Origin of the sequence: Yersinia bercovieri ATCC 43970 (genome assembly GCF_013282745.1) — a bacterium.
Lineage (GTDB): Bacteria > Pseudomonadota > Gammaproteobacteria > Enterobacterales > Enterobacteriaceae > Yersinia > Yersinia bercovieri.
Genome location: NZ_CP054044.1, coordinates 54,097 through 111,767, shown reverse-complemented (window position 1 = coordinate 111,767; position 57,671 = coordinate 54,097). Strand labels below are relative to the sequence as shown.

The window sequence follows — 57,671 nt, the reverse complement described above, 5'->3', positions numbered from 1 at the left end:
CCATCATCTGGCCAACAGTGTCACGGCCATACTGAATAACTTCCCGCACACGGGCGCGCTGGTCGGGGTCTAGTGAGGTGAGTAGCCGACCCATCAGGTTACGCGGCAGATACTCCGCCAGATAAGCCTGCTCATCGACATGTAAGGTGCGCATCGCTTTCAGCAGGTCTTTATCGCTCATCTCTTTGATCAGGGTGTCCCACACCGTCTCCGAGACTTCAACTAAGGTTTGACCGCGCTTCTCATTTTTGACTAAGCGCCACAAGGCCAAACGTTCGTCGTTGGGGAGAGCTTCGAGCAGGTCGGCAAGGTCCGCTGCGTGTAGATCATCAAGCAGCGTTTTGATCTCTAAGGTTTGTGCTGATAACTGCTCATCACTGAGCTTTTCGCGCTCATCCTGACGGCCAAGAATACCGTCAACCAGCGCTTTATTATTCAGTAACAGAGAAAGTATCCGGTTGCGGATCTCTGCCAGTTTCTTTGTTTTATTTTTCGTTTTGTTCTTTATAGTGGCGGAAAGTGGCGCAGGTATGATTGGTGCTGGCATAGTATATATTACCCTTGGTGCTTGAAATTGCAGGGTTATTCGCTTGCCCGAGCCGCTGAGTGACTCGGGATAGGTTAACTGATATCTAGGGGCTGAGATCGCTCTCGTGGGGGCCAGGTGGCTCACCCTCCACCGACAGCTCGACCCGCTGCGCTTCACGTCGCTCCTGATGATGAGAGATAGACGCGACTGCGGCATACAATAAGCGGCCGAACAGAATGAGGAAGCTCACCAGTAAGATTATTTTTGTTAGCTGTGTGGAGGGCCGTCGCTTCATTTTTTCCCTTCTTCCTTGGCGCTGCAGCGGTGTTAGCTGCTCTCATTTACTCGGCCCATCCTTGGGCCTCGCCTCTGCGAGGCCGCTGCAAGCAGCGTTCAAATTTGCTCCCAGCAAATTTGTCACCCGAATCACTCTATTTAGGCCGCTGGTGCTGCGTTATTTGCCTGTTCCGGTGCCTCTTCTTCGATGATCAACTTCCAGCCGACCACGTCATCCCAGTATGCCTGCTCGCGTTCAAAATCCAGTTGCACCAGATTATTTTGTGCCAGATAACCCGCAGGGAAGCGCAATGTCCAGTGGCTATCATCGGTTATCAACCGCAGACTTTCTGGTGTGGTGGTCGATTGGCGCTGATTGTTGAGCAAGGTACTCAGCCGCAATAATTGAATTAACGGCAAATAATACTTTTTCTTGAATAAATTCAAGCGCGGCAGCTCATCCAGCTTAATGCCTTTACGATGCATACGAACCAGCGTTGCTAACAGCAATTGCTGCTCTTGATTGAAGCCCGGCAAGTTGGTGTTTTGCAGAATATAGGCAGAGTGGCGATGCATCCCGCTGTGATTAATGCTCAGGCCCACTTCGTGCAGCATTGCCGCCCATTTCAGCAAGGCTTCAAGCTGCGGTTGTACCAGCTTAGTATTCTGTGCCAGCCACTGGGTATAGAGTTGCTCGGTTGTCTCCAGCACCCGGCGGGCCTGTTCGCGATCAATATTATAGTGCTCCGCCAGGCTTTTGGCAGTGCGCTGACGGATATCCTGATGGCGGAAACGGCCTTCCATTTCATACAGCACACCTTCGCGTAGCGCGCCATCCGATAAACGTAACTCTTTGACAGCTAATGCATCGAACACACCACACAAAATAGCCAGACCCGGAACAAATACCGATTGGCGATCTTCTGATAGCCCCGGCAGGCTCAGGGCCGAGAAGTGTTTGAATTGCAGCACTTGCTCCACCAGCATTTCGAGCCGTTCCGGCGTGATTAAGCCATCTTTCTCGCCCATCTCCACCAGCACTTCGTAGGTGGCTTTAATGGTGCCAGATGCGCCTAGCGCATACTGCCAGCCTTGAATTCGGTATTGCCACGCCAGATTTTCCAGCTTTTGGGCCGCCGCCAGACGGGCGCGCTTGAAGTTGGTTTTGCTGATTTCGCCATGGGGGAAGAACTGCTGGGCAAAGCTGACGCAGCCCATGCGGCGGCTCTCTACCAGCAGCGGTTCAAAGTCTTCACCAATCACTAACTCAGTGGAGCCACCACCAATGTCAATCACCAGCTTGCGGCCTTTCTCCGGCTGAGTATGCTCGACGCCCATGAAAATCAGACGCGCCTCTTCCTGACCGGAGATGATTTCGATGGGGTAAGGGATCACCTCAGCGGCGCGTTTGAGGAAGGTTTCCGCATTCGCTGCCTGGCGCAGTGAATGGGTGCCGACGATACAGACGTTGTCCGGTGAGAAACCCTGTAGGCGCTCAGCAAACAGTGCCAGACAGGCCAGACCCCGCTCAATGGCCTCTTCGCTGAGCATATTATTGCTATCCAGACCATCAGCCAGATGCACCCGCTGCTTTAGGCGGCCTAAAACTTGCAACGCGCCGTTGACGACGCGGGCGATCACCATATGGAAACTGTTAGATCCCAAGTCGATAGCCGCAATTTCCTGCGGTTTGGTGGTAGTCGAATTATTGGTTAGCGGCATAATTTTCGCCCTACTGCTCTGGTTGTTCCAGCGCTTTTAAATAATCATAGATGGCAATCTGTGCACGTACTTTGCGCCTGTTGCCACGCGGTACATAACGATTACTCAGTTCTTTATCAATATAACGGGCTTTTACCGTGTCGTTAAATAGCAGCTCTAAAATATCCAGCACCCGCTGCTTTAATTTTGGATCAAGCAGCGAGACCGCGACTTCGATACGGTAATCAATATTGCGGGTCATCCAGTCAGCGGAGGAGAGATACACCAGTTTGTCGCCTTTATTATCGAAGACGTAGACCCGGTCATGCTCTAAGAAGCGGTCAACGATGCTGGTGACCTGAATATTATCGCTGATCCCCGGCATATTGGGGATTAATGAACACATTCCGCGCACTAATAATCGAACCTTCACCCCGGCACTGGAGGCGCTATATAACCTATCTACCAGCCCTTTATCCACTAAATTATTTATTTTCAGTGAAATTCCCGCGCTTTCCCCCGCCTGAGCATGAATAATTTCCTGGTCAATCAATTGATAGAGCATGATGCGCGAGTTTTGTGGTGACACCATCAGATTATCAAACTTCACCGGGCGGTATGGATTCTCAATAAAGTTAAATACGCGCCGCACTTCATTGGTGATACGTGCATCGGCCGTCAGTAGTGAGTAGTCGGTATAAATCCGCGCGGTTTTTTCGTTAAAATTACCGGTGCCAATATGGGCATAGCGCACGATTTCATCGCCTTCAAGGCGGGAAATAAGGAATAATTTGGCGTGGATCTTCAGGCCCGGCGCGGAGAAAATAACGTGTACACCCGCAGCGGTCAGGCTTTTGGCCCAATGAATATTAGCTTCTTCATCGAAACGCGCCTGTAACTCCACCACCACCGTGACTTTTTTGCCATTATGGGCGGCATGGATCATCGATTCAATAATACGTGAATCTTTGGCGACCCGATAAATATTGATTTTAATCGCCAAGACACTGGGATCAAATGATGCCTGGCGCAGCAGTTCTAATACGTGCTCAAAGGTGTGATACGGATAGTAGAGCAGTACATCCTGTTCACGAATAGCATCAAAGCCGTTGCGGAATTTATCAAACCAAACATGGCGCAGACGCGGCATGAGTTTGTTCACCAGATTGCTTTTACCGACATTGGGGAAGCTAATAAAATCTTTGAAATTATGATAACGGCCGCCGGCGATCACGGAATCATCGTTAGAGATACCGAGCTTGCCGCGCAGTAACTCCACCATTTCGTTGGGCATATCACGTTGATAAACAAAGCGTACCGGCTCTGCCGTCAGGCGCTGTTTCAGGCTCGATGACATCAGTTCCAGCAGGCTGGACTCCATCTCAGTGACCAAATCATATTCGGCATCGCGGGTCATCTTCATCGAATAGGCATTCAGCGCATCGTAATCAAAGAAGCCTTTGAAGATCTCATCGAGGCAATAGCGCAATATATTATCAAGTAATATCATTGGCTTTCGGCGGCGAGGTGCTTCCGGTGGTAAATTAACGAAGCGCGGCACTTTATCCGAAGGGATTTCCAGCAGGGCATAGGCAATATCCTGACCACGGATAATTTCCACTGCCAAATAGGTATAATCGTCTTTTAAAAACTGCACCAGATTGGTGTCATGGTTAATCAGAATCGGTGTGATGTGCTGGCGTAGATGCTGCTTAAAATAGAGCTTTAGCCAGACTTGCTGATTCTCAGAAATTTGCCGCTCATTAATCAGGAAGATCTGATTACGTGCCATCTCCAGCAAAAGATCATTATACAGCCCATCAAATTCCTGGTCGGCCTTCACCACTTTGTTCTGAATTTTTTTCAGCAAATGGCGCGAGGTCACGGCAGAGCCTTGCTCTTCGCTAATTAAAATTCGCCGCTTCAGATCGGCGAAACGGACTTTATAGAATTCATCCAAATTATTGGAGTAAATGCCAAGGAATCGCATCCGCTCAATGAGTGGATTGCTCTTATCCGCTGCTTCTTGCAATACCCGCTCATTAAAGGCTAACCAGCTGAGTTCTTTCTCGATGTAGAGCTTTTCCTGACCCATTGCAACTCCAGTAAGATTATTGTGGGAGTATTTAGTGTCCGTAATCATTATTGCGAAAGAATGATAAGAAAGTCCAACAGATATCATTAGTTAACTTTATTAGGTAAACATCAAACCTATTGTCAGGTAAATAGCGCACAGATGTTGGGCGGGTGTGGCAAACATTGTCATGCAAATGCCACAAAAGTGACATAAAATGCTCGGTCATCTGGCGCTATGTTATAGCCATAAATTGTGGCCGGAGTGATAACATAGGCGGATATGGCGTAAGGGCATGGGGCAATCAAAGATGCAGCAGCAAGTGGGCGTAGTAACACCATCAGGGAGAGATAAGCGCCGGGCTGTCATTGATCGTCTGGTGCGCATGATGGTGACAGGCAGTGGCTTGCTGGTGTTGCTGACTCTGATGCTGATTTTCGTTTATTTATTGTACGCCGTCTTCCCTCTGTTTAAGCCCGCCACCGTCAGCTTGCATAATGAATTTGCGGTCAATCGTAGTGCACCCACCGCGCTGCTCGGCCTTGATACTCAAGGGCAGGTGGCCTATCGCATTGATAATCAGGGCAAAGGATACTTTATTCGGCTCAATGCACAGGGGGAGTCCCCCGCTGGCAGCCTAATCAGTGAACAGATATTATCACCACCGCCGATATCAATTAGCCGCGCGGCAGGGGGGCAACCGCTATATGGGGTCGGTTTGAGCAATGGGCGGCTGCTGCTGCTGCAACCTGATCTCTCGGCCACACCACCGCGCTGGCAATTTCCACTGGGTGAGCAACCGCGCTTTTTGGATTTGCGAGGCCAGCGCTTACACCATTTGGTGCTGGCGGAGCCGCAACCACAACAATTTACCCTGGCCGCCATGACTGAGGATGGCCGCTTGCTGGCCGGAACCTTTACTGCGCAGGGCCAGCAAGTCAGCGAACTGACGGAGGTGCCGAGGGCCGATCAGCTGTTATTGGCCCCTGACGGGCGCTTGCTCTATCTGTTAGCGGGCAATCAGCTGTACATCTACCAATTGGGCGCCGAACTGACACTGCGCGAGGTGGTGTCGTTGCGAAATGATAAGCATGCCGCTGATGGCCCCTTAACCCTCGCTATATTGGCGGGCGGAAAATCCCTGTTGGTGCAATCGCCAGATGGCCAGTTAACCCAATGGTTTGATGTACGCAAAGCGCAGGATAACCTGTTCCACTTAACCCCTATCCGCACTTTTACCCCAGCGCTCAAGGGGTTACTGACCACCGAAAGTAGGCGGCGGGTCTTTGCATCGTTGTCACCACAAGGGGAGTTATCTCTCTTCTCTAGCATCCAATCCGCACCGCTATTGCAACAAAAAATGGCTAAGGGGATCACTCATGCCGCCTTCTCCCCTTGGGGCGATAATCTGCTGGTGGAGAGTGCCGCCGGTTGGTCATTTTATCAGGTGGATAACCGCTATCCCGACATCAGTTGGCGCAGCTTATGGCAACGGGTGTGGTATGAGAATTACCCGGAGCCGGCTTATGTGTGGCAATCAAGCTCAGCCGAAGAGAGCTATCAGGCCAAATTCAGCTTAGTGCCGATCATTTTCGGCACATTAAAGGCCGCCAGTTACGCCATGTTATTTGCTATTCCACTGGCATTGGCGGGGGCCATTTACACCGCCTATTTCATGTCGGCGGGTCTGCGGCGCGTGGTGAAACCGGCCATTGAGATGATGGGGGCATTCCCGACCGTGGTGATTGGTTTGATTGCCGGTATTTGGCTGGCTCCGGTGATTGAAAACTATCTGGCGGGCATTTTATTGCTACCGCCACTGCTGGCATTGACCATCATTCTGTCCGGCTGGGGCGCTACCCGATTGGCAGAAAAGGCTCAGTGGCGGCTGCCTGCGGGCTGGGATGCCATTGTGCTGCTGCCAGTTATTCTGCTGACGGGGTGGCTGGCATTGTGGTTGGGGCCGCAACTATCGATGTGGACGCTGGGGGGGCCGTTACATGAGTGGCTGGGTGACAACTACTCTCAGCGCAATGCGCTGGTGGTGGGGGTGGCGATGGGCTTTGCACTGGTGCCGGTCATTTTCTCACTGGCGGAAGATGCCCTATTTAGTGTGCCGCCGTCGCTAAGCCAGGGGTCATTGGCGCTGGGGGCCACCCCCTGGCAGACCCTGGTGCGAGTGGTGTTGCCCTCGGCCTTCGCCGGTATTTTCTCCGCCCTGATGATAGGTTTTGGTCGTGCTGTGGGTGAGACGATGATTGTGTTGATGGCGACCGGTAACACGCCAATTATTGATGGCAGCATTTTTCAGGGGCTGCGCGCGATGGCGGCCAATATCGCCATTGAGATGCCGGAAGCGGTGGTGGGCAGTGGGCATTATCGGGTGCTGTTTTTGACGGCGTTGGTGCTGTTTTGCTTCACGTTTTTAGTGAACACGCTCGCCGAGGCCATTCGGTTACGGCTGCGTGAGCGCTATCAGATGGAGCGGATGGCATGACGACGGCAGGCACTATCAAAAGGTGGTTTGCCTCCGGCTCGCCATGGATCTGGCTGACCGCCAGTGCCGTGAGTATCAGCCTATTGGCGCTACTGGGGATAGTATTGCTGCTGGCGGGGCAGGGGATGCGCTATTTTTGGCCCGCGCCGGTTTATCTGTTTGAACTCAAGCAGACGGCTGCCGGCCCGGTCAGGGTGATTGGCGAAATTTATCAGCAGCAGTCGCTGCCACGGCAACAACTCGAACAGGCCGGGGTGATTTTGCCGCCACAAACCGGTGAGACGGTGACCCGATATCTGATTAAAACCGGCAATCGGGAGATTCAGGGGCAGGATTTTCATCGATTGCTGGAGAGTGATATCCAACAACGCACGCAACCTAAAGAGCTGTTGGTACTGGATCGGCAAAACAGTGGCACCGCTTACGGTTTTCTCGCGGGTATGCTGGATAACGGCCAGCCACTGGTGGGCGACGATTTGGCGCAGGAGCTGCAAAAGCGTATTCCCGTTATTCAGGGGCTGGTTCGGCAGTCGAAAGATATTCAGTTCCGCCAGATAAATATGCTCAATCAGCAATTTGAGGCGTTGCGGCTACAGAAAAAACGTCTGCAAATGACCGGTTCGCTCGACAGTAAATCGCAAGACAGCATTGACGCGGAGTGGGGCGAGTTACAGCGCCGCCATCAGGCGATGATAGAGAAATTGCGGGGTCTGCAAACTGAGCAGAATCGCTATACCTTATTGCTGCGGGATATGAATGGGCAAATTCACCCCCAGTTGCTCAGCCAGATCAACCGCGCCTGGTATCCCAATGAGATGAGTTTTGGGCAAAAATTGCGCCATTGGCTGGCACAAGTTCATCAATTTTTGACCGATAATCCCCGTAATGCCAGCACCGAAGGCGGCGTCTTCCCGGCTATTTTTGGTACTGTGCTGATGGTGATACTGATGTCGATTGTCGTCATGCCGTTAGGGGTGATTGCGGCGGTCTATTTGCATGAGTATGCGGGTAAAAACTGGCTGACCCGTATGATTCGTATTTCCGTGGTGAATCTGGCGGGGGTGCCATCCATTGTCTATGGGGTATTTGGCCTCGGATTCTTTGTCTATTTTATCGGCGGTTCACTGGATAAACTCTTTTATCCGGAGGCGCTACCCAGCCCCACATTTGGCACGCCGGGTGTATTGTGGGCGGCCTTGACTCTGGCGCTACTGACGCTGCCGGTGGTGATTGTCGCCACCGAAGAGGGGCTGGCTCGCATTCCGGCCAGTTTGCGACAAGGCTCGCAAGCGCTGGGGGCCAGTAAAGCCGAGACACTGTGGCACATCGTGTTGCCGATGGCAGCGCCGGCGATGATCACCGGGCTGATTCTAGCTGTAGCACGGGCGGCGGGTGAAACCGCCCCGCTAATGTTGGTGGGCGTGGTAAAATCAGCGCCACTCTTGCCGGTAGATGGCATCTTCCCGTTCCTGCATTTGGAACGTAAATTTATGCATTTAAGCTTCCAGATCTACGATATGGCGTTCCAAAGCCCCAATGTGGAAGCCGCCCGCCCATTAGTCTTCGCCATCGCATTGCTACTGGTGATCATCGTGGTTGGCCTTAATTTAGCGGCCATCGGCATTCGCCACCATTTGCGCGAAAAGTACCGAGGTTTAATGCTGTGATTGAACTTTTTAACCCGCAGGACGAAATATGGGACTTTTGATGCCGGATGCGCTGCCACTGTTTGATGTGCAGCAATTGAGTGATGAGCAAACGGCGCTGGCGGTCGAAAAGCTCAACTTATTCTATGGCGACAAACAGGTGCTGCACGATATTTCGTTTTGTGTGCCTAAGCACCGGGTAACTGCGCTGATTGGCCCGTCTGGTTGCGGCAAATCCACATTGCTGCGCTGCTTTAACCGCATGAATGATCTGCTGGATAACTGCCGCCTTGAGGGTGAAATCCGCTTGGGTGGCGAAATCATCACAGATAAAACCACCGATGTGGCCGCCTTACGTCGGCGGGTCGGCATGGTCTTCCAACGGCCTAACCCATTCCCAAAATCAATCTATGAAAATGTGGTCTATGGCCTGCGCTTGCAGGGGATTCGTGATCGTCGGCTGCTTGATGACGCCGTTGAGCGCTCCCTGCGGGCGGCGGCGCTGTGGCATGAGGTGAAAGACCGCTTGCGGGAGAATGCGTTTCGTCTCTCCAGCGGCCAACAGCAGCGCTTAGTTATCGCCAGGGCCATTGCGATCGAGCCAGAAGTTTTGTTGCTGGATGAACCGACATCGGCCCTTGACCCTATCTCCACGCTGACCATTGAGGAGCTGATCACCACGCTAAAACAGCAATATACCGTGGTGTTGGTGACCCATAACATGCAGCAGGCTGCGCGGGTGTCAGACTATACCGCCTTTATTCATCAGGGGAGTTTGGTGGAATATAACAATACTGATGCTCTGTTTACCTCACCTCATCAGCGCCGCACGGAAGATTATATTACCGGGCGTTATGGTTAGCTCCGCGTGGAGGGCGTAGGCTAGCTCGAGCTAGGGTCTTCACTGTATTTATTTTTCACCATTTAAGTTTACATTATTACGTGTCGCTCGTTATTAAAGTAACTATTAAATGGAAATGTTAAGTGAAAGAGCTATTGATAACCCAGCCTGATTTTATGGAGACATTTAGTTGTGTGGGTACAGCCTGTCTTGATCACTGTTGCAAAGGCCAGAATGTCATACTCGATAGAAACCGCTATCAAAAATACATTAAAAGCCCCTACTCAGATATTAAACGTATTGCCATCACTCATATCTCTGTTACTCAAGATAGTCTCGCCTCTTGGGCCAATATTAGCCCCGATAGTCAGGGTAATTGCCCCTTTCTTGATGAACAGCGACTATGTCAGATTTATAAACATGCCGGTGTGAATGCGCTGGGTAATCGCTGTTCAACTTACCCTCGCGTTGAACATATCTATAAAAATCAAAAGATTAAAAGTATGTCACTCTCCTGTCCTGAGGTCACTCGGCAAGTATTATTCTCGCCTGATGCATTAACCCTGCGATTTTCGATTATTAATCAATATGACTATTTTAAATCACCGGATATTGTTGTCGAAGAGCGATTGGTCAATCGTGCTTGCGCGGCGATTGCAGCAATTCCGCAGGTGGATATAGCAGAAAATCTTTGGGCAATAAATTGCTTCTTGCACAGCTATCAAGCTTGTAATGATGTGAACAGAAATAACATGGTTGAGATCGATAACCTGCGTAGTAAATTAATTTCTTCCATAGAGACCGGGCAAGCGGCCCATGAATTAATGGCCGTAGAATATAATCCGGTTATCCGTGGTGAGTTATTAAATTGCCTGCACAATTTTATGGCACAGCTATCAGATGTTCGAGGAAAAAAGAGACTGACGGCCTATACCAATAGGCTACTGACCAACTCCACTGATGAACAGATTGAATCCCACAGTTTTCGGCAGCAATTAACGACGGCCTGGCAGCAGTATGCACTGCCTTTTTTTATGGGGAATCCGTCTGTGTTGCGTAACTACTTTCTGTTTCGCATTCATCATGACCAATTGGCAATGGGCGGGGGATTATCTGCGGTGGCTGCGTTTAATCTACAAATTATAGACTTCTTTTATTTGAAAATGCTAATCACGGCCCATGTAAATGAGTATGGGAAATTAGCTGAGGATGACGTGATTGGCATTGTCTACTCTTACCATGCCTGCCGTGAGTCTAGTGACAGCTTAAGCCAGCGCTTTATGCAGCAACTGACTGTTTATGCCATGAGCGATGATTTTCCGTTATTATCCTTACTAATGTGAAATTAAATTTAATTCCACAGCCTGTTGTGTCGCTTGTTATGGCTAAATAATCAGTGACTAATAGGATTTCATTCGGTGAAAAAATTACAAATTACTCAACCTAAGTTTGTAGAGCGTTTTAGTTGTGTCGGTTCTGCCTGCCGTGATCATTGCTGTAATAGTTGGAGCATCCAAATCGATAAAGAGACGTACCGAAAATATAAGAGTAGTCAGAATCAAAATATCAGAAATATAGCAATAAAAAATATTAAGGTGACACGAGATAGCCTAGAGAGTTGGGCCGAAATACGTCTTGATGATGACGGTAATTGCCCTTATCTTGATAAGGCTCGTTTGTGTGAGATTCATAAATGCTTAGGTGGTGAGGCACTAAGTAAAACCTGTTCCACATATCCGCGTAGTAGCCATGAATACAAAATTGAAAAATTTAATACACTGACACTCTCCTGCCCAGAAGTTACCCGATTAGTATTATTTAGCCCAGATGCGTTTCTTGTTAATCAGGAAGAGATAAGCCAGCAGCACTACTTCAATAATAGAGAGATCCACGCTGAAGGGAAGATGGTTAATGATTATTGTAATCAATTGATGTCCACTCCACGGGAGAATATTGAAGAGAATATTTATGCAACCAATGTATTTATTCATTATTATCAGGGTATCGATAAAGCTGTTAAGGATAAAACTCAATTAATATCTGAAGGTTATGCAGCAATTAAAAATATGCTAACCTCTGGCCGTATGACTGAGGAGATGACCAGCATTCCTTTTAATGCTAATGTGCGCTGGCATTTTTTAATGGCATTCCAAAGACATATTGTTAATTCCCTATCTAGCAGAGGGAGAAAAATGATGATTAATTACATGGGTTTTTTAATCCATCATTTAATGAACGACGTGGATGTCAATCAACTTGAAAAACGCATGAGTGAACTGAGTGAGACTTGGAATAGCAAAGTTATGCCTTTGCTCAATCAACACCCCCATATTTTGAGTAACTTTTTTCTGTATAACTTCTATCATCACCAGTTTGCGCTGAATAAAACTGATGAGATTGACAAGGAGTTTTATTCTTATGTCATGGATTTTTTCATTATAAAATCAGTTATCAGTGCTTTTGTCATATACAACAACACGCTAAGTGAAGATGACATAATCAATATTGTTTACTCATACAGTGTTTTCAGAATACACACCAGAAAATCACAGGAGTATTTATTAGGGAAAATAGATGAAATCAATGCGAGTGATAACATTACTTTATTAAATTTGTTGAATTGATTCTACCAATCACTATTGGGGCCGTGTGGCCCCTGTTTGGGTATAAATCAAGCACTCTTTATCGATGGCGTTTTATATTTAGCTAAATATTGTGGCTGAAAAATGCACATACGAATCACCGTACGGTATTCACCATTGATAAAGAACTCCTGCTTCAGTTCGCCTTCCACTTCAAAACCTAATTTGCTGTAGATATGGATGGCTTTTTTATTCTCTTTATCCACGATCAGATAAAGTTTGTACAAATTCAGCACAGAAAAACCATATTCCATGGCCAGTTTTGCTGCGGTGCCAGCATGGCCTTTCCCCTGATGGGCGGGGTCGATAATAATCTGAAACTCAGCACGGCGGTGAATATGGTTAATTTCAACTAACTCGACCAGCCCTACTTTTGTGCCCTGACTTTCAATAATAAAGCGGCGCTCACTCTGGTCATGAATATGTTTATCGTAGAGATCAGAGAGTTCGACAAAGGCCTCGTAAGGCTCCTCAAACCAATAGCGCATAACACTGGCATTGTTATCTAACTGATGGACAAACGGCAGATCATCCCGTTCAAGTGGGCGTAAACGGACGCTGCTGGTGGTAGACATGCTTATTCCTCATAGGGCGACAGCGGCTGCTGCCACAACGATTATATACTCTCATGCTTGAAGGTGCAGTGGGAGATCTGCGACTTTGGCGATAACCTGAGCGCGATAATTAGCATAACGCATTAAGAATAAAGCATAAAAAAGGCGCTAACCGCAAAACGGTAGCGCCCTTAATCAATGCACTATTATCTGTTATTGCATCAATCTACTCTTCAGCCGCATAACCTTGCGCAGGTAAGCGCTTGCCATCCAGCCAGGCTGCGTCATCACCCATAGTCAGTCGGCCATCAGTGAACCAATTCACCACCAACGGATAGATGTTATGTTCCTGAGTTTGCACTCTTTCGATAACATCATCTTCGGTGTCATCACTGAAAATGGGCACTTTGGCTTGCAGAATCACCGGGCCGCCATCCAGCTCCTCAGTGACAAAATGTACTGAAGTGCCGTGTTCCTGATCGCCGTTTTCCAGTGCCTGCCGATGAGTGTGCAGGCCAGGATACTTGGGCAGCAGGGAGGGGTGGATATTCAACATCCGCCCGGCATAGTGCTGCACAAACACGGGGCTAAGAATGCGCATATAACCGGCCAGTACCAGCAAATCAGGTTGATACTGGTCAATGGCTTGGGCCAATGCCGCATCAAAACTGGCGCGATCAGCAAAGGTTTTGGCATCCAACCCATGGTGTGGGATACCCGCCAGCTTGGCACGTTCTAACCCATAAGCCGCAGGGTTATTGCTGAATACGGCGCTAATCTGGCCTGAAATGCGCCCTTGCTGCTGGGCCTCTATCAGTGCCTGTAGATTGCTTCCTTGACCAGAGACTAAAACGACAATTTTCATCATCATTACGGATTGATAATAACTTGTTCAGCGCCTTCGACTGCCGCTGCGATCACCCCGATTTTCCAGGCTTTTTCGCCAGATGCTGTCAGCAACTCAACGGCACTATCTGCCAGTTCCGCTGGGAGAGCAACCACCATGCCGACACCACAGTTAAAGGTGCGGTACATTTCGTGGCGGCTCACATTGCCAGCTTGCTGCAACCAGCTGAATACCGCAGGCCACTGCCAGCTAGCTTCATCGATAACCGCTTGAGTGCCTTGCGGTAATACCCGTGGGATATTCTCCCAGAAGCCGCCACCGGTCAGGTGAGCAATCGCATGAATATCAAGTTGTTCAATCAAGCTCAGAATAGATTTTACGTAGATTTTGGTCGGTTCCAGCAGATGGTCGGCCAGGGATTTACCTTCCAGCTGTGTCTGTTCTGGATTGGTGTTGCTGACTTCCAAAATTTTGCGAACCAATGAATAACCATTGGAGTGTGGGCCGCTGGCACCTAAGGCCACCAACACATCACCGGGCGTCACTTTGCTGCCATCGATGATTTCAGATTTTTCGACCACGCCAACACAGAAGCCAGCAACGTCATAATCTTCGCCGTGGTACATGCCCGGCATCTCGGCTGTTTCGCCGCCGACCAGCGCACAACCTGACTGTTTGCACCCTTCGGCAATACCGGTAATGACACTGGCGGCAGTATCCACATCCAGTTTACCGGTGGCGAAGTAGTCGAGGAAGAACAGTGGTTCGGCTCCTTGAACCACCAGGTCGTTGACACACATGGCCACTAAATCGATACCGATGGTATCGTGGCGTTTCAGGTCCATCGCCAGACGCAGCTTGGTGCCCACGCCATCAGTGCCTGAAACTAAAATAGGTTCACGGTATTTTTGCGGCAAAGCGCACAGGGCACCGAAGCCGCCCAATCCACCCATGACCTCTGGGCGACGGGTCTGTTTAACCACACCTTTTATGCGATCAACAAGGTCATTGCCGGCATCAATATCTACACCTGCGTCTTTATAGCTGAGAGAGGTTTTGTTGGTCACTGCGAGGTCCCCACGGCGGTTGGCGGTTTAAGCATAGGAAGAAAACGCGACAATTCTAACAGCGCAGGCAAACGTTTGCGAGTAGCTTGTGATATCACGCTGATTTTTAGCTTTCTTGACTTAATAATGATTTTCTATTGATCTGAATCAGGCTATTGATTGTGGCGTTCAAAAAAAAAGGCGGTATAATCTCGCGATTTTTTTGGCCGCCAGTCGCCTAACCAGGAGAAAAATAATGAAGATCGTTGAGGTGAAACACCCGCTAGTAAAACATAAACTTGGTTTGATGCGTGAAAATGATATCAGCACGAAGCGTTTTCGCGAGTTAGCGTCTGAAGTGGGGAGTTTGCTGACTTACGTGGCAACCGCCGATTTGGAAACTGAAAAAGTGACCATCGAAGGTTGGAACGGGCCGGTTGAAGTTGAGCAGATTAAAGGTAAGAAAATCACTGTGGTGCCCATTTTGCGTGCCGGTTTGGGCATGATGGAAGGGGTGTTGGAAAATGTACCGAGCGCCCGCATCAGTGTGGTGGGTGTCTATCGTGATGAAGAGACACTAAAGCCAGTACCTTACTTCCAGAAGCTGGTTTCTAATATCAATGAGCGGATGGCGTTAGTGGTTGACCCAATGCTGGCAACCGGTGGTTCGATGATTGCCACCATTGATTTGCTGAAGAAAGCGGGCTGCCAGAGCATTAAAGTCTTGGTATTGGTCGCGGCACCGGAAGGTATTAAAGCATTGGAACAGGCGCATCCAGACGTTGAGCTATACACTGCCTCTATCGATCAGGGCCTAAACGAACACGGCTACATTATCCCAGGTTTGGGTGATGCCGGTGATAAGATTTTCGGAACAAAATAAACGATGATAGCCGACTCGATAGTCGGCTTTTTTTTGAATAATTTTTAGCATAAATCACACCATTGAAGAGGATAGAGATAATGAGCCGTCGCACCATTGGCATCAGCGAGCGTCCACCGCTGCTCCAGACGATCCCCCTGAGTTTTCAACATTTGTTTGCCATGTTCGGTGCCACAGTTTTAGTTCCTATCCTATTTAAGATTAACCCGGCCACAGTGCTGCTGTTCAACGGCATTGGCACCTTACTCTATCTGTTTATCTGTAAGGGCAAGATCCCGGCTTATCTGGGTTCCAGCTTTGCGTTTATTTCACCGGTTTTACTGTTATTGCCATTGGGATATGAAGTCGCCTTGGGCGGTTTTATCATGTGCGGCGTGCTGTTCTGCCTGGTAGCGCTGATTGTGAAAAAAGCCGGCACTGGCTGGTTGGATGTGATATTTCCACCGGCGGCGATGGGGGCGATTGTCGCGGTTATCGGCCTTGAGTTAGCCGGTGTTGCTGCCGGAATGGCAGGACTACTGCCAGCACAGGGGGTGACGGTAGATTCAACCACCATCATCATCTCAATGGTGACCCTGGGGGTGACCATTTTAGGTTCGGTGCTGTTCCGTGGCTTCTTCGCCATTATCCCGATTCTGATTGGTGTATTGGTGGGTTATGCCTTGTCATTCGTGATGGGTGTGGTTGATTTAACACCTATTAGCGAAGCCCATTGGTTTGCTTTGCCGACCTTCTATACCCCCCGTTTTGAGTGGTTCGCCATTCTGACCATCTTGCCTGCGGCGCTGGTGGTGATTGCCGAGCATATTGGGCATCTGGTGGTGACCGCCAATATCGTGAAAAAAGATTTAATTCGTGATCCCGGCCTGCATCGCTCGATGTTTGCCAACGGTATTTCTACAGTGATCTCCGGTTTCTTTGGCTCCACGCCGAATACCACTTATGGCGAAAATATTGGGGTAATGGCGATCACCCGGGTTTATAGCACCTGGGTTATCGGTGGTGCAGCGATTCTGGCGATTATGCTCTCTTGTGTCGGTAAACTTGCTGCTGCCATTCAGGCCGTGCCTGTTCCTGTTATGGGCGGCGTTTCACTGCTGTTATACGGCGTGATTGCGGCATCTGGTATCCGTGTGTTGATCGAGTCAAAAGTTGACTATAACAAGGCACAAAACCTGATTTTAACCTCGGTGATCTTGATAATCGGCGTGAGTGGCGCGAAAGTGAACATTGGCGCGACTGAACTTAAAGGCATGGCGCTGGCGACAGTGGTCGGTATTGGTCTGAGCCTGCTGTTCAAAGTGATCAGCTTGTTGCGCACGGAAGAAGAGATTCTCGATGCAGCGGAAGATAAGTCTGCGCACTAAAAAGTGAAATCTGGCCGAGCCGCTGTTGTCTGCGGAGCGCATATCTGTCGGTTCGGCCACTATTTCATCCCAGATCAGGTTTTTATGCTGTTGTTACTTTTTGTGTTAAGCTGACTCTGTTTTCCCGCCCGTTTTGTTGGTTGAGGTGCTTTTCTGAATACGCCGGCACAGCTTTCACTGCCACTATATCTTCCCGATGATGAAACTTTTGCCAGTTTTTATCCGGGTGAGAACCCGTCGCTATTAGCGGCGATCCAGTCCGCTGTTCATCAATCCCACGGCAGTTACATCTATTTCTGGTCGCGCGAAGGCGGTGGCCGTAGCCATCTGTTACATGCCGCTTGCGCGGAGCTATCGCAACAAGGCGAGGCGGTAGGCTATGTCCCGCTGGATAAACGTGCCTACTTTGTACCCGAAGTGCTGGACGGCATGGAGCAGTTAGCGCTGGTTTGTATCGATAATATCGAGTGTATTGCCGGTGATGAGCAGTGGGAAATGGCGATGTTTAATCTCTATAACCGCATTGTAGAAACCGGTCGTACCCGTTTACTGATCACCGGTGATCGCCCGCCACGGCAGTTAAATCTCGGTTTGCCGGATTTAGCCTCTCGTCTTGATTGGGGCCAGATCTATAAATTGCAGCCGCTATCTGATGACGAAAAGTTGCAGGCTTTGCAGCTGCGCGCCAAATTACGTGGTTTTGAATTGCCGGAAGATGTGGGCCGCTTTTTGCTAAAGCGACTGGATCGGGAGATGCGCACCCTATTTATGACACTGGATCAGCTTGATAGAGCTTCCATCACCGCACAGCGCAAGCTGACTATTCCTTTTGTGAAAGATATCCTCGGGCTGTAATCCCCTGCATCCTTGACGTTGCAGGGTTGTTAGCTGCGGTCACTCACTTACTCCTGCAACACCAACGACGTTGACCAGGCGTTGTTAGCCGATTTATTCGTGCCACTTTTCGTCTTGATTCAATCACGGCAAAATGTCCAATACCTGCTCTGGCGGCCTGCCAATGCGCGCTTTCCCTTGATAAACCACAATTGGGCGCTCGATCAATTTGGGATTTTCGCTCATGATTTGTAGCAATTTTTCTTGTGTCAGCGACGGGTCTGCCAGATTCAGCTCTTTGTAGCGCTCCTCTTTGGTGCGCATCAATTGCCGGGCATCACTAAAGCCCAACTGTTGCAGTAACTCTTTTAATGTCGCCACTGACGGCGGGGTGTCTAAATACAGAATCACCTGCGGCTTAATCCCCTGTTGTTCAACTAACGCAAGGGTCTCGCGGCTTTTTGAGCAGCGCGGATTATGATAAATCGTGACATTTTTCATCGTAACTCTCCTTAGGTTTTCTGGTATTTACGAAAGCGCTCATTCAACTGGCGTAGCTGGTCAATACGAGCGTCATAGCGAGCCTGCTCCAGACTTCCTAATTTCACCCGCGCGCTGGCATCACTAAGCAGGCCAATTGCCTGTGTCAGCTTGCCACTTAATGCCAAACTCTCCGCTCGGGCGGCCAATTCTTGATCACGTAAATTCAATGCCGCCGCCGCTTGTGCCAATAGATCCCAACCATTCGGGTCGTTCGGATTGGTGAAAGTGTAGCGATGCAGTATCTTGATGGCTGCAGCCGGTTGTCCACCCTGAACATAAGCGTTGGCCAGATTGAGTTGCAATACCGGCTCATCATTCTGTTTTGCGGTGGCAGCTTGTAGGCGAGAGATGGCTGCTGTCGCTCTGTTCTGCCCCAAATCAATATCGGTCATCAAATCGAGGAACCAAATATTGCCCGGTTGCTGGGTTAACAGCGGCTGTAACTGATTACGGGCTTCGTCATATTTTTTGGCCTGATATAGCAAGATGGCCTGACCATATTTGGCTGCCAACTGTTCGCGCACCGTGCCTTTGCTCAAGGTTTCCAGCAGATCTGGGGTCAGGCTATTTTCAGTTGAACCATACATGCCCAGAATACGAACTTTGGCGAATAGATAATCTTGTGATGAAGCGATAGGGTGCGGCTTCATTTGGTTGGCGCGGTTACGTGCATCAGATAACCGGCTATCGGGTAAGGGGTGAGTCAGCAGCATTTCTGGCGGTTTTGACGCATATCGTGACTGATCGGCCAGTTTTTGCAGGAAATTGGGCATGGCTTGCGGATCAAATCCCGAACGTTGCAGCACTTGAATCCCAATGCGGTCAGCTTCCTGCTCATTGCCCTGAGTAAAGCTAATGACACCTTGCTGAGCGCCTGCCAGGGTGCCACTTAAGCCCGCCATACCAGCTTGTGGGCTGGCCATGGTCAACAGGATCGAGCCTAATACCCCGACCCATGTCAACGGGGCCATACGTTGCTGCTCTTCCATGGCTCGCGCCAAATGGCGTTGAGTGACATGAGATATTTCATGGGCTAATACTGATGCCAACTCACTTTCGTTATCGGTATAACGGAACAGCGCGGAGTGGAGCACCACGTTGCCACCAAAGAAAGCAAAGGCGTTAATCTGGTCGTTATTGACCAGATAGAAATGGAAGGGGGTGCGAACTGAGTTGGCATTGGCAACCAGCCGCTTACCCAGCGTATTGATATATTGCGTCAATAACGGATCATATATCAGTGGCGTACTGGCGCGCATTTGGCGGACATAGAAATCCCCCATCGCCAGTTCTTGATCGATGCTCAAGGTCGCCCCGGCTGAAGTCCCGATATCGGGCAGCAGGTCTTGTGTCTCAGCGCTAGCGGGTATTGTGCTGGTGAGCAGCAAGCTACTGAGCAGTGCTGCAAGCACTCTCTTACGTAATCGGCCCGTTTGATTAAACCGACCTGTGTTACTCAACCGATAAGTCATAACTGAAGCTGCCCCTGCCAATGTAATGACAATTAGACTCCGAGATGTGTAAGAGTTCTTCTTCCTTGCTCTGCTCTCCAGTACAATCATCACGAAAGCGAGCTATATCACAAAAATAGGTTCAAATAGGTCAAAAGCTAAGCTCAGCATCCATTGCTGAGACTCATAACTATCTTAGCCAGCCTGCGAGTATAAAGAAATAGTTATAACTTAATGGATACCTAGGCAATGGCGTTATGGAAGAGCCGACAAAAAATTTGACCTTCGGGTTGTGCCTCTGCTGAGCGGGGCGGTTTAAGGAGTTCGTTAATTTGCGGATTCCTCATGGTATTTAAGGAGCAATTTCGGATGCTAGAGCTGTTGTTACAGTGGTATCGTCGCCGTTTTACCGACCCGCAGGTTATCGCTTTACTGGTTATTCTGTTAGCTGGGTTCTGTATTCTCTATTTCTTCAGCGGTATTTTGGCCCCGCTACTGGCGGCAATCGTATTGGCCTATCTGCTGGAGTGGCCGACTGCCCGATTACAGCGCATTGGCTGTTCACGCCTTTGGGCCGCCACTATTGTACTGGTGGTTTTTGGTGGTATCACACTGTTAGCGGTGTTTGTCGTGGCACCGACGGTCTGGCAACAGGGTAATAATCTGATCTCAGATATGCCGAAAATGCTAAATAAATTCAACGCATTTGCTCAAACACTGCCCTCGCGCTACCCCGCGTTGGTGGATGCCGGTATCGTCGATATGATGGCGGAAAACCTGCGCAATAAGCTCTCCGGCATGGGTGAATCCGTGGTTAAATTCTCGGTGGCCTCATTAATCGGCTTGCTGACACTGGCGATCTATTTGATTTTAGTGCCGCTGATGCTGTTTTTCCTGCTCAAAGACAAAGAGCAGATGTTGAATGCAGTGCGCCGTGTTCTGCCGCGTAATCGTGGCCTTGCCGGGCAGGTTTGGCTGGAGATGAACCAACAGATTACCAACTATATTCGCGGCAAAGTGGTGGAGATGGTTGTTGTCGGCATCGCCACCTATTTAGTGTTCTTCATCATGGGCATGAATTACTCGCTGTTGTTGGCGGTGTTGGTCGGTTTCTCGGTTTTGATTCCCTATATTGGCGCGGTGATTGTTACCATTCCGGTGGTGCTGGTGGCGCTATTCCAGTGGGGGCTTGGTGCTGATTTCTGGACCCTTTTTGTCGCCTATCTGGTGGTGCAGGGGCTGGATGGCAACTTATTGGTGCCAGTTTTGTTCTCGGAAGCCGTCAATCTACATCCGCTGGTGATTATTCTGTCGGTGATCATTTTCGGCGGTATGTGGGGTTTTTGGGGGGTATTCTTTGCTATCCCATTGGCGACTTTGGTCAAAGCCGTTATCCACGCCTGGCCGGAAGAGCTTGCTCTTGAAGCGGATTGATTAACAGAAAGCGATGCGCTGTTTTGACTGAATAAACAGTAGGTTGAGCCAATAAAAAAGAGCGCCTAAACGCTCTTTTTTGCTTTTTATGGGAAATACGACCACTTAGGCACTTTGGCGTAAATAGTCCATCACAATATCGTGGTGGTTGGTGGTTTTGAAATTATCAAACACATGCTCCACCTTGCCGTCGGCATCAATTAAGAAGCTGATGCGGTGGATACCATCGTAGGTTTTACCCATAAAACTTTTTTCGCCCCAAACGCCAAATTGCTCTGCAACCTGATGATCTTCATCCGACAGCAAAGTGAAATTCAGCAGCTCTTTCTCCGCGAAACGTGACAGTTTTTCAGGTTTATCAGTGCTAATGCCCAGCACTTCAACCCCCGCGCTCTTCAATTCATCCATGTTGTCCCGCAGACCACAGGCCTGCACAGTACAGCCCGGTGTCATGGCTTTAGGATAAAAATAGACCAAGACACGTTGTCCCTGGAAGTCGGCCAAACTAATTTGCTCACCATCTTGGTCGGGCAAGCTAAAGTTCGGCGCTAAATCACCGGCTTTCAATGGGCTCATTACTAACTCTCCATTCGTGAATCATGTTGTGGATAGTTCACAACGCTAATACTGCCTTGTGCATTGAGTTCTGTACATAGCTGATAAAAAGCGTGTTCAATTATCGAACTGTCTTGACTGGCGGGGCTGTGCGCACTCATCTGGATATGTAACCGAGGAGGCGTGTCGCCTTCAGCCGGTTGAGTTTTGGAAACCAACTCCGCGATATTCATATTGTGGCAATGAAACAGGTTGGTAAAGCGTTCAATAATATGTGGGGAGTCATTCACTTCAACTTTTACCCATACTGTCGCCGGCATCGCTTTCTGCTCTTGGGCGTTGGTTCGCTTCATCACAATCAGCAAATCAAGCTCTGCGCCTTTTTGCGGCAAAGTTGATTCCAGCAGGGTAATGGCATTCCAACTGCCTGAAAGCAACATAATAAATGTGAACTCTTCACCGAACATGGCCAGACGGCTATCTTCAATATTACAACCGCAGCTACTGACATGGCGGGTGATGGTATTCACGATCCCAGGGCGGTCAGCACCCAGTGCGGTAATGACCAGATAATGTTCATCAAGCTGCGGCAAAATCGCTCTTCCTGTCATGCTCTTGGGGGTTACCATGGTAAACATAAAAAAAACCTGCTGCCAAGCGCTTACAACAGAGTTGTTTGCTTGCTTTTGGATAGAGGTCAAAAGTACCATGAGTAACTTGTTTAAGGAGGGGGTGGGCAATGTTTACGGGAAGTCCGATGTTTACAGGCAACGCAATGTTTACAGGTAGCATAGTTGCACTGGTAACGCCGATGGACGACAAAGGTGCTGTCGATCGTGCGAGCCTTAAGAAACTAATTGATTATCATGTCGCCAGCGGTACTGCGGCGATTGTCTCCGTGGGCACCACGGGAGAGTCAGCCACACTGAACCATGACGAGCATGTCGATGTGGTGATGCAGACCCTTGAACTGGCTGATAGCCGCATTCCCATCATTGCTGGAACCGGTGCTAATGCCACCTCCGAAGCAATTTCTCTCACGCAACGGTTCAATAACACCGGTGTGGTGGGTTGCTTGACTGTGACGCCATATTATAACCGGCCAATGCAGGAAGGGTTATATCAGCACTTCAAAGCGATCGCTGAAAGTACCGATTTACCACAAATTCTCTATAATGTGCCTTCGCGTACTGGTTGCGATATGTTACCGCCAACCATCGCCCGCTTAGCCAAGATTAAAAATATTGTTGCTGTTAAAGAGGCAACAGGGAACTTAAGTCGTGTTAGTCAGATCCAAGTGCTGGTTGATGATGAAGATTTCATCCTGCTCAGTGGTGACGATGCGAGCGGACTGGACTTTATGCAACTGGGCGGCAAAGGGGTTATTTCGGTGACGGCGAACATCGCTGCGCGTGAAATGGCTGAACTTTGTGCGTTGGCTGCACAAGGCAACTTTGCACAAGCACGCCGTTTGAATCAGCGCTTGATGCCATTGCATCAGCATTTATTTGTAGAAGCAAACCCAATTCCGGTGAAATGGGCCGCAAAGCAACTGGGATTAATGGCGAATGACACTTTGCGTCTGCCAATGACCCCGCTGACTGATCCGGCTAAACGGATTGTGGAAGACGCGCTGAAAAGCGCAGGTTTGCTGTAACTCTTAGGGAAATTTGATGGCAATAACATTGCAAAAGTCGACAGTGGTCACGGTAGTGGGTGTTTCGCTGGCCATGCTGCTGGCAGGCTGCACCACTGACCAACGCTACAAACGCCAGGTTGGTGGTGACGAATCTTATCTGGAAGCACCGGGGCTGAAACCGCTTAACTCACCAGCAGGCATGATTTTGCCGGTACAAAATGGCGATTTTGATGTCCGTTCCGTCAACTCTCAAGGCGCTGTGGGTAAACAGTTGGACATCCGTCCTCCGGTACAACCACTGGCATTGTTAAGCGGTTCTCGCGCTGAAAATGCTAACGATACCAGCAAGCTATTGTTAGAAAATAGCCCGCAAAACCGTAATCTGTGGGCGCAGGTTACCCGCGTCCTGCAAGATAAAAACTGGCCGATAGCCAGCCGTCAGGATGCCAGCCAAACACTGACCACTGACTGGGTCAAATGGAACCGCGCTGATGAAGATGTGCAGTTTGAAGGCCGTTATCAGATAAGTGTGCAGGAGCAGGGTTATCAGTTGGTATTGGTGGTGAAATCCCTTGCTCTCCAGCAAGGTGGTCAGCCCGTTAGCAGCTATACCGAAATCCAGCGCTACAACGGCGCAATGCTGAATGCCATTATCGAAGGTTTGGATAAGGTTCGTTCTGACAGCGAAAGCAGCCAGGCAGCCCGTAAAGTTGGCTCGCTAGATGTTCAAAGCGGCAGCGACGACACCGGCTTACCACAACTGATTGTCCGCGCGCCTTATGCTGTGCTGTGGGAGCGCCTGCCAGCCGCACTTGAGAAAATCGGCATGAAAGTCACTGACCGTAGCCGTCCGCAAGGCTCAATTAACCTGACCAACAAATCTATGAGCAGCAGTGACTGGGATGCGTTGGGGGCCAAAGACCCTGAATTGCCAGCAGGTGATTACAAGCTGCAAGTCGGTGACCTTGATAACCGCAGTAGTTTGCAATTCATCGGTCCGAAAGGGCACACCCTAACCCAGTCGCAGAATGATGCGCTGGTCGCGGTGTTCCAGGCGGCGTTTAGCCAGACAAGCGCCACAAGTACCAAATAAAACCAAAGGGGCTTCGGCCCCTTTCCCTTTACACCCGTCATACTTTAAGCTGCATGTGCGTTGGCTATGTTCAATTATCCGAATCACTTACTTATGTAAGCTCATCGGGATTCTCTCTTGCCGCCTTCCTGCAACTTGAACTATTTAGGGCTTATCCATTTTATGGCGAGTTACATTTTCACATTACTGGAGTAATAAAATGCAAAAGCTAGCTGAGTTGTATCGTGGGAAGGCGAAGACCGTCTATACCACCGAAAATCCTGACCTATTGGTATTGGAGTTCCGTAACGATACGTCAGCACTGGATGGTCAGCGCATTGAGCAATTCGATCGTAAGGGCATGGTAAACAACAAATTTAACCATTTTATTATGGCTAAATTAGAAGCGGCCGGTATTCCCACTCAAATGGAACGTTTGCTATCTGATACTGAAGTGCTGGTAAAAAAACTGGAAATGATCCCGGTTGAATGCGTTATCCGCAACCGTGCTGCTGGCTCGTTGGTAAAACGTCTGGGTATCGAAGAGGGCATAGAACTGAATCCACCGCTGTTTGACCTGTTCTTGAAAAACGACGCAATGCACGACCCGATGGTTAACGAGTCTTACTGCAAAACTTTTGGTTGGGCAACAGAAGCACAATTAGCGCGGATGAAAGAGCTGAGCTATTTAGCCAATGAGGTGCTGAGCAAACTGTTTGACGATGCCGGTTTAATCCTGGTGGACTTCAAATTGGAGTTTGGCCTGTTCAACGGTGAAGTGGTATTGGGTGATGAGTTCTCGCCGGATGGCAGCCGTTTGTGGGATAAGAAGACCCTCAACAAGATGGATAAAGACCGTTACCGTCAAAGCCTGGGTGGTTTGATTGAAGCCTACGAAGAAGTTGCACACCGTATCGGCGTTAAATTAGACTAACTACGCAATCGATTACCTTTCGTTGGCGTTACCGTTCTAAGGGGAGATAGCCTCTATCTCCCTTCAATCTCCCTTCAATAACCTCTCTCATCCCTATCATCGTTGAATCAAATCCGCCAACACACCAATCGTTATATCTGAATGCTGCCAACAGTTAATTAACTTTAACACATTGATTTTTAAATATATTTAATTGCTAACGTTTTTCTGTGTTTTTGGCTTTGGCGACAGGCTTAGGTTAGTAGATTTAGAAGCGAACCCGACGAGGTGCGATTTCAACTAGGTAATATCCGTCGCTCAAAATTAAAATTAGGTCTAATTTCATTAGGTAAGCTGACTGATGGAGCCGACTTTGTTCTATGTGTCTCTCTGGAAGAATCTTTATATATCTGAGGGTGCTCAATATTTGAAGCTTTTATAAAAACAAGTGAAGGTTCATTTTTCCATTCCTTTGTTTTATTCAAGTTTTCATTACTATTTTTAACACAATTTAAATTGGAGATTAACTTGCTAAGTTTACTACTGAGTTCAGCATACCATTAATAGCTTTCAACATAGCTAGGGTGAATTCATCCGGTCGGGATAGTCTGTCTACCTGTCCGATAAGGATAATGTCTCCAGGGGCGGCATCATCAAGCAGGCGTAAAAGTTCTGGCCGCTGGAGTGAAGCCACGGATACATTTTCGGTGTACTAGCTGGCCATCCGAAATCCTTCTCTTCCACAAAGGTCTTCATGCGGTTTTGGCCCGGAGTGCGTCTTGCTCTTTCGACGAGGCGCGGAGATAGCCGTGGATGTACATTTTTACCCATAAGTGACGTTTAGGTGTTCAATATTGGCGAGGGTGTTATATACCAATAAAGTAAGGGTTAACAAACAAAAATCATTATCCGCCATCGGGGATGGGATGTGTAATTATTGACTTCGCTGGACTAGGACGGCGCATATACGATGAGTATCTTATTTTGCTTGTCAAATAGGACGATATAAATTTGTAGTGATTATATCGTACATGAAGGGAATGCAATATTGCTTATTAAATTCATTTAGTCTCAATCAATTATACCAGCCATGTATGGCGGTGATAGTTTAAAAGGAGTTTCATATGGCAACAGTACAAGCGTGGGCACCTCCATTATTTTGGGGACCGTGGGTCGATTTAATGGGGCATACGGGTAGCAGTAATGTTTACACAGTGAGTTTTGAAACGGAATCAGAAACACCCTCATCTTTTGATGTGGAAATTGAATTTGCAACAGAAACACATACACAGAATATCTATACCCAAGGACCCGGTAACTATCAAATTATGGGTAGTGGTGCCGGAACAGATAGAATAAGGTTTAAAAGTCACTCTATCGGCCAGGTCATTAAAGTTGAATTCTAAGTAATTTAAAACCCCGCGGAGTATTTAAGCATTTGAAAATTTATTCAAATACATCCAGCGGGGTTTTCAATTAGCATACTCTTTGACTATTTCTAATGCTACTTCCCTATTAGTAACTGCCTGAGAGAAAAAACCGATCTTAAAATGCATTGCAGACACTATTTTTGTAGCAGGAATGATGTCGTATCCATCAAATGAAGTGTGTATTCTTTCACCAACATTTGAACTGATAAATTCAGCAAATTGTTGCACACACTTTTTCGTGTTATCCAGCTCTATAATGAGATTATCATTTAAATAAAATATAGGTCTGTTTTCTCGCAACGATACGTGTTCAACACATTTTTTTTCGAGAGGAAAATATTCATTATTGATTTTGTATACTAACAGTCGTGGTTCACTTTTTATTGTACACGAAGACAGTATGAATAAGGAGAGTATGGAAAATAGCATTTTATGTGGTTTGATAGTGTTTTTTTTCATAGAAATAAACCTCATTAGTTAAGTGATCTCAGTACTTAATAAGTAATTACATCAGATGGCAACCTGGTATTATTCTTCTGTGAACTATGGTATTCCTGAGTTTTAACGCCAGTGTTATCCATGGTATTCACGTATTGATGATACTCTTCCCTAGTTTATCTATTGAGACACAATAGCACCGATGCCTTTAATCGTAGTCCTGATTTTTAATTGGTTATAATATCATTAATTAAGAATGCATAATATGTCTAAGAGGGTGATAACACTTTTTACTAAAAGTCGTGTAACTGGCTACGTCTATAACTGTGTTAGTTCATTTAATACAATAAATGAATGATGATTTACGATTGATTAAGTTACTTGAAAATTAAAAGCCTCGCACAGTAATAATGTTTTATGCTTATTTTATATTCTGCAATTGTCCCGTGTCTTATGAGGTGGGATTTTCGTCTAAAGGCAATGTGTTAGCGTTGCTCCTGATTGAATTAGCCACGGCCAGTGAGTCAATTTCGCTGGCCGCTTACAGCTTCACATCCCAGCCGGTGGCCGATGCACTCATTGCGGCGCAGGGACGGGGCGTTTTATACCGAGTTTTTTGGCTTCTTTGTTGGCGGCCACGATTGCACTATCGTTGTTTTTAATGGTATTGGGTCAATATATTTCCTACGATAGTGGTAAGGAATATCTCTGGGAGTACAGCTATGCGTTGGCAAGGTCGTCGTGAAAGTGACAATGTGGAGGACAGGCGGGGCGATTCATCCGGTGGTGGCGGTGGATTTAGACCGCCGATTGGTGGCAAGGGCGGTATTGTCATCCTGATTGTGGTGCTGGTCGCTGGCTACTATGGGGTGGATCTGACGCCACTGTTGAATGGCAGTGATCCTATGTCGCAAACCCAGACGCAGCCGCGCTCATCAAGCTCCGTCAGTGCCAAAGATGACCAATATGCCAAATTCACCTCCGTGATTCTGGCTGACACGGAGGAGACCTGGAAACCGATTTTCCAGAAGATGGGGCGCAGCTATCAAGAGCCTAAATTGGTGATGTACCGTGGCGCAACCCGCACCGGCTGTGGCACCGGCCAATCGGTGATGGGGCCGTTTTATTGCCCGGCAGACAGCACGGTTTATATCGATTTATCCTTCTATGAAGAGATGAAAAACAAGCTGGGCGCAGGCGGTGACTTTGCGCAGGCGTATGTGATTGCTCACGAAGTTGGGCATCATGTGCAGCACTTGATGGGCATCGATACCAAAGTGCGGCAACAGCAGCAGGGGGCGACGCAGGCAGAAGCTAATCGACTGTCGGTCAAAATGGAATTGCAAGCAGACTGTTTTGCTGGCGTGTGGGGCAAAGCGATGGATGAACAGCAGGTGCTGGAAGTGGGGGACTTGCAAGAAGCCCTGAATGCCGCGCAGGCCATTGGTGATGACCGACTACAGCAGCAAAGCCAGGGGCGCGTGGTGCCGGACAGCTTCACTCACGGCACATCACAGCAGCGTTACACCTGGTTTAAACGTGGATTCGACAGTGGCGACCCCAATAGCTGCAACACCTTTGCCAGCCGCTAATAGCGCTAGAACCTCGCGTCAGCAGCGATTATCATAACAGCACTTTCTTCTGGCCGGCACTTTCGCTGCCGGCATCTCTTGCAAGGCAAGGATAACCATGGCCGCTCTCGATCCCACTTTATTGATTCTATTGGCGTTGGCTGCGCTCGGCATCATCAGCCACAATATGACCGTCACATTAGCCATTCTGACACTACTGGCCATTCGCATCACTCCCCTGAATCAGTTCTTCCCGTGGATAGAAAAATATGGCTTAACCATCGGCATCCTGATTTTGACCATTGGGGTGATGACCCCGATTGCTAGCGGCAAAATCAGCGCCAGCGAGGTGCTGCACTCTTTTGTGCAATGGAAATCGATATTGGCCATTGTGGTGGGGGTGGCGGTGTCGTGGCTCGGAGGGCGAGGGGTTTCGCTGATGACACATCAACCGTCGGTGGTGGCTGGGCTACTGGTCGGGACAGTGCTGGGTGTGGCGCTGTTCAGAGGTGTGCCGGTCGGGCCATTGATCGCCGCCGGATTGCTCTCGCTGGTGATTGGTAAATCCTAACGTGAGTCAGGGGATAGTTGCCAGCCAACCGCTGATGGCACAGCAGGGGACACGCCGTTTACTGGTGCTCAGTGGCAGTGCTGATTGGTCACGGCAACAGGCGCTAAATCTACGTCGGCAACTGCCGGGGGATTGGCTGTGGATTGGCGAGGAGCTACCCGCTGATACTCAGGGGATTCGTCCGACGGCGGCAAAAACCTTATTGGGTCAGGAGTGGTTGCACGGTGTATTTGATGCCACTGATGGCTTGAATACCGAGGCGCTGGCGGTGCTGGCGGGGACATTGCAGGCCGGAAGCTGGCTGCTGCTCTTGGTGCCCGAGTGGGGCCGTTGGCCGAGTTTGCCCGATAGTGATAGCTTGCGTTGGAGTGAGCAGGGCACCCCCATCACCACGCCCAACTTTATCCAGCATCTGCAATGCCAGCTTCTGGTTGATCCCGATGTGGTGTTGTGGCAAGAGGGCCAGCCACAACCTGCGCCGATAGTGGACTCACGCCCCAACTGGCAGCGACCAGACGGCTCTCCTACCCTGGAGCAGCAAAATATTTTGCAGCGTTTGATGCAGGCCAAAAGGGGGATTTGGGTGCTGACCGCCGCTCGCGGGCGCGGCAAGTCGACTCTGGCTGGCATGTTGGTGGCGCAGTGGCAAGGCCAGTGCTGGGTGACCGGGCCGGGTAAGGCCGCCACGCAAGTTTTGAATGCGCGGGCTGGCGAACGGGCGCAGTTTTGGGCGCCGGACGCACTGTTGGATTACTGCCGCCAGCATGATGTCAGTGAAGTCGACTGGCTATTGATTGACGAGGCCGCCGCCATCCCCGCCGCATTACTCGCCGCGCTATTGGCCTACTTTCCACGGGCATTATTAACCACCACGGTACAGGGTTACGAAGGCACCGGACGCGGCTTTTTACTGAAATTTTGCGCCACCCTAAACGATTGGCACCATTTGACACTGACGAACCCGATCCGCTGGGCCAGTCACGATCCGCTGGAGCGCATTGTGGATGCGGTGATGCTGTTTGATGATCAATGGTCACTCACGGCCCCTTTATCCTCGCCGGTTGATATCATCACCTGTGAACAGCGCGATTGGCTGGATAATCCCGAATTACTGCGGCAGTTTTATGGTCTGCTCTCCAGTGCACATTATCGGACTACACCACTGGATTTGCGGCGGTTGATGGATGCTCCGGGTATGCACTTCTCTGCGGCGCAAGCGGTTGATGCTGTGGTTGGCGCACTGTGGCTGGTGGATGAAGGTGGCTTGAGCCGTGAATTGGCCCAAGATGTTTGGGCGGGCAAGCGGCGGCCAAAGGGCAGTTTAGTGGCGCAATCACTGGCAGCACACAGTGGCCAATGGCAAGCGCCGATCCTACTATCGCGGCGTATCAGCCGGGTGGCGGTCGCCCCATTATGGCGGCGGCGGGGGATTGCCCGCCAGATGATTGCCGCCGAGCAGCTACGCGCGCAGCAACAGCAGCTTGATTTTCTTTCGGTTAGTTTTGGCTATACAGCAGAATTAGCGCATTTTTGGCACACCTGCGGATTTCAACTGGTGCGCATTGGCAGCCATCAAGAGGCCAGTAGCGGCTGTTATGCCGCCATGGCGCTGCTCCCTTTGAGTCGCGCCGGGCAAGCACTCTGTAACGCGGCACGCCAGCAATTAGAGCGAGATTGGTATTGGTTGCAGCAATGGATTGAGATCGACACGCCAGCATCGCTATCCCTGCCTGAACAGCCTGATGTCAGCTTAAATGATGACGACTGGCGTGAATTAGCGGGTTTTGCCTCTGCTTCCCGCCCATTAGAGGCCAGTTTACCTGCGTTGCAGCGCCTGTTAGTGCACAGTGAATTACCCCTTCCTGCGCTGCGGCAATATTTGCAGCAGGAGGTGCCACCTGCGGAGATTGTTAGCTCACAGGGTCTTTCTGGGCGCAAGGCGTTAGTGGCGCGTTGGCGGCAGGAGGCCGCAGCAGGAGTGCGGGGGATTGATGGTGAACGGCCATGTGCAATTTCCTTTTATTTACATAATGGCTCAGGTTCTTATGAGTGATTAAGAGTGTATTAGGTTAAGATTTTTCGAATATTCAGGATGAGTATAACGAAGGATGCCAGGCTAGATGCACACGCACAGATTGGTCACTGAAGGGGCGCAATTGACTTATTGTTAGGCGAACTACACTATTTATACCGAACTTTAGTGGATTTTATGCTCAAGGTTGCCAACAATGAAAGTATACAAATTCTGTATTTTGTTGCTGAAAACCAAGCCTTAAATGCCATATACCCGAGGTATGTGAAGCGGTTTGCCAGAGAGCACAACCTAACCTACATAAATGATGGAGCTTGTTATGCGATACGGACACGGCACTACCCACACTAAAGGGCCGATTGATTTTAAAGCGATTCATGATAGCAAAATCGAAATGTTCAAACGATTTATGACCGCTAAAGAAATTGCTGAGCGTAATGGTAACGTGGTCATCACGCCACTTTGAATGTTTTGCCCGGTAACGAAAAGAGGCCTATTGGCCTCTTTTCTTGATAAAAAACCAGTCGCCAGAACAAGCCGAATCGATTACATCATCACCTTCAATAATTCCCACCAACTCCATCAATAAAACCCAATATCCCTGCGGCACGAGCGGCCGTATAGTAACACTATCGTCACTCAATGATTAAAGGCCCCTAATGAATCAACAACATATCGTGGTGCAGCAACCCGCCAAGGCAGAACAATTGATTTTACTGTTTCATGGGGTCGGCGACAGTGCCGCTGGCATGGCACCGGTAGGCAGCCATTTCGCGCAAGCTTTTCCTCAGGCGCTGGTGGTCAGTATTGATGGCCCATTTGCCAGCAGCATGGGCAATGGAAGGCAGTGGTTTTCGGTCCAGGGGATTACCGAAGAGGGCCGCCAGGGGCGCATCGACGAAGTGATCCCTCAATGGGTTGCCACGATACATCAATGGCAGCAACAAAGTGGCTTGGGGGCGCAGCAGACCACGTTGGTTGGCTTCTCGCAGGGCGCTATCATGTCATTAGAGGGGATGAAAGCCCAGCCACAACTCGCAGGGCGGATTATTGCCTTCAGCGGGCGGTTTGCCACTTTGCCACAACAACCGATAGCGGATGTGGTTTACCATCTGATTCATGGCGAACAGGATGGTGTGATACAGGTAGAGCACGCGAAAAAAGCGGCCAGAAGCTTAACGGCGTTAGGTCATAAGGTGACGTTGGATCTTGTACCCAACATGGGGCATGGCATCAATCAGCTGATGCTAGAGCAGGCGATCTCCCATTTGCGGCAAGATCTGGCCGCGAGATAAGGGTTATACGCGAAGGGGGGCTATCCCTTCGCGGGGATGCTCGCGTTCAGTTTATTTTTTCTTATTTTTATCCGGCCAGTCATCATCGTCGTCCCACTCCGCATTATTGTCGCGGTGAGGTGGGATCTCCGGCTTATTGCTCAAAAAGCGTTTATGGTCGAGGCGGCGTAACTCTTTGATGCCATTTAGGATAATCCCTGCCAGTAGGATAAGGATTATCCACCAGTAATCTGCTAGCCAGTGCATAATTAAGATCCTTCCATCGTGGGTGTCGCGATAAATCGTGAAAAAATCATGGGTAAATGGCGTGTCAGCCACTCACTGCCCGCCACATCTTGTGCTTGCCAGGCTTCCAGCAAGATTTTGGGTGTCAGTAACTGTGCCGCCGTGACGGCTAACGGGCGATAGCTCAAGTGCCATGGCTCTACAGCGACGCCGCCACTCTCCTCGCTAAAAGGTCGGTAAAAACCAAATTCAGCCATATGCGCACTTAGCCATTGGGTGAGCGGATAAAAATAGCCGCCAGTTTGGTACTCCCATGGTTCCAGCTGTAGTTTGGCCTCCGCTGGCAGCAAGGAGGGATCGTAAATATCCAGATCACTGCCCCAGTGATGGCGGCTGGCCCCCGGCAGGGCAGACCAGCGCAAAATAGCTTCACAGCGGGCTGCATCGTCAAGCTGGCTGATATCTATCGGCTGACTCTCTTTATCTAATACTGGTCGCTCACCGCGAAATTTACCATTCCAAATCGCTAATTGGCGGTCAAAATCGCGAAAAGTGCTGGCAGGCTGGAGATCAAAACCTGCCACTTTCGCCGCCTGCTGCATGGCCTGAAAAGCCTCAACGGCCTGCGGCTGTAGGCGGTGATTGCCGGTTAACACCATCAAATGTTCCGTTGAGCGCCCGGTAAGCATCTGTGGGGTTAATGTGTTAACTGTCATGCGATAAGTTGCTCCATGATTCGCTGATACATTCGGCTTAGCAGTTGTAAATCAGCCGCGTGAACGCACTCATTCACTTTATGGATAGTGGCATTAACTGGCCCCAGCTCCACCACCTGAGCGCCCATTAAGGCGATAAAACGGCCATCTGAGGTGCCACCGGTAGTGAGTAGCTGCGGCGTGATTTCAGTGTAATGCTCAACGGCGTTAACCACCGCATCGACCAGCGCGCCTCGAGCGGTCAGGAAGGGTTGGCCGGAGAGCACCCACTCCAGGCTGTAATTGAGTTGATGGCGATCCAGCAGGGCTTCAACCCGCTGCTTAATCAGAGTGTCGGTCAGCTCAGTGCTGAAACGGAAGTTGAACTGCACGTAGAACTCACCGGGGATCACGTTATTGCTGCCGGTGCCCGCGTGTAAGTTAGCAATCTGCATACTGGTGGCGGGGAAGAACTCATTGCCTTCATCCCACTGGGTGGCAACCAACTCATTCAGGGCTGGCATGGCGCGGTGCACCGGGTTATCAGCCAAATGGGGGTAGGCCACATGCCCTTGAATACCGTGGATGCGCAAATTGGCGGTGATCGAGCCTCGGCGGCCATTTTTCACCACATCGCCGACTCTATCGGTACTGGAGGGTTCGCCTACCAGACAATAATCTAACCGTTCATTGCGCGCCATCAGCGCATTAACCACTTTTACGGTGCCGTTAATCGCTTTGGCTTCTTCATCGGAGGTGATCATAAATGCCAGGCGGCCCTTATGATTCGGCTGCGCGGCAACAAAACGTTCGGCGGCGACCACCATGGCGGCCAGTGAGCCTTTCATATCGGCAGCACCACGGCCATACAACATGCCATCACGAATGGTCGGCTCAAAGGGGGGAGTGCTCCAATGGCTCTCATCACCGGTTGGCACCACGTCGGTATGACCGGCAAACGCCAGCGTCTCGCCTTCGCCACGCCATGCCCAGAAATTAAGAGTATCGCCAAAATTCATCGGTTCAACAGTAAAACCAATCGCCTCTAAGCGCTTGATCATGATCTCCTGGCAACCCGCATCATTCGGGCTGAGCGACGGGCGCTTAATTAATTGTTGGGCCAGTTCGATTACCGGACAGATCATGTTATTGCACCTCAATAGCGGTTTGGTTTTGGATAAAGGATTGATAACTCTCAACGTTGAAGCCCAGCAGCATCTCGCCATTGGCGGCTTCCAACAGTGGGCGCTTGATTATGGCGGGCTGCTCTAACATCAACACTTTGGCGGTTTGGGCATCGGTGATGCTATCTCGCCGCTCTTCTGGCAGCTTGCGCCAGGTGGTGCCGCGGGTGTTGAGTAGCGGCTGCCAACCCAGTTTATCAATGAAACTTTGCAGACGTTCGTCACTCAATCCATCCACGCGATAATCATGGAACTGATAGGCAATGCCTTGTTCTTCCAGCCAGCGGCGGGCCTTTTTTATGGTGTCGCAATTTTTAATGCCATAAAGGCGCAATGATGGGGTGGCAGGGCTATCTGACATGGAAAAATAGTACCTCGGCTAGAGTGGTAAAACAGGTCAGCTACTAATGCGGCTGCCCGGCTCCAAAGGAGCAATTAGCCCATAATGCGGGAAAATGAGGTTTGAATCCAGACGGCTATGGCTTGTTTGGCGTTCCGACAATCAGGGATGAGCTGCGGTTTTAGCTGATAGCGTCAAGGTCAACGGCATATTGGCGCAGCGCTTTTTGGTAAAGGCTGATCTCTTGATGGTTTGAGGTCTGCGCCAACAGTAGCAGCAAAGCCGCCACCGCTTCTTGGGTTTCACCCAGATTATGCAGTGTCATGGCGCGAAACAGGGTTATCTCTTTCGCTTGCGGGAAGGCCGCCAGCGCGCGGTCAAGTGTCTCTAACGATGCTTGATATAACCCCAGTTCCCGATAAGTGCTACCCAGCCCCAAATAGGCCTCCTGTAGCTCTTTACCCACCAGGTGATGATCAATGGCCGCACGATAGAAGGGAATGGCCTGTAACTCCAACCCCTGCACATCATACAGGGAGGCGATTTTATACATCAGACTGGCGTTATCTGGTGAGTGTTGCAGCAACTTCTGCGCCATTTCCAGCGCATCATCATAACGGCCCAGCTCTTTTAGCGAGTCGATGGAGTGTTTCATGGTTTCACTCTGTCATTTAAGTGACACACAGTCATTTAAGTTTCACACAGTAATTAATTAGCAAACTGCTCGAATTAATGAGCACGCTACTCCGGAATTGAACCTCTGGCAAGCTGAGCGCAGCCAATTCGGCTATCAACAGTGCCGCTCTTCTGCGAAGTAAATCTATGCCGCACATCTTTTAGAGAGAGAGTTTGGGCAATAATAGCGCGATAAATGAGCGCCATCACAAAATAAGAAGACAAAAAATTAACTTCATTGCTTAGCGACACATATTAAATATATGTTGTTTTTTCGTTCCATAAATGGATATTGGAGTTAATTATATGTTAAGGAAAGTTAAAGTATTAATGATGGCGACGGCGGTATTAGCCACTCTTCCAGCCATTGCTCAACTCCCAACTTATTATCCTGCTGATTATCAAAACATTATTGATGGCGCCAAAAAAGAGGGCAAAGTGGTGGTGTATGCCTCTACGGATATCAAAGCCGCAGCGCCGCTGATTAAGGGATTCGAAGCCGCCTATCCGGGGATTAAAGTCGAATACAACGACATGAACAGCACCGAGTTATACAACCGCTACATCAGTGAGCAGGCATCAGGTAGCCTCAGTGGTGACGTGGTGTGGAGCTCCTCCATGGATACCGCGCTGAAGTTGGCGACCGACTATGCGCAGGAGTACCTCTCTCCAGAGCAGGGTGAGCTGCCAACATGGGCAGTATGGAAAAACAGGGCCTACGGCACGACTTACGAACCGGTGGTTTTCATCTATAACAAGCGCCTGATCCCCGCAGCAGATGTGCCGACGACCCATGCCGCACTGGCAAAACTCATCGCCAGCCAGCCTGATAAATTCAAAAAGAGAGTGACCACCTATGATATTGAAAAGTCAGGTTTAGGTTTTATGTTGTCGGTACAGGATTTCAAAGCTGATCCTAACTACTTTGCGACACTGGCTGATATCGCCAAGGGCGGGCTGACGGTGCAATCCTCCACCGGCACGATGATGGAGAGAGTGTCATCTGGTGAGAATCTGATTGGTTTTAATATCCTCGGCTCTTACGCCGAAACCCGTGCTAAAACAGACCCTTCTCTTGGGATCTCCTACCCGCAGGACTACACCCTGGTGCTGTCGCGAGTCACATTTATCAGTAAAAATGCAACCAATAATAATGTGGCCAAACTGTGGGTTAACTACGTGCTATCAGAAGCGGGCCAAAATATTTTGGCTAATCAGTCAGATATTCCTTCAATTCGCAACGATATCGAGGGTAACAACGACATCGCTGGCATGACCAAGAAGCTAGGTGATGCGCTCAAACCGATCGCGGTTGATGAGAGTCTGTTGGAGTATATGGAGCAGACTAAACGTCTGGACTACATCAAACAGTGGCGCAGCGCGGCCGCAAAATAAGGGCTCCCCCTTGGTGCGTATCTGTGGCGGTACGCACCCTGATTTTACTGGTTTTATCATGGATTTTTAACCAACGGGACTCATTATGAAAGCATTGCGCAGAAAGTGGCAAAGCTTGCCGCGCGGCTTGGTAGTCTTGATAACCACACTGGTTATCTACGTACCACTGTCATTTATTGTTATTCAAAGTTTCCTTTCTGCCCCCTTTTTCTCACCGAGCAAAGTGTTCAGCCTTGAGGCATTTCGCTTCATTTTTGCTGATCCCGATTTTTATAAGGCGCTGAAAAGTGGTTTTATTCTGGCTTTCGGGCTGGTGGTTATCGCGATTCCGTTGGGAGGGATTCTGGCCTTTTTGATGGTCAGGACTGATCTACCTGGCCGCCGGATCATCGAACCGCTGATTTTGGTGCCTATTTTTGTCTCGCCCATGGTGTTGGGGTTTGGTTACGTGGTGGCGGCAGGGCCGGTGGGATTCTTCTCCCTGTGGGCGGAGTCATTGATAGGTTTTGTGCCCTGGAATATTTATGCCATGTCCAGCATCGTGGTGATTGCGGGCCTGACCCACGTTCCTCACGCCTACCTCTATATCTCATCGGCGCTGCGCAGTGTCGGTTCTGATGTGGAGGAGGCGGCGCGCACGGCAGGGGCCTCGCCTTTGCAGGTGATGACGGCGGTGAGTTTGCCGATGGTGCGCCCATCGATTTTGTATATCACCGTATTGCTGTTCTTCCTGGGGCTGGAGGTGTTCGGGCTGATGCTGGTATTGGGCGATCCTGAGGGCAACTTGGTGTTGGCGACCTATCTTTACCAACTGACCAATAAGCTGGGCACCCCCTCTTACCATCTGATGGCCGCCGTAGCGGTGATACTTATCTGCATCACCATTCCGTTGGTGATGTTACAGCGGGTACTGATGCGTACCGCCAACCGTTTTGTTACGGTCAAAGGTAAAGCGTCTCAGGCGCGACTATTACCTCTGGGCAAGTGGCGTTGGATTGCCGGTGGTGTGGTGGCGTTTTGGCTGACGGTTACCATTGGCGTGCCGCTGCTGGGGGTGGTGCTACGTGCTTTTGTCTCTAACTGGGGCATGGGGGTATCGCTCTGGGATGAGCTATCGCTCAACACTTTCCGCACCATCTGGCAGCAGCCTAACTTGCTGCGGGCCATCGTCAACTCGATGGCGATCGGGGTATTTGGCGGCGCGTTGGCCGTTATCTGCTATCTGTTTATCGGCATTGCGATGCACCGTAAACCGGATGGCGTGACGCGTTTCCTTGATTACAGCGTGTTAGTCCCGCGTGCAGTGCCGGGGCTACTGGCGGGGCTGGCATTCTTATGGGTCTTCCTGTTCCTGCCGATGTGGCTGGATAACTCCTTGAAAGAGGGCTGGTTATCCTCGCTGCCAATGGCCGAGTGGTTGCGGGGGAATCTGGTGGTGTGGCTCCGCTCTCTGCGCAGCACCATTTTTAGTGTCTGGCTGGCGTACACCGTGGTGTGGATGGCCTATGGCCTGCGGCTGATCTCGTCGACTTTGCTGCAAGTCGGGCCTGAGTTGGAAGAAGCGGCCCGCAGCAACGGCGCCAGCCGGGGTCAGGTGACGCGCCATGTCACCATTCCACTATCCCGCTATGGCCTGATTGGTTCGTGGCTGCTGATGTTCCTGATTTTTGAGCGCGAATACTCTACCGGGGTTTATCTGCTGTCACCGGGTACGGAAACCATTGGCTCGATGCTGGTTTCACTGTGGGCGGCGGGGGCGATTGATATCGTTGCCGCGCTCTCCTTTATTAATATCCTGCTGGTGGTGTTGGGGCTGGGTATTGCATTGCGCTTTGGAGTTAAACTAAATGATTGAATTATCAGTAGATAACCTGCATTTAACCTATGGCGATAACCCGGTGTTGAAAGGGGTGTCGATGCAATTAAAGCGCGGCGAAGTGGTCTCTCTGCTAGGGCCATCGGGGAGTGGGAAAACCACCTTGCTGCGCGCAGTCGCGGGTTTGGAGAAACCGAGTCAGGGTTGCATTATCATTGGTGAAAACAGGGTATATGATGGTAAAACGAGTCGTGAAATCCCAGCAGAAGAGCGCAACCTGGGCTTGGTGTTCCAGTCTTATGCTTTGTGGCCCCATAAAACGGTATTTGAGAACATTGCTTACCCGCTGAAGTTGCGCAAAACGCCGGCGGCGGAGATCACTCAGCGGGTGCAAGCGGTACTCGACCAACTGGGGCTGGGGGCGCTGGGTCATCGCCACCCCCATCAGCTTTCTGGTGGGCAGCAGCAGCGTGTGGCCATTGGTCGTGCGCTGGTCTATAACCCGCCGGTTATTCTGCTGGATGAGCCGCTATCGAATCTGGACGCCAAATTGCGCGAGGAAGCGCGGGTGTTCCTACGTGAATTGATCATCAAACTCGGCTTATCAGCGCTAATGGTGACCCATGACCAAAATGAGGCGATGGCAATCTCTGACCGTATTTTGCTGCTAAATAACGGCAAAATTGAGCAACAGGGGACGCCACAGGAGATGTACGGTTCGCCAACGACGCTTTTTACCGCAGAGTTTATGGGCAGCAATAACCGCTTACATGGCAAGGTCACGCAGGTTAGTGAGGGTAAGGCGCGAATCGAAGGTAAAGATTGGGCGCTGTGGGGATGGGCGGGCGAGGGGGTGCTGGTGGGGCAAGAAGGTACGGCAGTGATCCGAGTCGAACGGGTCAATCTGACGGATGATCCGAACGGCAACCAGCTCAATTTACCCCTGCTGACCAGCATGTATCTGGGCGACCGCTGGGAATATCTGTTCCGCACTGCGGCTGACGATTTTGTGATCCGCGCTTATGGTGCTGAGGTTCGCCGCGAGGAGCTATGCTCGATCTCTTTACCGATGGAGCATCTGTGGGTCTTCCCTAAGGGATAAACCTTCCGATATCAGGAGATTATTAACAAAGTTTCAGTGGCGGAGAGAACAGACAGATAGTAAAGATGCCGTCAATCCATCCATGGAGGCTTGAGCCGCGCCATTCGTGGCGCGGACGCTTTACTCTTTAGCCTGTACTCACCTTTTCCAATCGAGTCATCGGGTTTTCCATCAGTCTGAGACCTGCTTTTAGTAAAAATAGCTCTTTTGACTGCTCAACTCATTCGCCTGCTTTCTATTTTGACTGTTCAAATAATAGGCGTATAATGACTCGCGATAATTAGAGAGGACGTTATGGTTGAATTTGAGTTAAGCACGTGGAAAGAGTTTATCGATGCTATGCTGCGTAAGGCATAAGCGAATAAACCAGCAGTAAGAGTTATTATCTTTTTGTTGTTTTATCGATACAGATCCAGGGGCGAGTGATCGCTCGCAGAAAGGCAGAACCGTTGAGGTATCTGCCTTTTTTATCGGCAAATGCTCACTAGCTGTTTTGATATTGGTAACCCAACCATGGGACGACAATATTGCCGCTGTTGATCAGAAAGAAGCGCTCAAAACCGGGGATCAGGACATGGGTTACCGTGCAACCTGCCGCACTCTGATAGAGGATACTGATCAGCACCGGATGCCCTTGCGCATTTAAGCCCCGCTCAATATGCAGTAGTTGATCAATCACTGAGGTGATGGGTTCATCTTCTGGAATATCGACCGCTTGTAAGGTTCGATCCGCTAATAGCCCGGGTAAATCAGCTTTACAGCTACGGCGGAGCTTTGGCCATGGCGATAGACGCCGCAAATAGTGATGTTGTGCCTCAATGAGATGGGGGTGTCGGGTGGCAATGGAGTGAAATTGAACCAGCTCTGTGATGGCTCGGGATAGGGCATAATAAGGCGAGAGGGATGTTCCTGCGCCAAATAAATGTATCGCCTGGCAGGGTTTGTGGCCGAAAGCGATGAAGGTCCGGCAGACGCAAGAGCGGCTGATTTCCAGTACTGTAATTTGGTCCGCTATTTCAGCCTCAGCATGGCACCATAAATGATGAAGCTCTTGCTGTAGTGAATCCCGGTTCACCCGTCGTAACTCATCATCACTCTCCTGATAAAAGTAGTTAATCAAAAATTGCGATATATCTTCACGTTCAATACTTTCATTAACTGCATGTAGAGTGGCTTCTTGAAAAGAGGAACCAATAGCGGTGCCACTGTTGCTGGAATAGCGGCGTAATACCTGATAATCGAAGTTATCTCCCTCAATGGGCGAGTTGGCGTAATCGGGGGTTGAAAAGGCGACCGGGTAAAAAACAGAAATATCGCCAGTGATATTTCGGTAATGGCGGCAACCAATTTTTGTATCCGGTTGAGTTTGCAATAAACTTCTAACGAAATCATACTCTTTTAATGTGTGTTGCAGCTTATTTGTTTTACATAATGATATTTCACCGAACTTTTGATAACTGGTTGAAATATAGTGTTCAAATGCTTCATAAAAGGAGCCGATTAATGCTGCGCCGTCAATACCTTTGCCAACACCTTGGCTCAGTAACTTATTATTATGATCATAAATATCACAGGTGGTAGTAATAATATTTTGACCAAGATTCTCTATGTAGGGGATCATACTATTCCCCTGAAACTCAGTCAGGATTCGTTTTTGGGCTTCAGCTAACGTGATTTCACGCTCATAAGGTAATTCCATATGTTTATCTCCAATAAACAATCAATTAAGGAAGCCGAAGCTTCCTTAATTATGGTGCTATTCATTTTCCAGTTCAGCTAACTCCTTTTCTGTTAAACAATTAATGTGTTCATTGTTCTCAATTGATTCATCCTCATCAACTTTATTTGGTAATAAACCGAGAATACCCATGATGATATCTCCTGACTCTATTGAGGTTAATATGAAGTTGTGTTTTCACGTCGATATTGCCATGTGATAGATAAATATGGATTATGATTTTAAAATGATCAACATGCAGTGTGAATATATTAAAGTAATTTTTTTGTTTACCGATTAATGATTCATTTGAATATTATTAATATAAATTATTTATTGTATTTGCTACTTATTTAAAATAAAAGGTGACATTAATTATTAATGTCACCTTTCTCACGCCACATATCGCGGTTTACTGATTATCTACCGGCCAAAATTTAGGCTTTCCTCCGCGCTGCTCTGCCGGGGAAGCGACGGCGAACCAGGACAAAGAACAGCGGCACAAAGAATATCGCCAATACAGTGGCGGAGATCATCCCGCCCATCACCCCGGTTCCTACCGCATGTTGGCTACCGGAGCCGGCCCCCTGACTGACCGCCATTGGCAACACACCAAAAATAAACGCCAGTGAGGTCATCAGAATGGGCCGCAGCCGCTGGCGTGACGCCTCCAGTGTGGCCTCCACCAGATCTTTGCCTTTGTTGTTCAATTCACTGGCAAATTCGACAATCAAAATGGCGTTTTTGGCCGATAGCCCGATGATGGTCAGCAGTCCAACCTGGAAATAGACGTCATTCTCTAACCCACGCATCCAGGTGGCGGCAACCGCGCCAATCACCCCGAGCGGCACCACCAGCATTACGGAGAAAGGTATTGACCAACTCTCATACAGTGCCGCCAGACACAAGAACACGACCAGCAGCGAAATAGCATAGAGGGCAGGGGCTTGCGAGCCAGATAGCCGCTCCTGATAGGACATGCCGGTCCACTCCAGACCAAAACCATTTGGCAGTTGTTTAACCAGATCCTCCATCACATTCATCGCGGTGCCGGTACTGACCCCCGGCGCGGCCTCGCCGACAATCTCCAGCGCCGAGTACCCGTTGTAGCGCTCTAGCCGTGGTGAACCATATTCCCAGCGAGTGGTAGAGAATGCGGAGAAGGGCACCATGCCGCCGCTCTTATTACGCACATACCACTTATTGACATCTTCCGGCAGCATACGAGCGGTGGCCTCAGACTGCACATAGACCTTTTTCACCCGCCCGCGATCAACAAAGTCGTTAACGTAGGTCGAACCCCAGGCAGTTTTCAGCGTGTTGTTGATATCATCCAGTGAGACCCCCAGCGCTTGTGCTTTGCGCTGATCAATATCTATCTGCAACTGCGGGCTATCATCCAACCCGTTATGCCGCACCCGTGTCAGGGCCGGGTCTTGGGACGCCATCTGCAACAGTTGGTCACGGGCCGCCATCAGTTTATCGTGGCCTAAACCGCCGTGATCTTGCAGCTCCATATCAAAACCGGAGGAGCCACCTAAACCTGAAATGGCCGGTGGACTACTGACTGACACTTTGGCCTCGGTTATCTTATTAAAGGCTTTGGTCGCGCGCTCAATAATGGCAAAGGAGGAGTCATGACTGCTTTTTCGCAGCTCCCAATCAGAGAGCCGAATGAATAACCGCGCCACGTTCTGACCATTACCGCCGGGGCCGGAGCCCACGGTGGCAAACACCGACAGCACGCTCTCTTTCTCGGCCGTCAGGAAGTAGTCCTCCACTTTCTCGACCACTTTCAGTGTCTGTTGCTGGGTGGAACCCACAGGAAGCTGGACTTGTGCCATAAAGACCCCGCGATCTTCCAGTGGTAAAAATGAGGTCGGTAATTTTACGAACAATAGCGCCAGCCCGCCTAGCAGCAGTACATAGAGCAGCATATAGCGCAGACTGTGGTGCAACACCTGCGCCACGCCCCGCTCGTAACGATGAGCATTGCGATCAAACATGCGGTTGAACCAGCCGAAGAAGCCGCGTTTGCCGTGATGATGCCCCGGCTTAATAGGCTTGAGCATGGTAGCGCAAAGTGCCGGTGTCAGAATCAGCGCGACCAGCACTGAGAGCACCATGGCAGAGACGATGGTGATGGAGAACTGGCGGTAGATGGCCCCAGTAGTTCCGCCGAAGAATGCCATCGGAATAAATACCGCTGATAGCACCAGTGCAATCCCCACCAATGCGCCCTGAATCTGCCCCATGGATTTGCGCGTCGCTTCCCGGGGGTCTAATCCCTCTTCGCTCATGACGCGCTCGACGTTCTCCACCACCACGATGGCATCATCAACCAATAGCCCGATGGCGAGCACGATGGCAAATAGGGTTAAGGTATTAATACTAAAACCAAATACCGATAGGATAGCGAAGGTTCCCAGCAGCACCACTGGCACGGCGATGGTCGGGATCAGGGTGGCGCGGAAATTTTGCAAGAACAGATACATCACCAGGAACACCAGCAAAATGGCTTCCAATAGTGTTTTGACCACATCCTTGATTGAGGCTTTGACGAAGGGGGTGGTTTCATAAGCAATTTTGGCCTCAAGGCCATGGGGGAAGAAGGGCGCGAGTTCGGCCAACCGGGCTTTTACCAGTGCATCGGTTTGCAGCTCATTGGCACCAGAGGCCAGTTTGACACTCATCCCCGACGCGGCTTGCCCGTTAAAACGGCTCAGATAGTCATACTTCTCGGCCCCCATCTCAATCTTTGCCACATCGCCCAAAGTGACCAGTGAACCATCCTGGTTGACTCGTAGTGTAATTTCCCTGAATTGTTCAGGTGTTTGCAATTGAGATTGCGCATTAATTGTGGCATTCAATGCCTGATTATCAACCGAAGGTGTCCCGCCCAATTGTCCGACGGCTATCTGGCTATTTTGCGACTGGATAGCGGTGACAATATCCTGCGTAGTGAGTTGATAATTATTGAGTTTGTTAGGATCGAGCCAGATCCGCATCGCGTATTGCGAACCGAAAGCATCAATACTGCCGACCCCTTCGATTCGGCTAAGGGGGTCTTGCAGATTACTGGCAACATAGTCGGCAATATCTTGCTTATCCATGCTGCCATCGGTGGAAACAAAGGCCACCATCATCAGTGTGTTATCACCGGATTTTGAGACTGAAACCCCTTGCTGCTGTACATCCTGAGGCAGTTTTTTGATGGCAGATTGCAACTGGTTTTGAACCTGTTGCATAGCTTCGTTAGGGTTGGTGCCAGCCTGGAAAGTTAAGGTTATCGAGGCACTACCGGAGTTGCTGCTCTGTGATGACATATACAGCAGATTATCCAGCCCGGTCATACTTTGCTCGATGACCTGCGTGACAGTGTTTTCCAGGGTTTGCGCCGAGGCACCGGGGTAGGAGGCACTGATGCGCACAGTCGGCGGAGCCAGATTGGGGTATTGCTCAATCGGCAGTGTTGAGATTGCCAATGCCCCAGTGAGACACATAATTATCGCCAATACCCAGGCAAATATCGGGCGGTCGATGAAAAAGTTTGCCATGCAGTGCCAGCCTCTATAGAAAAAATGATTTGCCGCAAAATCTACACTGCACTCTACGCGGGAAAGCTAAAGGAAACGTGAAGAAAATAAGGAGAACCTGTAAAAAAACCTCGATAAAGCTGAGTTAATTCACCTTGATACAGAAAAGAGTGATAAACAGGTGTTTTTTCGGGTATCAAGTAGACTGAATAGCAGTCACTCAACATAGGAATGTGTATGGAACTCAATCCGGTATTTGCCCGTCGTCTCTATCTGTGCTGGCTTATTAGTCGTGGTGACTCGCTGAACGTGCCGCTCTTGATGGAATTAACTGGCTGGCCACGGCGAACGTTGCAGGATGTCTTAAAAGCACTGCCCGGTTTGGGCGTCACGCTAACATTTGTACAGCAGGGTGTGCGCAATAACGCGGGCTATTACCAGTTAGATAGCTGGGGGCCACTGAATAAAAAATGGATATACGATAACCATGATTTGATCTTAGCGGCCATTGAATAGCCTCGCGGCTAGAAAAGTTGGCTGATAATTAACCTGCTGGGCGGCTGCTAATATTTCTTATTTTCCAAAAACATGATGGTTGCCGCCACACGCGAACGCACATTCAACTTACGCAATAAATTACGGATATGCACTTTCACGGTCTCTTCGGAAATGTGTAATTCGAAAGCCACCTGTTTATTGGACATCCCGCGAGCCACTTCTTGCAGCACATCTAATTCGCGCTCGGTTAATTCACCGAAAGGATTAACCTGTTCGTGGCGAGAGGATAAATAGAGCGCGACTTCATCACTGAATACTTTTTCACCCTGTGCCGCCTGACGGATATTTTCTAGCAATATTTCTGGTTCGCTGTCTTTGAGCAGATAACCGTCCGCACCAGCATCAATCATGGCATACACATCGTTGCGGGCATCAGAAACCGTGAGGATAATAATTCTCGCATCGACACCTTCATTTCTTAATGCTTTCAATGTATCTAGCCCAGACATTCCTTTCATATTCAGATCGAGCAGAATGACATCCGGCTGACATTTGGTCGCTTCAATAATGGCGTCACTACCGCAGTTAGCTTCAGCGATGACATTAAAATTACTGTCTAATTCAAGTAGTTGTCTAATGCCTCGGCGCATTAATGGATGATCATCAACGATCATAATGGTGTGACTTTTGGTCATAATAAGTAATGTCCCTGTAACCGAAAAAACGGTTATACCGTTATTAACGTGAAACCGCAGGGGTTAGCGATGTGGATTCACCCGGCTCAGTTAATCGAAATGAGCTTATCGGGGGATGTTCGTTTGCTGCCCTACCTACAATTCCAATGACTTTAGGTATAAATATCTGCTGTAAAATATGAATTATTTTTTGGTCACTAATTAGGCTAAACATGTTAACAATCATAGTTAGTTGACCTATGATTTAAGTGTACCGCACTCTTCCCCTATCTCCTGCGGTAATTCTCCTTCGTAGTATAAGGGGGTTCTGATTGGAACTCTATTCTTTACCCACAAGGAAGGGAAGACTGTTTTAAAACAGCAGTCAAATTCATTTAACCGCTGCATTTTGTCTTAAGAAATAATTACCAAAGTATTATCTTGATTTGATAGCTATTCTCATTAAACAAATCGTTATATAAAAAAACTAATAACGCAAATAGATTTAACCACGACAAATCAGGTAAATAACCACTAAATTAATTGATCCTGCTCAATATCTCCCACTGATTAACCCTAAAGAGTAATTATTTTATTACTCATTATTCTGTATTTAGTACCTAAACACTGGGGAATCTCTTTCATTAATATAAATAAGAATAATTATCATTATCCCGAGATGAATCCTTGGGCGCTAAATGAATCATCTCTAGCTCGCACTCGCGGGCGCGCCAGCAGGTATTAAGGATATCAGCATGACTGATTTATCGCGGCGTAAATTACTGACCGGCCTTTGGCGAGCGGATAGGCAACACTCCTCTGTTATACGCCCCCCCTGGTCGGTGATGGAGGCTGATTTTATTGCGGGTTGTACCCGATGCCATGCCTGTGTTGCCGCCTGTGAAACCGGCGTATTGATCGCGGGCAGTGGTGGATTCCCCGAAATAGATTTTCAGCGTGCCGAATGCAGCTTTTGCCAGGCCTGCGTGCGGGCATGTGAAGCCGATGTTTTTACCGCAACAGAACGGGCAGCCTGGTCACTTAACATCAACATATCAGACCGCTGTTTGCCTTTTCACAATATTGAGTGCCGTAGTTGTCAGGATAGCTGTGAAACGCGAGCGATTAAGTTTCGCCCGCGCTTGAATGGCATTGCTCAGCCCGAATTAGATTTACCAGCCTGTACTGGCTGCGGTGCCTGTGTGCCCGGCTGCCCAGTTCAAGCCGTAACCCTCACCCGGAGTGATGATGGACAATAAAGAGTGGCATGTCTGCGGATTGGTATTGCAAGCCAAACCGGCGCGATTTGCGCAATTGATTGACAGCTTGCTGGCGATCCCGGGCACTGAAATACCCACCAGTGATGCCGCGCAAGGCAAACTGGTGGTGGTCATGCAGGCGGCGCGCTCAGACGTGCTCCTGAATTATATTGAGTCAGCACGTAATCTGGATGGTGTGCTGGCTGTATCGCTGGTGTATCACCAGCAGGATAGCCAAGGTGAGGAAATGCCATGAAACTCAGTCGCCGGGATTTTATGAAGGCCAATGCTGCGGTTGCCGCAGCTGCCGCAGCCGGATTGACCATACCCACAGTCGCTAAGGCTGTGGTGGGTGAGACATCAAACGCAATAAAGTGGGATAAAGCACCTTGCCGATTCTGCGGTACTGGCTGCGGTGTTTTGGTCGGCACGCAAAATGGTCGCATCGTGGCATCGCAAGGTGATCCGGACTCACCGGTCAACCGTGGGTTGAACTGCGTGAAAGGCTATTTCCTGCCAAAAATCATGTACGGCAAAGACCGTCTGACCCAGCCGCTGCTGCGGATGAAAGAGGGGCAGTATGATAAAGAGGGCGATTTCACCCCAATTAGTTGGGAAAAAGCCTTTGATATCATGGAGCTGAAATTCAAAAATGCGTTGAAAGAGAAAGGCCCGACGGCTGTTGGCATGTTTGGCTCCGGCCAATGGACGGTGTGGGAGGGCTACGCCGCCTCGAAATTACTGAAAGCGGGCTTCCGCTCCAACAACCTGGACCCCAATGCCCGCCACTGTATGGCCTCTTCCGTGGTGGGCTTTATGCGCACCTTCGGCATGGATGAGCCAATGGGTTGCTACGATGATATTGAAGAAGCAGATGCTTTCGTGCTCTGGGGCTCCAATATGGCGGAGATGCACCCGGTTTTATGGTCGCGCATGACCAGCCGCCGCCTGACCAATGAAAATGTCCGAATTGCCGTCCTCTCGACCTATGAGCACCGCAGCTTTGAACTGGCTGATAACCCGATGGTCTTCACCCCGCAGACCGATCTGGCGATCATGAATTACATCGCCAATTACATCATCCAAAACAATGCTGTTGATCAGGGCTTCCTTGACCGCCATGTGAATTTCCGTCGTGGTGCCACTGATATTGGCTATGGTTTACGACCAACCCATCCACTGGAAAAAGCGGCGAAAAATCCGGGTAGTGATGCTTCCGAGCCAATGAGTTTTGATGATTTCAAAGCTTTCGTCGCCGAATATACAGTCGAAAAAGCCGCTAAAATGAGCGGCGTGCCGGAAGACCAATTGGAGTCACTGGCGCAGCTGTATGCTGATCCGAAAGTGAAACTGGTCTCCTACTGGACGATGGGCTTCAACCAGCACACCCGTGGTGTCTGGGCCAACAACATGTGCTACAACCTGCATCTGTTAACCGGCAAGATCTCCAAACCGGGTTCTGGCCCCTTCTCCCTGACCGGCCAGCCATCGGCTTGCGGCACCGCACGCGAAGTGGGAACCTTCTCCCACCGCTTGCCCGCAGACATGGTGGTGACCAACGAAAAACATCGCCAGATTGCCGAAACCAAATGGCAACTGCCTGCCGGGACTATCCCCGAAAAAGTGGGCCTACATGCGGTAGCACAAGACCGGGCGCTGAAAGATGGCACCCTCAATGCCTACTGGGTGATGTGCAATAACAACATGCAGGCTGGCCCGAATATCAACGAAGATCGTATGCCAGGCTGGCGTGATCCGCGCAACTTTATTGTGGTGTCTGACCCCTATCCGACCATCAGTGCACTGTCGGCTGACCTTATCTTGCCGACGGCGATGTGGGTCGAGAAAGAGGGCGCTTACGGTAATGCCGAACGCCGCACTCAGTTCTGGCGTCAGCAAGTCCCGGCACCGGGCGAAGCAAAATCTGATTTGTGGCAGATGGTTGAGTTCGCCAAACGCTTTAAAGTTGAAGAGGTGTGGCCGGCTGAGCTGGTTAACAAGAAGCCGGAATATCGCGGTAAAACGCTGTATGAGGTGCTGTTTGCCAACGATGTGGTGAGCAAATACCCGCTGAGTGAAATCCCCGCCGATCAACTGAATGACGAAGCGCGCGATTTCGGTTTCTACATCCAGAAAGGGCTATTTGAGGAGTATGCCGATTTTGGTCGCGGTCACGGCCACGATTTAGCCCCATTCGATCGTTATCACCAAGAGCGCGGTCTGCGCTGGCCGGTGGTCAATGGTAAAGAGACACTTTGGCGCTACCGCGAAGGTTTCGATCCCTTCGTGCCGAAAGGCGAGGAGGTGCGCTTCTATGGCAAACCGGATGGTAAAGCGGTGATCTTTGCCCTGCCTTACGAACCCGCCGCTGAAAGCCCGGATGAAGAGTATGACCTGTGGCTCTCTACCGGCCGGGTGCTGGAGCACTGGCATACCGGTTCCATGACCCGCCGCGTACCTGAGTTACACCGCGCCTTCCCTGAAGCGGTGCTATTCATTCACCCACTGGATGCCAAAAAGCGTGGTTTACACCGTGGCGACAAGGTGAAAGTGATTTCACGCCGTGGTGAACTTATCTCCCTGGTGGAGACCCGAGGCCGCAACCGCCCACCAGAAGGGCTGGTGTATATGCCGTTCTTTGATGCGGCACAACTGGTGAATAACCTGACGCTGGATGCCACCGATCCACTATCCAAAGAGACAGACTTCAAGAAATGCGCAGTGAAATTGGCGCGGGTCGTGGCGTGATTTAGTGGAGTGGCGTGATGTAGTGGAGTGATACGGCTGCTCGCCCAAGGGCGGGCTATGCCACTCACTTATCAAAATCATCCAGGGATGCTCAGGAAAAGAGTGTCTTTCAGGAGGAAATAATGAATAGCACAATGTTTAAATCACTAAACCGCCGATTTTTGGCAATCATATCGCTGCTGGCGGTACTGGTGGTCACCGGCGCGGTCAATGCGGCCAACAATGTTGAAATGGACTTAAGCCAATCACCGGAGGTCTCAGGGAGTGCGGCAGGCAAGGTGACAATGCCGAGACAGCAACAGCGGATGGCGCTGAACTATGTTAACCAGCCGCCAATGGTCCCCCATAGTGTGGATGGTTATCAAATCAGCAAAAATACCAACCGCTGCCTGCAATGCCACGGCGTTGAGCACTATCGAACCACCGGCGCACCACGGGTTAGCCCGACCCACTTTATTGACCGCGATGGTCGAGTGTCGAGTGAAGTCTCGCCACGTCGCTATTTCTGCCTGCAATGCCATGTGCCACAAACCGATGCCGCACCTATTGTCGGTAACAGCTTCCAACCAGCCCCTGGCTTTGGTCAATAACCCAGGTGCTACTGTGAGATTCGTGATGAGAGAGGCCAGTGATGAGTGAAACTAAAAAGCCCGGTGTGATCCGACGGATATGGCAGTGGTGGCGTCGGCCAAGCCGACTGGCGCTAGGGACTTTACTGCTGATTGGCTTTGTCAGTGGCATCATTTTCTGGGGCGGTTTTAATACCGGCATGGAGATGGCGAATACCGAAAAATTCTGTATTAGCTGCCATGAAATGAAAGATAACGTCTATCAGGAGTACATGGGAACCATCCACTACAGCAACCGCAGTGGTGTAAAGGCGACCTGCCCTGATTGTCACGTGCCCCATGAGTGGGGGCCAAAAATGGTGCGCAAGATCAAGGCCAGTAAAGAGCTGTATGCCAAGACCATTGGCTTGATCAATACGCCGCAGAAGTTTGAGGCCCATCGTCTGGCCATGGCCGAAAATGAGTGGGCGCGCATGAAAGCCAATGGTTCGCAAGAGTGCCGAAATTGCCATAATTTCGACAATATGGATTTCACCGCGCAAAAAACTGTGGCGGCGAAGATGCACAGTAAAGCCATCACTGAAGGCAAGAGCTGTATCGACTGCCATAAAGGCATTGCCCATAAGTTGCCGGATATGAAGGATGTCCCAACCGGGTTTTAATCCTGACGCCGTCGGTATCAATAAAATAGTGGTTAGATGCCTTGTGGACGTAGTGTCGACAAGGCATTTTTTATTGCAATATTAAGCTGCATCTCACATAATGAGACCTGTTAACAGGTCTTTTGAGGTGTTTATGCCAAGTGTGATTTTGACTGATACCAGCGCCAGTGTGAGTGAACTGAAGAAAAATCCAATGGCAACGGTCAATGCTGGCGCGGGATTTCCTGTTGCCATTCTCAACCGCAATCAACCCGCTTTCTATTGCGTCCCCGCCGAACTTTACGAACAAATAATGGATGCACTCGATGATCATGAGCTAGCAAAACTGGTCAATGAGCGCCGTAATCAATCGTTGCATGATATCGATCTGGACAGCTATTTATGATTTATCCCGTTAAATTCAGAGAAGAAGCGCTAAAGGAGTGGCACAAACTGGATAAGACGATACAGCAGCAGTTTGCCAAGAAATTAAAAAAATGCAGCGATAATCCGCATATTGAAAGCGCAAGACTGCGCGGCATGAAAAATTGCTACAAAATTAAATTACGATCTTCTGGATTTAGATTAGTGTATGAAGTTATCGATGATATTTTGATTATTGCAGTGGTTGCCGTAGGAAAAAGAGAGCGCAATGAAGTTTATCAACTTGCAAGTGATAGATTACGCTAAATCCTTCGACTTCGACGTTGCAGGAGTGGCCTGTTCACCGCTCTCCCCGTTATAAGGCTGCTACACGCAGCATTCAAATCTGTTTCCGGCAGATTTGTCACCGGAATAACTTCCACGTTTTTGCCGCGATAAAAGAAGGGCGTTATGTCAGTTAAAATTGAAAATATTCAGTGTGAAGTGTTATCCAAAAATTGGTTTAAATTACATAAATATACCTTTGATTTAAAAGCTGATGATGGCACCACAGTGCAACAGATTCGCGAAGTCTATGACCGGGGTAATGGCGCGACCATTCTGCTGTATAACCGTGAAAAGGGCACAGTAGTACTGATAAACCAATTCCGTATGCCCACCTATGTTAATGGTAATCCTACTGGCATGTTATTAGAGACCTGCGCAGGGTTATTGGATAATGACTCACCGGAAGAGTGTATTCGCCGTGAAGCCATGGAGGAGACCGGCTATCAGATTGATAAAGTGCAAAAGTTGTTTGAAGCCTATATGTCACCGGGTGGCGTGACTGAAATTATCTATTTCTTTGCTGCGCAATATCATGCGGATCAGAAAGTCACTGATAATGTTGGTGTAGAAGATGAGGTGATTGATGTGGTTGAACTGCCCTTCAGCGAGGCGCTGGCGATGATTGCCGATGGTCGGATTAAAGATGGCAAAACTATCATGCTGTTACAATATGCCCAAATCCAGGGCTTTTTTAACTAATATTATTCCTACCTGTACCACCGCGATACTTTTACTGCCGCTACCTGAGCGGCATTTAATTTCGCCATTATTGATAATCCCTTCTGATTGATAAGCAAATTCCCTGATTGATACAAAAATGTTATGCAGAGTATGCCCTGGTTCATAGATTGTGGTGATTCACTCACTATACTGGTTCAGCTGTTACCTCAAAACAAAAAAGCAAAGGGAACCTACAATGGACGAACAATTGAAACAGAGTGCGCTTGATTTTCACCAATTCCCCACCCCAGGGAAAATTCAGGTGTCGCCAACCAAACCGCTAGCAACCCAACGGGATTTGGCGCTGGCTTACTCTCCCGGTGTTGCGGCCCCCTGTTTGGAAATTGCAGCTGATCCTGCGGCAGCCTACAAATATACGGCGCGTGGCAACCTGGTCGCGGTTATTTCCAACGGCACCGCAGTTCTTGGGCTGGGTAATATCGGCGCATTAGCCGGTAAACCGGTAATGGAAGGTAAGGGCGTTCTGTTTAAAAAATTCTCGGGTATTGATGTATTTGATATTGAGGTGGATGAACTCGACCCGGACAAATTAATTGATATTATCGCCTCACTGGAGCCGACCTTTGGTGGCATCAATCTGGAGGATATTAAAGCGCCGGAATGTTTTTATATTGAGCAGAAATTACGCGAGCGCATGAAGATCCCGGTATTCCATGACGATCAGCATGGCACTGCTATTATCTGTACTGCCGCAGTGCTCAATGGCTTGCGGGTGGTGAAAAAAGATATTAGTGATGTGAAACTGGTGGTGTCCGGCGCCGGCGCGGCATCCATTGCCTGCTTAAATCTGCTGGTGGCGCTGGGATTAAAGCATCACAACATCACGGTTTGTGATTCCAAAGGCGTGATTTATAAGGGCCGCGAAGCCAATATGGCTGAAACCAAAGCGGCTTACGCCATTGATGACCATGGTCAGCGCACACTGGGCGACGCCATGCCGGGTGCGGACATCTTCCTCGGCTGTTCCGGCCCGGGCGTGTTAAGCCAAGAGATGGTGAAAACCATGGCTCCTAGCCCGCTGATTCTGGCGCTGGCGAACCCAGAGCCTGAGATCTTGCCGCCACTGGCTAAAGCGGTGCGCCCGGATGCGATTATCTGTACTGGCCGCTCGGACTACCCGAATCAGGTCAATAACGTACTCTGCTTCCCATTCATCTTCCGTGGTGCGCTGGATGTGGGGGCGACCACTATTAATGAAGAGATGAAGCTGGCTTGTGTACACGCCATCGCTGATCTGGCGCTGGCTGAGCAGAGTGATGTGGTGGCGTCAGCTTATGGTGAGCAAGATCTCTCCTTCGGCCCTGAATATATTATCCCGAAACCATTCGATCCGCGTCTGATTGTCAAAATTGCGCCCGCAGTGGCTAAAGCGGCAATGGATTCTGGTGTGGCCACTCGTCCCATCACTGACTTCAATGCTTATATCGAGAAATTGACCGAATTCGTCTACAAAACCAACTTGTTTATGAAGCCTATCTTCTCGCAAGCGAAAAAAGAGATGAAACGAGTCGTCCTGGCGGAGGGGGAAGAGGAGCGGGTGCTGCACGCCACTCAGGAGCTGATTTCCCAAGGACTGGCATACCCGATTCTTATTGGTCGCCCAACGGTGATTGAGACCCGGCTGAAGAAGTTGGGCCTGCAAATTGCCATCGGCAAAGATTTCGAAGTGGTCAATAATGAGTCTGACCCGCGCTTTAACGAGTACTGGCACGAATATTATCAAATCATGAAACGCCGTGGGGTGTCGCAGGAGCAGGCCCGCCGCGCAGTGATTGGCAACCCAACCCTGATTGGTGCCATTATGGTGCACCGAGGTGAAGCTGACGCGATGATTTGCGGCACCATCGGCACCTATCATGAACATTATGATGTGGTGGAGAAAGTGTTTGGTTTCCGTGAGGGGGCACATGTGGCGGGGGCGATGAATGCGCTGTTGCTGCCGACTGGCAACACCTTTATTGCCGATACCTATGTCAACGATGATCCGACACCAGAGCAGTTGGCGGAGATAACATTAATGGCGGCTGAAACTGTGCGCCGTTTCGGCATCGAGCCGAAAGTTGCGCTGCTATCCCATTCAAGTTTCGGCTCTTCAGATTGCCCGGCGGCGCGCAAAATGCGCCGCACATTAGCGCTGGTCAATCAGATGGCCCCTGAGCTGGAAATTGATGGTGAGATGCACGGTGATGCCGCGCTGGTGGAGAGTATCCGCCATAATCTGATGCCAGATAGTCCGCTGAAAGGGGCGGCTAACATATTGATTATGCCAAATATGGAGGCGGCACGTATCAGTTATAACCTGCTGCGCGTGACCTCGTCGGAAGGGGTGACTGTCGGGCCGGTATTGATGGGCGTGGCAAAACCGGTTCACATTCTGACGCAGATTGCGTCGGTGCGGCGAATCGTCAATATGGTGGCGTTGGCAGTCGTCGAGGCGCAAACCGAACCGCTCTAAATACTCTTCGTCCTGGGCGTTGCAGTGTTGTTAGCGGCTTTCGGTCACCCGAATCAGTTACTGATGTCAGCTCATCGGGATTACCTCAACTGCTGCCTGGCTGCAACGCCAATGACTTTGAGTATTGAACCCGCCTCGGCGGGTTTTGACTTATCGGGCCTTGCCGGCTTGCTGTAGCCACTTATCCAGCTCATTGGCAAACTGCTGGCGGTCACGCTGATTGAGGGTGTTAGGGCCACCGGTCTGAATGCCGCTGGCGCGCATAGTATCCATAAAGTCACGGATATTCAGCCGCTCACGGATGGTATCAGGAGTGTAGCGCTCCCCCCGTGGATTGAGTGCGATACCGCCTTTCTCAATCACCTCTGCCGCTAGTGGGATATCGGCGGTGATCACCAGATCATTTTTCTCAACCCGCTGCACGATTTCGTTATCGGCGACATCAAAACCGGAAGCAACCTGTAACGTGCGGATAAACTTTGATGGTGGTGTTTTTAGTGGCTGATTCGCCACCAGTGTGACCATGATGCCGGTGCGATCTGCGGCGCGAAACAGCACCTCTTTAATCACATTCGGACAGGCGTCTGCATCAACCCAAATTTGCATCAGTGCTGTTCTCCTGCAGTTAGCCACTCTTTGACCGGCAGAAAATCGCGGTACAATGCCGCTTCCGCGCTCTCAGCCGCCGGCTGATAGTTATATTCCCAGCGCACCAGTGGCGGCAGGGACATCAAAATAGACTCTGTGCGCCCACCGGTTTGTAAGCCGAACAAAGTGCCGCGATCCCAGACCAGATTGAATTCAACGTAACGGCCACGGCGATAGAGCTGGAACTGGCGTTCGCGCTCGCCCCAACTCAGTGCTTTGCGCCGCTCAACAATGGGTAAATAGGCAGCGAGGAAGCCGTCGCCCACCGCCTGAGTGAAGCGGAAACAGCTATCAAAATCGGGGCTATTCAAATCGTCAAAAAACAGGCCGCCAATGCCCCGAGCTTCGTTACGATGCTTAATATAGAAATAGTCATCGCACCATTTTTTATAGCGCGGATAGACTTGCTCACCAAAAGGCTGGCACAGCTGATAGGCGGTCTGATGCCAGTGAACCGCATCCTCTTCAAAGCCATAAAATGGCGTTAAATCAAAGCCGCCACCAAACCACCACACTGGATCTTCGCCCGGTTTCTCGGCGATAAAAAAGCGCACATTGGCGTGACTGGTGGGTAAATAGGGGCTGAGCGGGTGAATAACCAGTGATACGCCAAGTGCCTGAAAACTGCGGCCGGCCAATTCGGGACGATGTGCGGTGGCGGATGCCGGGAGTGTCGCACCTGAAACATGGGAAAAGTTAACCCCTGCCTGCTCAAATACCGCGCCATTAATCAATACCCGGCTGCGCCCGCCACCACCCTCTTCACGGGTCCAGTTCTCCTCTGCGAAGGTAGCACTGCCATCGGCTGCGGCCAGAGCGACACAGATTTTATCCTGCAAATCCAGCAGATAGGTTTTGATTAGGGCGATATCGGGTAAATTCATCAGCGGGGTTCTAGTTATCGGGAAGTTTTCAGGGGCCAAGTATACCCCGATTTGACGCCATTGTTGTACTCTCGGTGTGGATTAGTGCTTATTGAGCCGGAAGCCGAACGAAATTTATCTGATTATGCTCAAATATCATTAGCACTATCACGATGGGAAATATCACTTTATTATTGGGTGATATAATATTGTGTCATAACCAGCATATCCATTTGACTCAAGGGTGCGAATATCCATGGAAATCCGCGTATTTCAGCAAAACGATTTTGAAGAGGTCATTCTGTTGTGGGAGCATTGCGACTTACTGCGGCCCTGGAACGATCCAGAAATGGATATTGAGCGTAAGCTGAACCATGATCCCGAACTGTTTTTAGTCGCAGAGGTCAGCGGCGCGATTGTCGGCTCAGTGATGGGCGGTTATGACGGCCACCGTGGCTCGGCCTATTATCTCGGGGTTCATCCCGATTTCCGTGGCCG

55 protein-coding genes (2 of these 55 only partly in view) are annotated in these 57,671 nt (G+C 49.8%); 32 read left to right on the top strand and 23 right to left on the bottom strand.

The genetic code is table 11. The features are described from left to right. From mgtE to ppk1, 4 genes are all read right to left on the bottom strand, one after another. Positions 1-547: the 5' portion of a magnesium transporter gene (mgtE, locus tag HRK25_RS00630; RefSeq protein WP_005273245.1), read on the bottom strand. It extends 929 nt beyond the left edge of the window; 547 of the gene's 1,476 nt are visible here — the first part of the coding sequence; it begins with the start codon at positions 545-547; its stop codon lies off the left edge, out of view. Positions 548-632: 85 nt separating this feature from the next. Further along, positions 633-824 carry a YfgG family protein gene (locus tag HRK25_RS00625; protein ID WP_032897460.1) on the bottom strand — a complete coding sequence of 64 codons (192 nt, stop codon included), beginning with the start codon at positions 822-824 and terminating at the stop codon, positions 633-635. Positions 825-964: 140 nt separating this feature from the next. Beyond that, entirely contained in the window at positions 965-2,527 is a 1,563-nt protein-coding gene (gene ppx, locus HRK25_RS00620) for an exopolyphosphatase (RefSeq protein ID WP_005273251.1), read from the bottom strand. Positions 2,528-2,537: 10 nt separating this feature from the next. Then, entirely contained in the window at positions 2,538-4,601 is a 2,064-nt protein-coding gene (gene ppk1 / locus HRK25_RS00615) for a polyphosphate kinase 1 (protein ID WP_005273254.1), read from the bottom strand. A 274-nt stretch (positions 4,602-4,875) separates the two neighbouring features. On the opposite strand from ppk1, the gene HRK25_RS00610 reads away from it, so the two are divergent. From HRK25_RS00610 to fliB (HRK25_RS00590), 5 genes are all read left to right on the top strand, one after another. Further along, the gene (locus HRK25_RS00610; protein ID WP_032897462.1) at positions 4,876-7,077 is read left to right on the top strand and encodes an ABC transporter permease subunit; all 2,202 of its coding nucleotides are present in this window, start codon (positions 4,876-4,878) and stop codon (positions 7,075-7,077) included. Then, a complete protein-coding gene (gene pstA, locus HRK25_RS00605) occupies positions 7,074-8,744 on the top strand; it encodes a phosphate ABC transporter permease PstA (RefSeq protein WP_081444611.1) in 1,671 nt (556 codons plus the stop codon). The genes HRK25_RS00610 and pstA overlap by 4 nt, the downstream gene beginning before the upstream one ends. A gap of 28 nt (positions 8,745-8,772) precedes the next feature. Beyond that, positions 8,773-9,585, top strand: a complete 813-nt coding sequence (gene pstB, locus HRK25_RS00600; protein ID WP_032897464.1) for a phosphate ABC transporter ATP-binding protein PstB — start codon at positions 8,773-8,775, stop codon at positions 9,583-9,585. Positions 9,586-9,707: 122 nt separating this feature from the next. Further along, positions 9,708-10,907 (top strand): flagellin lysine-N-methylase, encoded by a 1,200-nt coding sequence (gene fliB, locus HRK25_RS00595; RefSeq protein ID WP_005273267.1) that lies wholly within the window; start codon positions 9,708-9,710, stop codon positions 10,905-10,907. A gap of 75 nt (positions 10,908-10,982) precedes the next feature. Further along, positions 10,983-12,188, top strand: a complete 1,206-nt coding sequence (fliB, locus tag HRK25_RS00590) for a flagellin lysine-N-methylase (RefSeq protein ID WP_005273270.1) — start codon at positions 10,983-10,985, stop codon at positions 12,186-12,188. Positions 12,189-12,235: 47 nt separating this feature from the next. Here fliB (HRK25_RS00590) and speG read toward each other — a convergent pair whose 3' ends face one another. The 3 genes from speG to purM all read right to left on the bottom strand — a co-directional run bounded on the left by speG (position 12,236) and on the right by purM (position 14,674). Then, positions 12,236-12,781, bottom strand: a complete 546-nt coding sequence (speG, locus tag HRK25_RS00585) for a spermidine N1-acetyltransferase (RefSeq protein ID WP_004876820.1) — start codon at positions 12,779-12,781, stop codon at positions 12,236-12,238. Positions 12,782-12,986: 205 nt separating this feature from the next. Beyond that, on the bottom strand, positions 12,987-13,628 hold the full coding sequence (purN, locus tag HRK25_RS00580; RefSeq protein WP_032897526.1) for a phosphoribosylglycinamide formyltransferase: 642 nt from the start codon (positions 13,626-13,628) through the stop codon (positions 12,987-12,989). 2 nt (positions 13,629-13,630) lie between these two features. Then, positions 13,631-14,674, bottom strand: a complete 1,044-nt coding sequence (gene purM / locus HRK25_RS00575; protein ID WP_005273274.1) for a phosphoribosylformylglycinamidine cyclo-ligase — start codon at positions 14,672-14,674, stop codon at positions 13,631-13,633. A 235-nt stretch (positions 14,675-14,909) separates the two neighbouring features. Here purM and upp point away from each other — a divergent pair, with 235 nt between their 5' ends. The 3 genes from upp (at position 14,910) to hda (ending at position 17,758) form a co-directional block, all read left to right on the top strand. Next, on the top strand, positions 14,910-15,536 hold the full coding sequence (gene upp, locus HRK25_RS00570; protein WP_032897468.1) for a uracil phosphoribosyltransferase: 627 nt from the start codon (positions 14,910-14,912) through the stop codon (positions 15,534-15,536). A gap of 80 nt (positions 15,537-15,616) precedes the next feature. After that, positions 15,617-16,903: a uracil permease gene (uraA, locus tag HRK25_RS00565; RefSeq protein WP_005273277.1), complete on the top strand. Its 1,287-nt coding sequence runs from the start codon at positions 15,617-15,619 to the stop codon at positions 16,901-16,903. A 153-nt stretch (positions 16,904-17,056) separates the two neighbouring features. Then, on the top strand, positions 17,057-17,758 hold the full coding sequence (hda, locus tag HRK25_RS00560; RefSeq protein ID WP_032897470.1) for a DnaA inactivator Hda: 702 nt from the start codon (positions 17,057-17,059) through the stop codon (positions 17,756-17,758). Positions 17,759-17,881: 123 nt separating this feature from the next. Here hda and arsC read toward each other — a convergent pair whose 3' ends face one another. After that, complete coding sequence (arsC, locus tag HRK25_RS00555; RefSeq protein WP_005273282.1) at positions 17,882-18,238, bottom strand: arsenate reductase (glutaredoxin); 357 nt, start codon at positions 18,236-18,238, stop codon at positions 17,882-17,884. Positions 18,239-18,249: 11 nt separating this feature from the next. Further along, positions 18,250-19,752, bottom strand: coding sequence for a beta-barrel assembly-enhancing protease (gene bepA, locus HRK25_RS00550; protein WP_032897473.1), 1,503 nt, complete (start codon positions 19,750-19,752; stop codon positions 18,250-18,252). Positions 19,753-20,100: 348 nt separating this feature from the next. Between bepA and HRK25_RS00545 the strand changes: the two genes are divergently transcribed. After that, positions 20,101-21,165 (top strand): AI-2E family transporter, encoded by a 1,065-nt coding sequence (locus tag HRK25_RS00545; protein ID WP_032897476.1) that lies wholly within the window; start codon positions 20,101-20,103, stop codon positions 21,163-21,165. A 105-nt stretch (positions 21,166-21,270) separates the two neighbouring features. Here the strand turns inward: HRK25_RS00545 and bcp are convergent, their stop codons facing one another. Then, positions 21,271-21,741, bottom strand: a complete 471-nt coding sequence (gene bcp, locus HRK25_RS00540; RefSeq protein WP_005273287.1) for a thioredoxin-dependent thiol peroxidase — start codon at positions 21,739-21,741, stop codon at positions 21,271-21,273. A 2-nt stretch (positions 21,742-21,743) separates the two neighbouring features. Then, positions 21,744-22,313 carry a glycine cleavage system transcriptional repressor gene (locus tag HRK25_RS00535; protein WP_032897478.1) on the bottom strand — a complete coding sequence of 190 codons (570 nt, stop codon included), beginning with the start codon at positions 22,311-22,313 and terminating at the stop codon, positions 21,744-21,746. Between the two features lie 182 nt (positions 22,314-22,495). Here HRK25_RS00535 and dapA point away from each other — a divergent pair, with 182 nt between their 5' ends. The 3 genes from dapA to purC all read left to right on the top strand — a co-directional run bounded on the left by dapA (position 22,496) and on the right by purC (position 25,365). Further along, a complete protein-coding gene (gene dapA, locus HRK25_RS00530) occupies positions 22,496-23,377 on the top strand; it encodes a 4-hydroxy-tetrahydrodipicolinate synthase (RefSeq protein ID WP_032897529.1) in 882 nt (293 codons plus the stop codon). Between the two features lie 16 nt (positions 23,378-23,393). Then, a complete protein-coding gene (gene bamC / locus HRK25_RS00525) occupies positions 23,394-24,452 on the top strand; it encodes an outer membrane protein assembly factor BamC (protein ID WP_005273297.1) in 1,059 nt (352 codons plus the stop codon). Between the two features lie 199 nt (positions 24,453-24,651). After that, a complete protein-coding gene (purC, locus tag HRK25_RS00520) occupies positions 24,652-25,365 on the top strand; it encodes a phosphoribosylaminoimidazolesuccinocarboxamide synthase (protein WP_005273298.1) in 714 nt (237 codons plus the stop codon). A 502-nt stretch (positions 25,366-25,867) separates the two neighbouring features. Here the strand turns inward: purC and HRK25_RS00515 are convergent. Then, positions 25,868-26,038, bottom strand: coding sequence for a recombinase family protein (locus tag HRK25_RS00515; protein WP_244262458.1), 171 nt, complete (start codon positions 26,036-26,038; stop codon positions 25,868-25,870). A gap of 430 nt (positions 26,039-26,468) precedes the next feature. Between HRK25_RS00515 and HRK25_RS00510 the strand changes: the two genes are divergently transcribed. Next, complete coding sequence (locus HRK25_RS00510) at positions 26,469-26,750, top strand: colicin Z C-terminal domain-related protein (protein WP_032897481.1); 282 nt, start codon at positions 26,469-26,471, stop codon at positions 26,748-26,750. 66 nt (positions 26,751-26,816) lie between these two features. Here HRK25_RS00510 and HRK25_RS00505 read toward each other — a convergent pair whose 3' ends face one another. Beyond that, a complete protein-coding gene (locus HRK25_RS00505; protein ID WP_049600731.1) occupies positions 26,817-27,233 on the bottom strand; it encodes a hypothetical protein in 417 nt (138 codons plus the stop codon). Positions 27,234-27,934: 701 nt separating this feature from the next. Between HRK25_RS00505 and ypfJ the strand changes: the two genes are divergently transcribed. The 5 genes from ypfJ (at position 27,935) to ypfH (ending at position 32,681) form a co-directional block, all read left to right on the top strand. After that, complete coding sequence (gene ypfJ, locus HRK25_RS00500) at positions 27,935-28,804, top strand: KPN_02809 family neutral zinc metallopeptidase (protein WP_005273312.1); 870 nt, start codon at positions 27,935-27,937, stop codon at positions 28,802-28,804. A 97-nt stretch (positions 28,805-28,901) separates the two neighbouring features. Then, a complete protein-coding gene (locus HRK25_RS00495) occupies positions 28,902-29,354 on the top strand; it encodes a DUF441 domain-containing protein (RefSeq protein WP_004876835.1) in 453 nt (150 codons plus the stop codon). Positions 29,355-29,388: 34 nt separating this feature from the next. Next, entirely contained in the window at positions 29,389-31,407 is a 2,019-nt protein-coding gene (locus tag HRK25_RS00490; protein WP_032897531.1) for a tRNA(Met) cytidine acetyltransferase TmcA, read from the top strand. 298 nt (positions 31,408-31,705) lie between these two features. Next, positions 31,706-31,852 (top strand): hypothetical protein, encoded by a 147-nt coding sequence (locus HRK25_RS00485; protein ID WP_005273318.1) that lies wholly within the window; start codon positions 31,706-31,708, stop codon positions 31,850-31,852. A 193-nt stretch (positions 31,853-32,045) separates the two neighbouring features. Next, on the top strand, positions 32,046-32,681 hold the full coding sequence (gene ypfH / locus HRK25_RS00480) for an esterase (RefSeq protein ID WP_005273328.1): 636 nt from the start codon (positions 32,046-32,048) through the stop codon (positions 32,679-32,681). A gap of 51 nt (positions 32,682-32,732) precedes the next feature. Here the strand turns inward: ypfH and HRK25_RS00475 are convergent, their stop codons facing one another. The 5 genes from HRK25_RS00475 to HRK25_RS00455 form a co-directional block, all read right to left on the bottom strand. Continuing rightward, on the bottom strand, positions 32,733-32,927 hold the full coding sequence (locus HRK25_RS00475) for a YpfN family protein (protein ID WP_005273331.1): 195 nt from the start codon (positions 32,925-32,927) through the stop codon (positions 32,733-32,735). A 2-nt stretch (positions 32,928-32,929) separates the two neighbouring features. After that, positions 32,930-33,622: a M15 family metallopeptidase gene (locus tag HRK25_RS00470; protein WP_032897487.1), complete on the bottom strand. Its 693-nt coding sequence runs from the start codon at positions 33,620-33,622 to the stop codon at positions 32,930-32,932. Next, complete coding sequence (dapE, locus tag HRK25_RS00465; RefSeq protein WP_005273336.1) at positions 33,619-34,746, bottom strand: succinyl-diaminopimelate desuccinylase; 1,128 nt, start codon at positions 34,744-34,746, stop codon at positions 33,619-33,621. The genes HRK25_RS00470 and dapE overlap by 4 nt, the downstream gene beginning before the upstream one ends. Before the next feature lies 1 nt (position 34,747). After that, a complete protein-coding gene (locus HRK25_RS00460; RefSeq protein WP_005273337.1) occupies positions 34,748-35,146 on the bottom strand; it encodes an ArsC family reductase in 399 nt (132 codons plus the stop codon). Between the two features lie 160 nt (positions 35,147-35,306). After that, complete coding sequence (locus HRK25_RS00455; RefSeq protein WP_005273340.1) at positions 35,307-35,780, bottom strand: tetratricopeptide repeat protein; 474 nt, start codon at positions 35,778-35,780, stop codon at positions 35,307-35,309. 326 nt (positions 35,781-36,106) lie between these two features. Between HRK25_RS00455 and HRK25_RS00450 the strand changes: the two genes are divergently transcribed. The 3 genes from HRK25_RS00450 to HRK25_RS00440 all read left to right on the top strand — a co-directional run bounded on the left by HRK25_RS00450 (position 36,107) and on the right by HRK25_RS00440 (position 40,113). Further along, the gene (locus HRK25_RS00450) at positions 36,107-37,195 is read left to right on the top strand and encodes an ABC transporter substrate-binding protein (protein ID WP_032897489.1); all 1,089 of its coding nucleotides are present in this window, start codon (positions 36,107-36,109) and stop codon (positions 37,193-37,195) included. A gap of 85 nt (positions 37,196-37,280) precedes the next feature. Further along, positions 37,281-39,050 carry an ABC transporter permease gene (locus HRK25_RS00445; RefSeq protein ID WP_005273344.1) on the top strand — a complete coding sequence of 590 codons (1,770 nt, stop codon included), beginning with the start codon at positions 37,281-37,283 and terminating at the stop codon, positions 39,048-39,050. Then, positions 39,043-40,113 carry an ABC transporter ATP-binding protein gene (locus HRK25_RS00440; RefSeq protein ID WP_032897492.1) on the top strand — a complete coding sequence of 357 codons (1,071 nt, stop codon included), beginning with the start codon at positions 39,043-39,045 and terminating at the stop codon, positions 40,111-40,113. Before HRK25_RS00445 ends, HRK25_RS00440 begins: the two co-directional genes overlap by 8 nt. Positions 40,114-40,597: 484 nt before the next feature. Here the strand turns inward: HRK25_RS00440 and HRK25_RS00435 are convergent, their stop codons facing one another. Together HRK25_RS00435 and acrD are read right to left on the bottom strand one after the other, a co-directional pair. Next, positions 40,598-41,812: a YcaO-like family protein gene (locus HRK25_RS00435; protein ID WP_005273349.1), complete on the bottom strand. Its 1,215-nt coding sequence runs from the start codon at positions 41,810-41,812 to the stop codon at positions 40,598-40,600. 455 nt (positions 41,813-42,267) lie between these two features. Next, positions 42,268-45,387: a multidrug efflux RND transporter permease AcrD gene (gene acrD / locus HRK25_RS00430; RefSeq protein WP_005273355.1), complete on the bottom strand. Its 3,120-nt coding sequence runs from the start codon at positions 45,385-45,387 to the stop codon at positions 42,268-42,270. Positions 45,388-45,603: 216 nt separating this feature from the next. Between acrD and HRK25_RS00425 the strand changes: the two genes are divergently transcribed. After that, on the top strand, positions 45,604-45,882 hold the full coding sequence (locus tag HRK25_RS00425) for a winged helix-turn-helix domain-containing protein (RefSeq protein ID WP_005273358.1): 279 nt from the start codon (positions 45,604-45,606) through the stop codon (positions 45,880-45,882). A gap of 47 nt (positions 45,883-45,929) precedes the next feature. Here HRK25_RS00425 and HRK25_RS00420 read toward each other — a convergent pair whose 3' ends face one another. After that, positions 45,930-46,559: a response regulator gene (locus HRK25_RS00420; RefSeq protein WP_005273360.1), complete on the bottom strand. Its 630-nt coding sequence runs from the start codon at positions 46,557-46,559 to the stop codon at positions 45,930-45,932. A 734-nt stretch (positions 46,560-47,293) separates the two neighbouring features. Between HRK25_RS00420 and napF the strand changes: the two genes are divergently transcribed. From napF to maeB, 9 genes are all read left to right on the top strand, one after another. Further along, positions 47,294-47,797, top strand: coding sequence for a ferredoxin-type protein NapF (gene napF, locus HRK25_RS00415; protein ID WP_005273362.1), 504 nt, complete (start codon positions 47,294-47,296; stop codon positions 47,795-47,797). Further along, complete coding sequence (napD, locus tag HRK25_RS00410) at positions 47,787-48,053, top strand: chaperone NapD (protein ID WP_032897496.1); 267 nt, start codon at positions 47,787-47,789, stop codon at positions 48,051-48,053. The genes napF and napD overlap by 11 nt, the downstream gene beginning before the upstream one ends. After that, positions 48,050-50,545 (top strand): nitrate reductase catalytic subunit NapA, encoded by a 2,496-nt coding sequence (gene napA, locus HRK25_RS00405; protein WP_032897499.1) that lies wholly within the window; start codon positions 48,050-48,052, stop codon positions 50,543-50,545. Before napD ends, napA begins: the two co-directional genes overlap by 4 nt. A gap of 122 nt (positions 50,546-50,667) precedes the next feature. Then, positions 50,668-51,135: a nitrate reductase cytochrome c-type subunit gene (gene napB, locus HRK25_RS00400; RefSeq protein ID WP_032897502.1), complete on the top strand. Its 468-nt coding sequence runs from the start codon at positions 50,668-50,670 to the stop codon at positions 51,133-51,135. A 41-nt stretch (positions 51,136-51,176) separates the two neighbouring features. Continuing rightward, on the top strand, positions 51,177-51,776 hold the full coding sequence (napC, locus tag HRK25_RS00395) for a cytochrome c-type protein NapC (RefSeq protein WP_032897505.1): 600 nt from the start codon (positions 51,177-51,179) through the stop codon (positions 51,774-51,776). A gap of 133 nt (positions 51,777-51,909) precedes the next feature. Then, positions 51,910-52,161: a type II toxin-antitoxin system Phd/YefM family antitoxin gene (locus HRK25_RS00390; protein ID WP_032897508.1), complete on the top strand. Its 252-nt coding sequence runs from the start codon at positions 51,910-51,912 to the stop codon at positions 52,159-52,161. Beyond that, on the top strand, positions 52,158-52,445 hold the full coding sequence (locus HRK25_RS00385; protein WP_032897511.1) for a type II toxin-antitoxin system RelE family toxin: 288 nt from the start codon (positions 52,158-52,160) through the stop codon (positions 52,443-52,445). The genes HRK25_RS00390 and HRK25_RS00385 overlap by 4 nt, the downstream gene beginning before the upstream one ends. Before the next feature lie 144 nt (positions 52,446-52,589). After that, entirely contained in the window at positions 52,590-53,165 is a 576-nt protein-coding gene (gene nudK / locus HRK25_RS00380) for a GDP-mannose pyrophosphatase NudK (protein WP_005273377.1), read from the top strand. Positions 53,166-53,382: 217 nt separating this feature from the next. Further along, positions 53,383-55,662, top strand: coding sequence for an NADP-dependent oxaloacetate-decarboxylating malate dehydrogenase (gene maeB, locus HRK25_RS00375; protein WP_005273379.1), 2,280 nt, complete (start codon positions 53,383-53,385; stop codon positions 55,660-55,662). Between the two features lie 150 nt (positions 55,663-55,812). Here the strand turns inward: maeB and HRK25_RS00370 are convergent, their stop codons facing one another. After that, a complete protein-coding gene (locus tag HRK25_RS00370; RefSeq protein WP_032897515.1) occupies positions 55,813-56,268 on the bottom strand; it encodes a YaiI/YqxD family protein in 456 nt (151 codons plus the stop codon). Next, positions 56,268-57,194 carry an oxygen-dependent coproporphyrinogen oxidase gene (gene hemF, locus HRK25_RS00365; RefSeq protein ID WP_005273381.1) on the bottom strand — a complete coding sequence of 309 codons (927 nt, stop codon included), beginning with the start codon at positions 57,192-57,194 and terminating at the stop codon, positions 56,268-56,270. Before hemF ends, HRK25_RS00370 begins: the two co-directional genes overlap by 1 nt. Positions 57,195-57,429: 235 nt before the next feature. Here hemF and HRK25_RS00360 point away from each other — a divergent pair, with 235 nt between their 5' ends. Continuing rightward, a protein-coding gene (locus tag HRK25_RS00360) for a GNAT family acetyltransferase (RefSeq protein ID WP_005273382.1) crosses the window boundary here: on the top strand, positions 57,430-57,671 show its 5' portion. Its footprint extends 184 nt past the window's final position; only the first 242 of its 426 coding nucleotides appear in the window; it begins with the start codon at positions 57,430-57,432; its stop codon lies beyond the right edge, outside the window.

Coding starts and splice junctions, on each gene's coding strand:
- dapA (WP_032897529.1), top strand. CDS start 22,496: ATGTTTACAGGTAGCATAGTTGCACTGGTAACGCCGATGGACGACAAA.
- HRK25_RS00445 (WP_005273344.1), top strand. CDS start 37,281: ATGAAAGCATTGCGCAGAAAGTGGCAAAGCTTGCCGCGCGGCTTGGTA.
- HRK25_RS00420 (WP_005273360.1), bottom strand. CDS start 46,559: ATGACCAAAAGTCACACCATTATGATCGTTGATGATCATCCATTAATG.
- purC (WP_005273298.1), top strand. CDS start 24,652: ATGCAAAAGCTAGCTGAGTTGTATCGTGGGAAGGCGAAGACCGTCTAT.
- ppx (WP_005273251.1), bottom strand. CDS start 2,527: ATGCCGCTAACCAATAATTCGACTACCACCAAACCGCAGGAAATTGCG.
- HRK25_RS00470 (WP_032897487.1), bottom strand. CDS start 33,622: ATGACAGTTAACACATTAACCCCACAGATGCTTACCGGGCGCTCAACG.
- uraA (WP_005273277.1), top strand. CDS start 15,617: ATGAGCCGTCGCACCATTGGCATCAGCGAGCGTCCACCGCTGCTCCAG.
- HRK25_RS00390 (WP_032897508.1), top strand. CDS start 51,910: ATGCCAAGTGTGATTTTGACTGATACCAGCGCCAGTGTGAGTGAACTG.
- napA (WP_032897499.1), top strand. CDS start 48,050: ATGAAACTCAGTCGCCGGGATTTTATGAAGGCCAATGCTGCGGTTGCC.
- HRK25_RS00425 (WP_005273358.1), top strand. CDS start 45,604: ATGGAACTCAATCCGGTATTTGCCCGTCGTCTCTATCTGTGCTGGCTT.
- HRK25_RS00545 (WP_032897476.1), top strand. CDS start 20,101: ATGCTAGAGCTGTTGTTACAGTGGTATCGTCGCCGTTTTACCGACCCG.
- upp (WP_032897468.1), top strand. CDS start 14,910: ATGAAGATCGTTGAGGTGAAACACCCGCTAGTAAAACATAAACTTGGT.
- HRK25_RS00505 (WP_049600731.1), bottom strand. CDS start 27,233: ATGAAAAAAAACACTATCAAACCACATAAAATGCTATTTTCCATACTC.
- HRK25_RS00510 (WP_032897481.1), top strand. CDS start 26,469: ATGGCAACAGTACAAGCGTGGGCACCTCCATTATTTTGGGGACCGTGG.
- speG (WP_004876820.1), bottom strand. CDS start 12,781: ATGTCTACCACCAGCAGCGTCCGTTTACGCCCACTTGAACGGGATGAT.
- HRK25_RS00370 (WP_032897515.1), bottom strand. CDS start 56,268: ATGCAAATTTGGGTTGATGCAGACGCCTGTCCGAATGTGATTAAAGAG.
- HRK25_RS00610 (WP_032897462.1), top strand. CDS start 4,876: ATGGGGCAATCAAAGATGCAGCAGCAAGTGGGCGTAGTAACACCATCA.
- HRK25_RS00485 (WP_005273318.1), top strand. CDS start 31,706: ATGCGATACGGACACGGCACTACCCACACTAAAGGGCCGATTGATTTT.
- ppk1 (WP_005273254.1), bottom strand. CDS start 4,601: ATGGGTCAGGAAAAGCTCTACATCGAGAAAGAACTCAGCTGGTTAGCC.
- acrD (WP_005273355.1), bottom strand. CDS start 45,387: ATGGCAAACTTTTTCATCGACCGCCCGATATTTGCCTGGGTATTGGCG.
- HRK25_RS00475 (WP_005273331.1), bottom strand. CDS start 32,927: ATGCACTGGCTAGCAGATTACTGGTGGATAATCCTTATCCTACTGGCA.
- bamC (WP_005273297.1), top strand. CDS start 23,394: ATGGCAATAACATTGCAAAAGTCGACAGTGGTCACGGTAGTGGGTGTT.
- HRK25_RS00490 (WP_032897531.1), top strand. CDS start 29,389: ATGGCACAGCAGGGGACACGCCGTTTACTGGTGCTCAGTGGCAGTGCT.
- HRK25_RS00440 (WP_032897492.1), top strand. CDS start 39,043: ATGATTGAATTATCAGTAGATAACCTGCATTTAACCTATGGCGATAAC.
- hemF (WP_005273381.1), bottom strand. CDS start 57,194: ATGAATTTACCCGATATCGCCCTAATCAAAACCTATCTGCTGGATTTG.
- purN (WP_032897526.1), bottom strand. CDS start 13,628: ATGATGAAAATTGTCGTTTTAGTCTCTGGTCAAGGAAGCAATCTACAG.
- HRK25_RS00455 (WP_005273340.1), bottom strand. CDS start 35,780: ATGAAACACTCCATCGACTCGCTAAAAGAGCTGGGCCGTTATGATGAT.
- napC (WP_032897505.1), top strand. CDS start 51,177: ATGAGTGAAACTAAAAAGCCCGGTGTGATCCGACGGATATGGCAGTGG.
- pstA (WP_081444611.1), top strand. CDS start 7,074: ATGACGACGGCAGGCACTATCAAAAGGTGGTTTGCCTCCGGCTCGCCA.
- HRK25_RS00625 (WP_032897460.1), bottom strand. CDS start 824: ATGAAGCGACGGCCCTCCACACAGCTAACAAAAATAATCTTACTGGTG.
- HRK25_RS00435 (WP_005273349.1), bottom strand. CDS start 41,812: ATGGAATTACCTTATGAGCGTGAAATCACGTTAGCTGAAGCCCAAAAA.
- napD (WP_032897496.1), top strand. CDS start 47,787: ATGGACAATAAAGAGTGGCATGTCTGCGGATTGGTATTGCAAGCCAAA.
- ypfJ (WP_005273312.1), top strand. CDS start 27,935: ATGCGTTGGCAAGGTCGTCGTGAAAGTGACAATGTGGAGGACAGGCGG.
- napF (WP_005273362.1), top strand. CDS start 47,294: ATGACTGATTTATCGCGGCGTAAATTACTGACCGGCCTTTGGCGAGCG.
- maeB (WP_005273379.1), top strand. CDS start 53,383: ATGGACGAACAATTGAAACAGAGTGCGCTTGATTTTCACCAATTCCCC.
- pstB (WP_032897464.1), top strand. CDS start 8,773: ATGGGACTTTTGATGCCGGATGCGCTGCCACTGTTTGATGTGCAGCAA.
- nudK (WP_005273377.1), top strand. CDS start 52,590: ATGTCAGTTAAAATTGAAAATATTCAGTGTGAAGTGTTATCCAAAAAT.
- HRK25_RS00385 (WP_032897511.1), top strand. CDS start 52,158: ATGATTTATCCCGTTAAATTCAGAGAAGAAGCGCTAAAGGAGTGGCAC.
- HRK25_RS00460 (WP_005273337.1), bottom strand. CDS start 35,146: ATGTCAGATAGCCCTGCCACCCCATCATTGCGCCTTTATGGCATTAAA.
- napB (WP_032897502.1), top strand. CDS start 50,668: ATGAATAGCACAATGTTTAAATCACTAAACCGCCGATTTTTGGCAATC.
- bepA (WP_032897473.1), bottom strand. CDS start 19,752: ATGACTTATCGGTTGAGTAACACAGGTCGGTTTAATCAAACGGGCCGA.
- ypfH (WP_005273328.1), top strand. CDS start 32,046: ATGAATCAACAACATATCGTGGTGCAGCAACCCGCCAAGGCAGAACAA.
- HRK25_RS00450 (WP_032897489.1), top strand. CDS start 36,107: ATGTTAAGGAAAGTTAAAGTATTAATGATGGCGACGGCGGTATTAGCC.
- HRK25_RS00495 (WP_004876835.1), top strand. CDS start 28,902: ATGGCCGCTCTCGATCCCACTTTATTGATTCTATTGGCGTTGGCTGCG.
- bcp (WP_005273287.1), bottom strand. CDS start 21,741: ATGAGCCCATTGAAAGCCGGTGATTTAGCGCCGAACTTTAGCTTGCCC.
- dapE (WP_005273336.1), bottom strand. CDS start 34,746: ATGATCTGTCCGGTAATCGAACTGGCCCAACAATTAATTAAGCGCCCG.
- arsC (WP_005273282.1), bottom strand. CDS start 18,238: ATGAAAAATGTCACGATTTATCATAATCCGCGCTGCTCAAAAAGCCGC.